Origin of the sequence: Reyranella soli, assembly GCF_007992495.1 — a bacterium.
GTDB classification, from domain to species: Bacteria; Pseudomonadota; Alphaproteobacteria; order Reyranellales; family Reyranellaceae; genus Reyranella; species Reyranella soli.
In genome coordinates, this window is the sequence record NZ_BKAJ01000016.1 from 1 (window position 1) to 56,218 (window position 56,218).

A 56,218-nucleotide genomic window follows, 5' to 3' on the forward strand; every position below is an offset into this window, starting at 1 on the left:
GCGCGCTTCCAGCGCGCTCAAGCTCATGAGCGCGCAAGATGCGCGCGGTCCGGAAGACATGACGCGCCACTGGAGTGGCGCGCCCCCAGCGCTCAGGCCGTCGGCAACCCCGACGTCGTCGAATACTCGAAGTGCAGCGGCGTCTCGGGATGGATCAGCGCATAGGCCGAGCGCGCGGCGATGGCCGCTTCGGCGAAGCCGGTCAGGATCAGCTTCAGCTTGCCAGGATACGTGACGACGTCGCCGATGGCGAAGATGCCGGGCTTGCTGGTCGCCGTCGTCGAGGCGTCGACGGCGATCTGGTTGTGCTGCAGCTCGAGCTGCCAGTCGGCGATCGGCCCCAGCGACATCGACAGGCCGAAGAACGGCAGCAGCGCGTCGGCCTCGATCCGCCTGGCGTCGCCGTCGAGCGTGGCGACGGTCACCGCCGTGAGCTGGCCCGCGGCGCCTTCCAGGCCATGAAGCTGATAGGGCACGACGAGATCGAGCTTGCCCGACTTGGCGAGCGCCTTGAGCTGGGCCTCGCTCTCGGGTGCGGCGCGGAACTTGTCGCGGCGATGGATCACCGAGACGCGACCCGCGATCTCGGCCAGCGACAGCGCCCAGTCGACGGCCGTGTCGCCGCCGCCCGCGATCACCACGCGCTTGCCGCGGAAGGCCTCGCGCTGCGTGACATAGTAGAAGACGCTCTTGCCCTCGTAAGCTTCGATCCCTGGCAAGGGCGGCCGGTTGGGCCCGAAGGCGCCGACGCCGGCCGCGATGATCACGGCGCGCGCCTGCACCACGGTGCCCTTGGAGGTCGTGACCTTCCAGAACCCGCCGCTCAGCTTCTCCAGGCCCTGGACCTGCTCGCCGAGGTGATAGACCGGCCGGAACGCCGCCGCTTGGGCCTTCAGGCGCACCACCAGCTCCGCCGCCTCGATGCGCGGGAAGCCCGGGATGTCGTAGATCGGCTTCTCGGGATAGAGCGCCGTGCACTGGCCGCCAGCGTCGTCGAGCACGTCAATGACGTGGCAACGCAGCCGCACCATGCCGCATTCGAACACGGCGAACAGGCCGACCGGCCCGGCTCCTACGATGACGACGTCAGTCTGATGCGTATGTCCGCTGGCCATGGACCTAACGTGGCGAAGGAAGACCACAAAATAAAGAGCTATCCTCAGGGGATGGTCGCCAGCGACAGCTTCGCCGAATTCCTGCGCGAGCAGCTCGAGCCGCTCGGTCGCGTCACCCTGCGCCGCATGTTCGGCAAGACCGGCGTGTTCTGCGACGGCGTGATGTTCGGGATGGTGACCGACAACATGCTCTATCTCAGGGTCGACGACGACAACCGCGAGGCCTTCGAGGAGGCAGCGTCCTCGCCGCCCCTCAACTATGCCAAGGGCGGCAACACCATCGACCTCTCCTTCTGGCGCGCGCCGGAGCGGTTGTTCGACGAACCCGATGAGCTTGTCGCCTGGGCGCGGCTCGCGCTGGCGGCGGCGCGCCGGGTCGCGTCCAAGCGAGGGCGAGCAGCGAAGAAGCGATCCCGGCATGCCGGATGATCCCTTCACGGGATCATGAGTCAGAGGTCGCGAGCGTTGGTCTAGGTCAGCCGTCCCGGGAAGTGGCAGGCGACGCGCTGGCCTGGGGCGGCCTCCAACAGGGGCGGCTCCTCGCGGGTACAACGCTCTTCGGCGATCGGGCAGCGCGTGCGGAAGCGGCAGCCGCTCGGCGGGTTCAGCGCGCTCGGCGGTTCGCCCTTCATCGGCACGTGCCGGCGCGTGCGCTCGACGCGTGGATCGGGCACCGGCGCGGCGGAGATCAGGGTGCGTGTGTAGGGATGCAGCGGACGCGCGAACAATGACGCGGCCGGACCCACCTCCATGATCTTGCCGAGATAGAGCACCGCGATGCGGTCGCAGACATGGCGGACCACGGCGAGATCGTGCGCGATGAACAGGTAGGTCAGCCCCAGCCGTTCCTGCAGGTCGACCATCAGGTTGATGATCTGTGCCTGGATGTTGACGTCGAGCGCCGAGATCGGTTCGTCGGCAACCACGAAATCCGGGCCTACCGCCAAGGCGCGGGCGATGGAGATGCGCTGCCGCTGGCCACCGGAGAACTCATACGGATAACGTGTCACCGACTGGCCCGGCAGGCCGACGAGGTCGAGCAGTTCGGCCACCCGCGTTCGGGCCGCTGCCGCATCCCCGGCGATGCCGTGCAGGATCAGCGGACCGGCGAGGATCTCGCCGATCGTCATGCGCGGATTGAGTGACGCGTACGGGTCCTGGAAGATCATCTGCATGCGTCGCCGCAGCGGGCGGATCGCCGACAGGCTGGCATGGGTAATGTCGGTGCCGGCAAAGACGATCTTGCCGTCCGTCGGTTCGTGCAGCCGCGTGACCAGCCGCGCCAACGTCGACTTGCCGCAACCCGATTCGCCCACCAATCCGACGGTTTCGCCGGCAAAGACCTGCAGGTCGACGCCATCGACGGCGCGCAGCACCCGCTGGCGCTCGAAGAAGGCCTCCTTCGGAAGCGGAAAATGCTTCTGCAGGCCCGAGACCTCGAGAATCGGCGCCGCCGGTGTCGCGTCGACAGGCGCGGCAACTACCGGGCGGGCGCGTTCGGGGGTGTGCAACGAGCCGCCCTCCTGCGTCACCCAGCACCGCGCAGCACGGCCCGCTGCCACCGGCAACAGCTCGGGATGTTCCGCGCATTTCTCGACGGCAAAGGGACAGCGCGCACGAAAGCGGCAACCGGATGGCCAGGCGCGCGGGTCCGGCGGCTGGCCTTCTATGGTGATAAGCCGGCGATCCTCGGCCTGCGCATCGATCCGCGGCGCGGCATGCAGCAGCGCCCAGGTATAAGGATGGCGCGGATCGGTCAGCAGTTCCTCAGGCGCACCTTCCTCGACCACCTCCCCCGCGTACATCACCAGCACGCGCGAGCAGATGTTGGCGATCACGCCGAGGTCGTGGCTGATCAGGATGACGGCGGTGCCGAGGTCGCGGTTCAGCCCGCGCAGCAGATCCAGGATCTGCGCCTGGATCGTCACGTCGAGCGCCGTGGTCGGCTCGTCTGCAATGAGCAGGGAAGGCTCGTTGGAGAAGCCCATGGCCAGCATCACGCGCTGGCGCATGCCACCGGAGAATTGATGGGGGAACGAATTCACCGTGCGGTCGGCCGAGGCCACGCCCATGCGCCGCAGCAGGTCGATGGCGCGGCTGCGCGCCGCCGCCGCGGTGAAGCGGCCGTGCGCCGTCATCGCCTCGATGAGCTGTCGCGCTATGCGCAGGACCGGGTTCAGCGACGTCATGGGATCCTGGAACACCATGGCGATCTCGCGGCCGCGCACTTCGCGAATTCCCTCGTCGTCGAGATGCGCGAGGTCGCGCCCCTTGAACAGGATCGAGCCGCCGACGATCCGCGCCGGCTCGTCGAGCAGGCGCATGATCGACTTGGCGCAGACGCTCTTGCCGGAGCCGGACTCCCCCACCACGCCCAGCGTCTCGCCGGCATGCACGTCGAAGCTGACGCCGTCGACCGCGCGGACGGGGCCGGAATCCGTCAGGAACCAGGTGCGCAGATCGCGAACCTGCAGGAGAGGTTCAGCGGCGGTTGGCATGCGGATCGAGCCAATCGCGGAAGCCGTCGCCCATGAAATTGAAGGCCATCACCACCGTCAGGATGGCCAGACCCGGAAAGGTGGCCACCCACCATTGCTGCACCAGCTCACGCCCCTCGCCGACCATCGAACCCCATTCCGGTGTCGGCGGCACCGTACCCAAGCCGAGAAAGGACAGCCCGGCGAACACCAGGATGGCGTTGCCGAGGTCTAAGGTGACCAGCACGACGAGCGGCCCGATGGCGTTGGGGATGATCTGGCGTAGCAGGATGTGGGCCGGGCCAAAGCCGATGGACTGCGCCGCTTCCACATACTCCATGGAGCGCTGCGAGATCACCAGGCTGCGGGAAAGCCGGGCGAATTTCGGCCACCACACCACCAGCATCGCGATGACGGTGTTCACCGTGCCGATTCCGAGCGCGGCAGCGATTGCCATCGCCAGGATGATCGGCGGGAAGCAGAAGACCAGGTCGGTCAGCCGCATCAGGCCTTCTTCCGCCCAGCCCCGCGCATAGGCCGCGGAGGCGCCGAGCAGCGTGCCGAACAGCGCGCCCACCAGCACCACGACCATGCCGACGGTGAGCGACACGCGGGCGCCATAGATGACACGCGTCGCCACGTCGCGCCCCAGCGCGTCCGTGCCAAGCCAGTGGCTGGCCGACGGCGGCTGCAGACGCGCCGCCACGTCGACGAAGTTCGGATCATATCGGGTGAGCCATGGCGCGAAGATAGCCGCGAAGATCCAGGCCAGGATGATCACCGCGCCGAACGACGCGAGGCCGTAGCGGCGCAGCCACCGGGTGCGTGGAGAGGCGATCGCAGGGAGAGCGATGTCGCTCATTTCTTCACCACGCGCGGATCGAGCAGGGCGTAGGACATGTCGACCAGGAAGTTCACCAGAACGAAGATCGCCGCGACGATGGCGGTGACGGCCATGATGGCCGGGAAGTCGACCGTCACCGCGCTGCGGAAGGTGTAGCGGCCGAGACCGGGCCAGGAGAACACGGTCTCCGTCATCACCGCGCCGGCCAGCAGGTTGGCGTAGGCGAGACCGCCGAGCGTCACCACCGGCAGCATGGCGTTGGGCAAGGCATGGCCGACGACGATCAGCCGACCCCGCAGACCCTTGGCCTTCGCCACCCGCACATAGTCTTGGCTCAGCGCCTCGAGCATGGCGGCGCGCGTGGTGCGGGTGATCAGGCCCAGCGTGGCAGCGGCGAGCACGATGGACGGCAGCACCAGATGCGCCGCGGCGTCATGGAACGTCTCCCAGTCGCCCTGCAGCGCGGTGTCGATCAGCAGCAATCCGGTGATGCGGTCGGGCGGAAACGAGACCGCATCGAGGCGCCCCGGACCCGGCGCCCAGTTCAGCTGGCCGTAGAACACCGCGAGCGCAATGAAGGCCAGCCAGAAGGTCGGTGCCGAGACGCCAATCAGCGAGACCGCACGGGCGACATGATCGATGACAGTGTCTCGCCGCACCGCCGCCAGCACGCCGAGCGGCAGGCCCACCAGGACGGAAAGAATGAAGGCGACCGTCGCGAGCTCGAGGGTCGCGGGGGCGTAGTCGATGATGTCCTGCAGCACCGGCCGACGCGAGGAGATCGACACACCGAGATCACCATGCGCCAGCCGTTCGAGGAACAGCCAGTATTGATGCCACAGCGGCAGGTCGAGACCCCACCGGGCGCGGAACTCCGCCACCTGCGCCGGATCGGAGGCCGCCATGTCGCCGAGTGCCGTCAGCACCGGATCGCCGGGCACGGTATTGGCGATCAGGAAGATGACGAGGGTTGCAAGCAGCACCATGGCCACCGAGACCACCAGGCGCGAGACGACATAACGGATCATGCGGCATCATCCCCGCTACCAAATTCCGTCATCCCGACCGGAGCCGAGCGAAGCGAGGCGTAGTGGAGGGACCTTTTTTTGACGCCCCGCCGACAAGAAGAGGTCCCTCGACTACGCTTCGCTCCGCTCGGGATGACGGGAAGCATCAAGCGGGCTTGGCTCCGCCCAGCTCGGCCATCCAGCCTGCCGCCGTCAGTTTCAGGCCGGACACGTTCTTGCGCACCGCCACCTGATAGATCGGCTGGATCAGCACGAAGTGGTGGGCCGCATCGACCATCGCCTGCTGGTATTGCTTGTAGAGCGCGGCGCCCTTCGCCAAATCGCGTTCCGCACCGGCGTCGGCCACCAGCTTGCGGACATCGTCGGGCACCTTCCAGTGCACGCGGCCCGCCACGCGGTTGATCGTGGCGCTGCTCCACAGCCAGTTCTCCGGCGCGGGCGGATTCCAGAACGTCAGGGCGGCCTCGAGCTTGCCGCCCAGATACATGGTCCGCATGTTGACCTGGTCCATCGGCGTCAGCTCGGCCTTGATACCAACGCGCGCCAGGTCGGACTGCAGCTTCTGCGCCAGGTTCTGGTAGCCGACGCCGGCGATCGCGGCATTGCCGTAGGACAGCGCGAACTTGAATCCGTCCGGCATGCCGGCCTGCGCCAGCAACTGCCTCGACTTTGCGAGATCTTCGCGGAAGCCGATCTCCTTGGTCAGCTCCTCGGTCGAGCCGTTGACACCGACGGGCAGGAAGCTCACGGGTCGGACGGCGTTGCCGCCGATGAGATTCTTGATGATGCCGTCGTAGTCGATGGCGTAGCCGATGGCCTGCCGCGCCAGCTTGTTCTGCAGCGCCGGGTTCGTCGGCGCCTCGACCACGGCCATATAGATGAAGTCGAGGCTGGTCATGCCCGCGATGGAAATGTTGGGATCGCCCTTCAGCGTGGCGATCTGCTCCGGAATGAGGTTGAACGCCACGTCGACGTCGCCGCGCTGGATGGCAAGGAGCTGCGCCGCACTCTCGCTCATGTGGCGGATCAGGACGCGCTCGTAACCAGGAGTCCCCTTCCAGTAATTCGGGTTCTTCACCATCTGGATCTGCTGGTTGCGCTGCCAGCCGGTCAGGCGGTACGGACCCGTGCCGGCGGAATTCTCATTGAGCCACTCGGTGGCCTTGTCCTTCTCCTTGGCATCGGGCGCGTCGGTGCCACCATGGGCGATCACCGCCTCCTTCTCCAGCACGCCGAAGGCCGGGGTGGCGATGATGGTCATCAGCGGCAGCTTCGGGTCCTTCAGCACGATGTCCACCGTGTGGGGGTCGACGACCTTCACCTCCTCGATGTGCGAGATGTACTGCCAGGGCTGGTCCTTGATGTTGAGCTGCCGGGTGAAGGAGAAGCGGACATCCTCGGCGGTCATCGGCTTGCCGGACGCGAACTTCACGTCGGTACGCAGCTTCAGCCGCACCGTCTTCCCGTCAGGCTGGTAGGCCCACTCGGTGGCCAGCGCCGGCTTCAGGTTGACCGAATCACCCGGATCGAAGGTGACCATCCCGTCATAGGCGGCATGGGTCGGCAGCGGGTTGGAGTACTGGTAGACGCGCACCGGGTCGAGGCCGGTGGCATCGCTGATATCCAGTGCGATGACCAGGGTCCCGCGCCGCTGGGCACTTTGCGCTGCGGCCGGGCGGGCGCTCTGCAGCACGGCCGCCAGCAGGCCGCCTGCGCCCAGGACCATGAACCCACGGCGGTCAAAAGTAGGTTCTGCCGTCGGGGCTTCGTCGGAACCGGTACTGGTGGCGTCTGCGTCTTTGACGGTCATCGAATTTCCTCTTCGGTGGAGCCTGTCGGCCTAATTGCCCAGTCTCCGATTGTTGTTTTGAAACCTCTAATGGCGCCATGTAATCTGCACGAAGATAGCGCGCATTGAAACTGCCTGCGGGTCCGGATCAACCGCTTGTCGGTTGGGCGCCTCTCCTATGCGGAGTGATAGATGAACCCGACGATCAACGCCGCCACGACCAGCGCGAGATAGAAGACCGGCCGCGCGTAGGCCGGCCTGTTGGCCGGCAGCGACAGGAGCCAGAGCGCGAGCACCAGCAGCAGGAAGACAACCAAGCCGGCGACGAGGATCATCGGGCTCGATATAAGTCCGAGACGCGTCGCTCTACAACACCGCCCGTCCCCTACCCGCCCAACACGATATCGCTGGCTCGCTCCGCCACGGCCGTAACGGCAGCGTTGATCATGGCTGCGGGAAGTCCAGGTAGCACCGACGCGTCGATCACACGCAGGCCGGTCACACCCTGGACGCGCAACGCGGCGTCAACGACGGCGCCGATGCGGCACGTGCCGACGGGATGGTGGAACGACCGCGCTGCGCGACGCACAAAGTCATGCCGCGCGGCAGTGTCCTGCCAGTTACGACCCGGATAGACCTCTTCGGCCCGCCAGTCGGCAAAGGCCGAGGCTGCGCCGATCTCGCGCGCCAACGTCACCGCCGCGACCAGGCTCTCAAGGTCACTGGGGTCCGACAGGTAGTTCGGATCAATGAGCGCCGGCGCCATCGGATCCGCAGAGGCAAGGCGCACGCTGCCGCGGCTCAATGGCCGCATCAGGCACGGTACCAAGGTATATGCAGGTGGCGGCAACGCACCGACGGCCGGCTGCACGAAGGGCAGCGAAAGGCACATGATGAGATGATCGGGACTTTCGCCCGCTTTCGCATGCGGCACGTAGAGCAGCGCGTCGGCATGGTTGTAGTGCGAGCGCTGCACCTCGCGGCGCGCCCGGAACGCTACGCCGGCAAGCAGGAGGTGATCCTCGAGGTTGGCACCGACATCGGGCATGTCGACGGCGACGGCTATGCCGAGAGAGCGCAGGGCATCGGCGGGCCCCACACCCGAAATCATCAGCAGACGCGGCGAATCGATCGCCCCGGCACAAAGCAGGACTTCGCCTTCGGGCTGCACGATCTGCCCCGCAAGGCGCACGCCGAGGCAACGACCGCGCTCGATCACCAGCCCGAGCACCTGAGCATCGACGAGGAGGTCGACGTTGGCATCGCCAAGGCTGTCGAGGAAGGCGGTCGCCGCATCGTCGCGCGCGTGCCTCCTGACGCTGAGCTGGTTCCAGGCGACGCCTGTGGTGACCGCGCCACCGAGGTCCGGCGTCATCGCAAAGCCGCGCTCCTCAGCCGCGGCGATGAAGGCCGACGCCACCGGCGTCCGATCACGAACATCCGCCAGGGAAAGGACATGCAGCGGACCATCGCCGCCACGCCACGCATTGCCGCCGCCGGAGAAGGTCTCGGCACGCTTGAAGTACGGCAAGAGATCGGCGTGCCGCCATCCCGGAGGCCAACGATCGTAGGCTGCCGGATGACCCGCTTGATAGGCGAGCGCATTGATGACGCTCGAGCCGCCGACAGCCTTGCCCCGCGGATAGGGGACAATGCGGCCATCCAAACCCGGCTGCGGGACCGTCGCATAGCGCCAATCGAGGGCGCTGCCGGACAGCGTCGGCCATTGCGGCGGGTCGGCGACCGCGGGCAGGTTCGCCCGACCGCCAGCCTCGATCACCAGGACGCGCCGCCCTGCCCTGCCCAGGCGATGAGCCAGCACGCAGCCCGCTGAACCCGCACCGACGACAACGGTGTCGTAGGACGGTCGAAGTTGCTCGGACGAGGCGAGGATGCGAACGCCCGACGCCGCCCCGGCCGAAGCCGCTACGCCGGACATAGCCAGGCCAAGCGCGAGTGCCTGGCGGCGCTTAAGGCCCTCGCCATGGCCACTGCTGCACTCGAATCGAGCCATTAGCCTGAGAAAGACCCCATGGTAGCTGGGGGCGGACTTGAACCGCCGACCCCGGCATTATGAGTGCCGTGCTCTAACCAGCTGAGCTACCCAGCCATGGGGTGCGCGCTTTTATGCGGAGGGGTGGCGGAGTGTCAAGAAAGGCTCATTCCGGCTGGATGCCGGCCTGCGACACAATGCGGTCACTCTTGGCGACCTCATCGTGCACGAACTGGCGGAACTGCTCGGCGGTCGTGCCGGCCGGGACGGCTCCCTGGTCGCGCAACGTGGCCTGCACCTCAGCGGCGGCGAGGGCGGCGACCATGCCGTCGCGCAGCCGATCGACGACCTCCTTCGGGGTGCCCTTGGGCACGGCGACACCGACCCAGGTGTTGAACTCGTAGCCGGCGAAGCCCAGTTCCGCCATCGTCGGCACATCGGGCAATGCCTCCGACCTTGCCGAAGACGTCACCGCGAGCGCGCGGAGCTTGCCCGACCTGACCAGCGGCACCGCCGGCGGCACGCTGCTCACGGCCATATCGACATGCCCACCGACCGCATCCTGAACCAGCGGCCCCGAGCCCTTGTACGGAATGTGCAGGAACCTGGCCTTGGCCATGCTCGACAGCAGCTCGGCGGCGAGATGCTGCGGGCTGCCGCTGCCGATCGAGCCGTAGCTCACGGAATCCGGCTTGGCGCGCGCGGCCTCGATCAATTCCTTAAGCGATTGGGTCGTAGTCGCGGGCGCAATGAACACCAGCGGAAAGGTCGCGACCAGGGTCACCGGCTCGAAGTCGCTACGCGGATCGTAGGTCATGTTCTTGAACAGGCTGGCGTTGATCGCCATCTCGCTCGCCGCGCCGAAGAGCACCGTGTAGCCGTCCGGCGCACTTTTGGCGACGCTCGCCGCGCCGATCATGCCGGTGGCTCCCGGCTTGTTCTCGATGACGACGGACTGGCCCAGGAACTCCGACAGCTTCTGCGCCATGGCGCGTCCTGTGATGTCGGTTCCTCCGCCCGGCGGGTAGGGAATGACCAGCTTGACCGGCTTTGCAGGATACGCGCCCGGCTGCGCCGATGCCGTGGCGGGTGCGGCCGCGAAGGCCAGGAGGAATGCTGCGCGAACAAGCGACTCGCGTCGCGACAATGAACTACTGCTTACCATCGCGCCGTTATGCGGACGGCGAGTGACGCTTCAGTTACAGCGTCCTACTTCTCCTTCATCGTGCGCTCGTCCCACAGGCGGACGATGTAGCCGTCGGGGTCGGTCAGTTCCGGCCCGTATCCCCAGAAATTCTTCTGCGGACCATGGGCGAAGGCGACGCCGCGCGCCGTCCATTCGGTGAAGGTCCTGTCGACATCGTCGACCTGGAACCAGAGTGCGATGCCGTTCGGCACAACCGGCCTCTCCTCCAGGAAGATCGCAAAGCCCTCGCCGTCCTGCAGCGCCACCGCGTGGCGGGCGGGGATCTCGAACTCGACCTTCAGACCGAGCGTCGCGATGTACCACTCGCGCGACCGGTCGAGATTGCTGACCGGCAGCGCGAGATGGTCGAACTTCATCATTAAGCGAAGCGCCGGATGAAGCCGCCGCCCAGGACGCGGCTGCCGCTGTCGGCGTCGTAGACAACGCAGGCCTGGCCCGGCGAGACGCCGACTTCGGGCTCCGTGAAGCGCACCGTCGCGCCGTCAGTTGCGAGGCAAATCTCCGCTGGCCGCAGCGCCTGCGAGGAGCGCACGCGGACCTTCACCGGCAGCGCGCCGTCGAATTTCGGGCCAAGCCAGTTCACGTCGTAGAGCGCGATTTCGCTGCGGCCGAGCGCCGAGCGCGGGCCGACGACGACGCGGCGCGTCTCGGGCTCCAGGCGCACGACATAGAGCGGCTCATTGTCGGTGCCCGCCCGCTCGCCCAGCGCCAGACCGCGGCGCTGGCCGACCGTGAAGCGCACGATGCCGTCGTGCCGGCCGACGACGCGGCCCTGCAGGTCGACGATGTCGCCAGGTTCGGCGGCCTCGGGCCGCAGCTTCTGCACCACCGAGGCGTAGTCGCCGTTGGGCACGAAGCAGATGTCCTGGCTGTCGGGCTTGTCGGCGACGGCAAGCTCGTAGCGCTCGGCCAAGGCACGCGTCTCGCTCTTGGGCATGTGGCCGAGCGGAAAGCGCAGGAAGTCGAGCTGCTCAGTCGTCGTGCCGAACAGGAAGTAGCTCTGGTCGCGCGCCGGATCGGCGCCACGATGCAGTTCGGGTCCCGCCTTGCCCATCACGCGCCGCACGTAGTGGCCGGTCGCCAGCGCCTCGGCGCCCAGCTCGCGCGCCGTCTTCAACAGGTCGCGGAACTTCACTGTCCGATTGCAGGCAATACAGGGCACCGGCGTCTCGCCGCGGACGTAGGAGTCGGCGAACGAATCCATGACCTCGGCGCGGAAGCGGCTTTCGTAGTCGAGCACGTAGTGCGGGATGGCCAGGCGCTCGGCGACCAGGCGGGCGTCCTGGATGTCCTGGCCGGCGCAGCAGGCGCCGGTCCTGCCGACGGCGACGCCATGGTCGTAGAGCTGAAGGGTGATGCCGACGACGTCGTAGCCCTGCTCCTTCAGGAGTCCTGCCGTGACCGACGAATCGACGCCGCCCGACATCGCGACCACCACGCGGGTGTCGCCGGGCGCCTTGTCGATACCGAGGGAATTGCGGGCCATGGCGGGGCCTATATAGGCCCCGATGGCGAAGCTGTCATGGGAGCGCGGGCCTCTGGCCCGCATTCATGAGCGGGCCAGAGGCCCGCGCTCCCATCCCGAAACTAATCCTGCCGGTAGCCCGTGTCGCGGACGGCCTTGGCCACGCCGTTGCGGTTGTAGACGATCGCCACCCGGTCGCCCATCTGGACGTCGCCGTCGTCGCGCTGGGCGATGGTGACGCGCTGGCCGTTGTCCTTCTGAACCGTCACCTCGATGCCGCGGCGCGGCGAGTTCTGGTCGATCGCCGTACCGGCGATGCCGCCCGCCACGGCGCCCAACAGGCCGCCGACCACCGCGCCGCCCACCGAGTTGGTGGTGGCGCCGCCGATCGCGGCACCGCCGATGGCGCCGAGACCGCCGCCGACCAAGGTGCCGTCGCTCACGCCGGTGTTGCCGCTCTTGACCGGCACTTCACGGATGGCGATCACGCGGCCGGTCTCGCCGCGATAGCCGCCGGCCGCCTGGGTATTGACGACACCGGGCTGCACGGCGCCGCTGTTTTCGCAAGCGCTGAGAGCACCGGCGAGTGCCAGCGGCACCACAAGGCTGAGCAACCACTTACCGAACATTCGTCGTCCTTCTCTCACTGCGTCGGTTGGTACGTGCCCGACGGATCGGCGCTGCGGGCAGACTGGCGCACGACCTGCGCCACGCCCTGGCGATTCTGCACGATCTGTACGCGATCGCCCAACTGGATATCCCCATCGTCGGGCTGCGCGACCGTCACCTGCTGGCCGTCGTCCTTCTGCACCGTGACCTCGATGCCGCGACCGGCACCGCGCTGGCCGTCGGCAATGGAGCCGATGATGGCGCCGCCCACCATGCCCAGAACGGCGCCGACAATGCCGCCGCCCAAGGTCTGGCTGGTGACGGCACCGATTGTGGCGCCGGCGCCGGCGCCCAGGAGACCGCCGACCAGCGGCCCGTTGCCGCCACCGCCGCTGCCGCCGGGACCGGAAAGCGCCACTTCACGGACCGAGACGACGCGGCCGCTGTCGCCATAGTTGCTGCCCTGCGCGGGATAGGCCTGGTTCGGGTACGCCGCCTGGTTGGGATACGCGCCTTGGTTAGGGTAGGCACCCTGGTCGGGATAGGCCCCCTGGTTCGGATAACCGCCCTGGGTCGGATAGCTGGAGCTGACCCGTTGGGCGCCCCCATAGGGTCCGCCGCTATTGTAGGTGCCAGGTCCATAGGGCCCAGACCCGTACGGGCCGCCGCCGTAGGCGCCCTGCTGGGGAGCGCCCGACGAATAGACGATCCCAGGTTGAACAGCGTTCGACGCGCAGGCGCCGAGTCCTGCTGCCAGCATCAGCGGCAGCAGCAATGAACGGATCGTGTTGCCCCTCATGAACACCCTCCCGGCCGTATGCTGTATACGCATCGATTTTCGACCGAATTGGGGCGTTCGTCTAATCACGTTCCTCGATCCAGGCGGCCTGAATGGCCTCCAGGATCTTCTCGTTGGAGCGGTTGGGGTCGTCCTGGAAATCGGGCAGTTCCATCACCCAGCGGTGAAGGTCCGTGAACCGCAAGTTGACGTTGTCCACATCGGGATGGTGCTCCTCGAGCTCGATCGCGATGTCCTGGACGTCGGTCCAGCGCAGCTTCTTCGCCATCGGCCCGCCTCCCTACTTGTCGACCATCATGTTGCGGGTCGCCGCCGGCAGCTTGACGACCAGCCCGTCGAGCGCCTCGGTCATGCGGATCTGGCAGCCCAGGCGCGAGGTGTGGGTAAGGCCGAAGGCGAGGTCGAGCATGTCCTCCTCGTCCTCGCTGGCCGGGGCGAGCTTCTCGAACCACACGCTCTCGACCACGACATGGCAGGTCGAGCAGGCGAGCGAGCCCTCGCAGGCGCCTTCTATGTCGACATGGTTGCGATGGGCGATTTCGAGCACGCTGAGACCGAGCGGCGCCTCCACCTCCTTGCGCGAGCCATCCTTCAGAATGAATGTCATCTTCGGCATCGTCACTCGCCTACCCGGCTCTCCAATTCGTTCACAGACTTGCCCGCCAGCGCCTCGCGGATGCCGCGGTCCATGCGCCGTTCGGCGAACGGCTTGCTGAGCGTCTCGAGCGCATCGGCCGCGGCATTGATCTCGTCGCGATCCTCGCCGGCCATCGCCGCTTCCAGACGCGCCCTGCCCTGGTCGAGTTCGGCTCGTTCGGCGGCGTCGAGCAGCGCGCCGTCCTTGGCGAGTGCGGCGTCGAGCGCCAGCAGGTTGCGGCGACCCTCGACCTTGGCCTCGGTCAGAAGGCGCGCCGTCATGTCGGCCTCGGCGTTCTCGAGGCTGTCGTAGAGCATGTCGGCCATGTCGTCGTGGCTGAGCCCGTAGGACGGCTTGACCTCGATGCGCTGCTGCACACCGGTGGTGCGCTCCTCGGCCGACACGGTGAGCAGGCCATCGGCATCGACAGCGAAGCTGACACGGATGCGCGCCGCGCCGGCCGTCATTGGCGGGATGCCCAATAGCTCGAATCGGGCCAGGCTACGGCAGTCGGCGACCATCTCGCGCTCGCCCTGCACGACGTGGATCGCCATTGCCGTCTGGCCGTCCTGGTAGGTGGTGAAATCCTGTGCGAGCTGCACTGGGATCGGCGTGTTGCGCGGCACGACCTTCTCGACGATGCCGCCCATGGTCTCGAGCCCCAGCGACAGCGGCGTGACGTCGAGCAGCAGCGTGTCGCCACCCCCGGTCAGCGCCTCGGCCTGCAGGGCGGCGCCCAGCGCCACGACCTCGTCGGGATCGATGTCGGTGAGCGGCGCCTTGCCTATCATCTTGGCCACTTCAGCGCGCACCAGCGGCACGCGCGTCGAGCCGCCGACCAGCACCACGCCCTGGATTTCCGAAGGCGCCATGTCGGCATCGCCCAGCACATGGCGCGCAATGTCGAGCGTGCGCTTCACATAGTCCGCGATCATCGCGTCGAACTCCGCGCGCGTCAGTGCGTGGAACGACGGCACGCCGACAAGCTCCAGGCGGCCCGACGTCTGGTCGCGATCGGAGAGCTGCTCCTTCATGTGGCGGGCAAGCGCCAGCGCGCTCTTCACCGCAGCTTCGTCGATCTGGTCGCCGAGCCCGTCCTTGTTGCGCTCGGCCAGCATGCGCTCGGCGATGGCGCGGTCGAAGTCGTCGCCGCCCAGGGCGGTGTCGCCGCCGGTCGCCAGCACCTGGAACACGCCCTTCTCCAGCCGCAGCAGGGAGAAGTCGAAGGTGCCGCCGCCCAAGTCGTAGACCGCGTAGAGCCCCTCCGAGCCCTTGTCCAAGCCATAGGCCAGCGCGGCCGCCGTCGGCTCGTTGACCAGGCGCAGCACTTCGAGGCCGGCGACACGAGCGGCATCGCGGGTCGCCGTGCGCGCGGCATCGTCGAAGTAGGCCGGGACGGTGATCACGGCACGCTCGACAGGCTTGTCCAGCGCCGCCTCGGCACGCTTGCGCAAGGCCTTCAGGATCTCGGCCGAAATCTCGACCGGCGAGCGCGCCTTGCCGGCGATGCGCAGCTTCACCATGTCGGTCTCGCCGCTGCCCGGCTCGATCTCGTAGGGCAGCACACCGGCCACGGTGTGGAGATCGGCAGCGCCACGGCCCATCAACCGTTTGATCGACGCCACGACGTTGCGCGGCTCCTGCGGCATCAGAAGACGGGCTTCGTCGCCAACCAGCACGCCGCCGGACGACGGATAGCCCACGACCGACGGCACCATGGCCTTGCCGGTCTCGTCATGCAGTGCGGCGGGCTTGCCCTCGCGCGCGATCGCCACCACCGAGTTGGTCGTGCCTAGATCGATGCCGACCGCCGGCGAGCCCTCGCCGGCATGCGGCAGGGGCGTTTCGCCAGGCTCGTGAATCTCCAGCAGAGTCATACACTTGACCGTTCAAGATTCATGCGTCGCGCACGCGCCTCCTCGGCGAACTTGTCGAGATAGCGCAGGCGAAGAAGCGCCTTTCTGATGGCGGGCTTGTCGCCTGCCAAGAACAAACTGCCGAGGCCATTGAGCGATGCCTTCATGTCCTCGCGCACCTTGGCCGCCAGCGCATCGACCGCCTCGGCCGATCCGGCATCGTGCAGCTCCTCACGCGCTTCCATCGCTTCCATCAACAGCTCCGGATCGTCGATCGTCTTGCCGTCGCCCGGCATCTCCACGCCCGAAAGCTCGGCGAGATAGACGGCGCGGCTCAGCGGATCCTTCAGCGTGCGGTAGGCGTCGTTCAGTGCTGCCGCCTCTACCGAGGCCCTGGCGCGCTCCGCTGCCGGCTTAGCGACGAACCGGTCGGGATGCCATTGGCGCTGGAGCGCGAAATAAGCCCGGTCGAGCGACGCGAGCTCCAGGTCGAGCGCCGCCGGCAGTCCCAGCCGCGCGAAGTGATCCATGACCCGATCAGACGTGGAAGGATTCGCCGCAGCCGCAGCGGCCCTTCTCGTTGGGGTTCTTGAACACGAAACCGGACTTCAGCTTGTCCTCCTCAAAGTCCATCACCGTGCCGATCAGGAACAGCGACGCCTTGGGATCGATCAAGAGCTTCACGCCTTCGGTGTCGACCACCTCGTCCATCGGCTCCTGCTTTTCGGCATATTCCAGCGTGTAGGACATGCCCGAGCAGCCCTTGCTGCGCACACCGATGCGGATGCCGACGGTCGGCTTGTCGCGCTTGTCGATCAGCGCCTTCACACGCTCGGCGGCGGCCGGCGTCACAGTCATGACCTGCGGGCGCGGCCGACGGGGCCGCGCGGGAGCCGCTGGCTTGGCGGCCTCGGTCGTCGTGGTGGGCGTGCTCATGACACTCTCTCTAAAGCTACTCGGCCTGAAGCTATTCGGCCTTCTTGGCCGTCTTGGCGCGATAGTCGGCGATCGCCGCCTTGATCGCATCCTCGGCCAGGACCGAGCAGTGGATCTTCACCGGCGGCAGCGCCAGGTGCTTGGCGATGTCGGTGTTCTTGATGGTCTCGGCCTCGTCGATCGTCTTGCCCTTGACCCATTCGGTGACGAGCGAGCTCGAGGCGATCGCCGAGCCGCAGCCGAAGGTCTTGAACTTGGCGTCCTCGATCAACCCGTCGGCGCCGACCTTGATCTGCAGCTTCATGACGTCGCCGCAGGCCGGTGCACCGACCAGGCCGGTGCCGACGTCTTCCGAACTCTTGTCGAGTGACCCGATGTTGCGCGGGTTCTCGTAGTGGTCGATCAGCTTTTCGCTGTAAGCCATGACTCTCTCCTCAATGCCGACGGGCGCCCAATTCCCTAGACTAGTGAGCGGCCCATTCGATGGACTTAATGTCGATGCCTTCCTGGGCCATCTCCCAGAGCGGGCTCATTTCGCGCAGCTTCTTGACGTGGCGCACCAGCTCCTCGACGGCGGTATCGACCTCGTGCTCGGTCGTGAAGCGGCCAAGGCCGATGCGCAGCGAGGTGTGCGCCATCTCCTCCTCGACGCCCAGCGCCCGCAGCACATAGCTGGGCTCCAGCGACGCCGAGGTGCAGGCCGAGCCGGACGACACCGCCAGGTTCTTGATGCCCATCATCAGCGACTCGCCCTCGACATAAGCGAAGCTGATGTTGAGGTTGCCCGGGATGCGGTGCTCGAGGTCGCCGTTGACGAAGATCTCCGGCAGATGGTCCTGCAGGCCCTTCAGCATGCGCGCCTGCAGCTTGGCGAGCCGCTTGGCTTCGCCTTCCATCTCGTTCATGGCGATCTCGGCCGCCTCGCCCAGGCCGACGCAGAGCGGCGTCGGCAGGGTGCCCGAGCGGAAACCGCGCTCCTGCCCGCCACCTACGATCAGCGGCACAAGGCGCACGCGCGGCTTGCGGCGGACGTAGAGCGCACCGATGCCCTTGGGCCCGTAGATCTTGTGGCCCGAGATGCTCATGAGGTCGATGTTCATCGCCTCGACATCGAGCGCGATCTTGCCGGCGGCCTGCGCCGCATCGGTGTGGAAGAAGGTCTTCTTCTCGCGGCAGATCTTGCCGATCTCGGCCAGTGGCTGGATGACGCCGATCTCGTTGTTCACTGCCATGACCGACACGACCACCGTCTTGTCGGTGATCGCCGCGCGCAAGGCGTCGAGGTCGATCAGGCCGTTCTTCTGCACCGGCAGGTACGTCACCTCGAAGCCCTGCTGCTCGAGATGGCGGCAGGTGTCGAGCACGCACTTGTGCTCGGTCACGGTGGTGACGATGTGGTTCTTGCGGTCCTTGTAGAACTCGGCGACGCCGCGGATGGCGAGGTTGTTCGACTCGGTGGCGCCCGACGTGAAGATCACTTCCTTCTCGTCGGCGCCGATCAGCTTGGCGACCTGGCCGCGCGCCTTCTCGACACCTTCCTCGGCCTCCCAGCCGTAGGAATGGCTGCGCGAATGCGGATTGCCGAACTGGTGGGTGAAGTACGGCATCATCGCTTCCAGCACCCGCGGATCCATCGGCGTGGTGGCTTGGTAGTCGAGATAGATCGGCTGGTCGTTGCGCCGGATCTGGGTATGGACGTTCATGCTAACCCCTTGGAATGACTAGGCCGCGCGGGCACTGGCAATATCCGACTTCCCTACTCGGATATATAGGTCCCGCCAGGCCGCAATCAAGCGATCGATATCGTCGGATTGCGAGTTCCAGCCGAAGCTTATTCTGATGGCCGAGCCCGCCTCGGTATCTTCTATTCCCATGGCCGCCAGGACCGCCGACCGGTGCACCTTGCCCGACGAGCAGGCGGAACCGGCGCTGACACAGACACCGGCAAGATCGAGCGCCATGACCTGGATCTCGGCCGGAACCCCCGGCATGGAGATGTAGGTCGTGTTGGGCAACCTCTTGGCACCTGAGGCAAACACCCGCGCCTTGGGGGCGACGGCAAGCAGCGCAGCCTCGCCTCGATCGCGCAGCGCGGAGTCGAGACTGCTCGCCGCCTCGGCGGCTGCGCCGAAGCCCACGATGCCGGACAGGTTCTCGGTGCCGGCGCGGCGATTGGTTTCCTGGCCGCCGCCGAAGCGGTTCGACGCGAACGGCGCATCGGCCCGCACGATCAGCGCGCCGACGCCGGTCGGCCCGCCGAGCTTGTGGGCGGCGAGGCTGAGATAATCGATGCCGATGCCATGCAGATCGACCGGCACCTTGCCGGCGGCCTGGACCGCGTCGCAGTGCACCAACGCACCGGCCTTGCGGGCGATGCGCACGATGTCAGCCATGGGCTGCAGCACGCCGGTCTCGTTGTTGGCGAACATCACCGACACCAGCGCGGGCTCGCTCTTAGCGGCGAGCTTGCGCTCCAAGGCGGCAAGATCGAGCACGCCCTCGCCGTCGACCGGCACGACCTCGGCATCAGGCACAGCGCGCTGCACGCTCTCGTGCTCGATCGACGAAATCAGCACGCGCTTACGGCCGCTGCCGGCCAGCGCCATGTTGTTGGCCTCGGTGCCGCCTGACGTAAAGATCACTTCCGCCGGCAGGGCGCCGACCCGCGCCGCCACCTGACGGCGCGCTCTGTCGACCAGGCCGCGGGCCTTGCGGCCAACGGCATGCACCGCCGACGGATTGCCGCCCGTCTGCAGCGCCTCGACCATGGCGTCGAACGCCTCTGGCCGGAGGGGACTGGTAGCGTTGTGGTCGAGGTACACGGACGCGGCGGGCATTCGGGCTAGCCTTTTGTCAGCTCGCGGCGGCCATCGAGGAGTCGTTGTTGGCCGCGGCCTGGGCGGCGGGCGCCTCGGCGATGCGCGGCGCCAGACGGCGTTCGAGCACGTCGAGCAAGGTCACCGAGCTCAGGAAGGCGTGGATCTGGTTGCCCAGCTCCTCCCACAGGTCGTGCGTCAGGCACTTGCTGCGGTCGGCGCGGCAGCCGGTCGCGCCCATCTCGGTGCAGCGCGTCGCCTTGATCGGCTCGTCGACCGCCAGGATGATTTCCGAAACTCGCGTCTCGGCCGAGCCGCGCGCCAGGCGATAACCGCCGCCCGGACCGCGCACGCTCTTCACCAAGCCGGCGCGACGCAGGCGGGCAAAAAGCTGCTCCAGATATGACAAAGAGATTTCCTGCCGGGTTGCGATATCGGACAACGACACCGGCTTTGCCTGCGCGTGACGCGCCAGATCGACCATCGCCATAACGGCGTAACGACCCTTGGTGCTGAGCTTCACAGCATCCTCCTCGCGCCGGCTCCTGGGCCGGCCGTCTGACCGAACGCCTAAAGGTCTTGAAAACCAAGGCGTTACTACGATATTGCGGTCCTCCAGACAGGGATCTGGGGAAAAACCGACTGAATAGCTCGGGTTTAATAAACCCGACTGAGTTGGTCAAGTATCAAGAATCCCCCAAAAATGCTGCTCCGGCCCGCGTCCGGCTGCCAATAATGAGGGAAAGACCGGAGTCTAGATGCCTGATGTGATGTTCACCGGCCCGGAGGGTCGGCTCGAGGGGCGCTATCACCAGAGCAAGGAAGAGCACGCGCCGATTGCGCTGATCCTTCATCCGCACCCGCAGTATGGCGGGACGATGAACCACAAGGTCGTGTTCTCCCTGTTCCATGTGTTCGTCAATCGCGGCTTCTCGGTGCTGCGCTTCAACACCCGCGGCGTGGGCAGGAGCCAAGGCCGCTTCGACAACGGCATGGGCGAGTTGTCGGACGCCGCCGCCGCGCTCGACTGGCTGCAGAGCATGAACGCCGATGCCAAGTCGTGCTGGATTGCGGGCTACTCGTTCGGCGCCTGGATCGGCATGCAGCTGTTGATGCGCCGGCCGGAGATCGACTGCTTCGTCTCGGTGTCGCCGCCGGCCAACTCGTACGACTTCGCCTTCCTCGCCCCCTGCCCCTCGTCGGGCCTGATCGTGGGTGCGGAGAAGGACGAGGTCGTGCCGCTCGCCGATATCCAGAAGCTGGTGGCGCGGCTGTCGCTGCAGAAGGGCATCACGGTGGAATCGCGCACCATCAAGGGCGCCAACCATTTCTATCACGACTCGCTCGACAAGCTTGCGATCGACGTCGACAGATACGTCGCCAAGTGCCTGGTCAATCCGCCGGGCCGCGCGACCTCCAACAAGGAGCCCTAAGGCTCGTCCAGCCGGCCGCCCGTCAGCGGACGCGGCGCGCCGGTAGTTCCAGGGAATGTTATCGGCAAGCCGCGCAACGAGCGCACGGCTAGGAACGCGAAGGCCTGCGCCTCGAGCGCATCGCCGTTCCAGCCGAGGCTGTCGGCCGTGACGACCTTGCCACGCGTCTCCTCGGCGATGGCTTTCAGCAAGGTCGGATTGCGCGCGCCGCCGCCCGAGATCACCCACTGCGCGACGGGCATCGGGAAGTGACGCGCCGCCAGCGCGATGGCGCGCGCCGTGCCGCGTGTCAGCGTCGCCGCACCGTCGGTGACGCTCAATCCCTCGGCCCATCCATCGTTGAAGTCGCCGCGATCGAGCGACTTCGGCGGCTTCACCGCGAAGTATCGATGCTCGCTGAAGCGCTCGACGCGGGCGCGATCGACCTTGCCCGACGCGGCGAGCGCGCCGTCGCGGTCGAAGCGCAGCCCGGCGCGCCGCGCGCACCAGTCGTCGATCGGCGCGTTGCCCGGACCGGTGTCGAAGGCGAGCAGCGCGCCGTCGGCGCCGATCCAGGTCACGTTGCCGACGCCGCCGATATTCACCACGGCGAGCGGCTTGGGCAGCTCATGCGCCAACGCGGCGTGATAGACCGGCACCAGCGGCGCGCCCTGCCCACCCGCCTTCACGTCGGCGATGCGCAGGCCGCTCACCACCTTCACGCCGATGGCCCGTGCGAGCGCAGCGCCGTCGCCGATCTGCCAGGTGAAGCGCCGCTCCGGCCGATGGGTGATGGTCTGGCCGTGGAAGCCCACGACGTCGAGCGTCGACAGCGGCGTGCCGCTCTCCTGCGACCAACGCTTCACGGCCTCGACATGGGCCTCGGTCACCGCCTGCTCGGCGGCCGTCGTCGCATCGCCGGGCTGCTCCGCGCCGAAGGCCAACCGGATCTGCCGGCGCACGTCGTCGGCATAGGGTACCGTCAGGAAACCGCCAAAAGACCTCACCTGCTCGCCGTCGGTTTCGATCACCGCCACGTCGACGCCATCGACGGAAGTGCCGCTCATCAGGCCTAGGGCGCGCAGGGAGGGTGAAGACATACGCGGATGCTGGTCCGTTGAGAGGCGGTCGGCCCCGTGTTAAACCCGCGGCCCTTTAGGGACAACAGGCGAAGAGATGACGGCCTTCAAGTCGGACTTCATGCGGATCGTGCACGAGCGCGGCATGGTCCATCAGTGCAGCGATGCGACGCGGCTCGACGAGCAGCTCGCGAGCGGCGTCCGCACGGCCTATATCGGCTTCGACTGCACCGCCGATTCGCTGCATGTCGGCTCGCTGCTGCAGATCATGATGCTGCGCTGGTGGCAGAAGACCGGCCATCGGCCGATCACCCTGATGGGCGGCGGCACCACCAAGGTCGGCGATCCCTCGTTCCGCGACGAGGCGCGCCCGCTGCTCTCCGACGAGCAGATCAACACCAACATGGCGGGCATCAAGCAGGTCTTCGCGAAGTACCTGAAGTTCGGCAACGGGCCGACCGATGCGGTGATGGTCAACAATGCCGACTGGCTCGACAGCCTGCTCTACATCCCCATGCTGCGCGAGGTCGGCCGGCATTTCTCGGTCAACCGCATGCTCAGCATGGATTCGGTGAAGCTGAGGCTCGAGCGCGACCAGCCGTTCAGCTTCCTCGAATTCAACTACATGATCCTGCAGTCCTACGACTTCGCCGAGCTGCACAAGCGGCAGAACTGCATCCTGCAGATGGGCGGCTCGGACCAGTGGGGCAACATCGTCATGGGCGTCGATCTCGGCCGCCGCCTGCAAAGCGCTGACCTGTTCGCGCTGACGACGCCGCTGATCGCCACCTCGTCCGGCGCCAAGATGGGCAAGACCATGGCCGGCGCCGTGTGGCTGAATGCCGAGCGCGTCTCGGCCTACGACTTCTGGCAGTACTGGCGCAACACCGAGGACGAGGATGTCGGCCGCTTCCTGAAACTCTTCACCGAGATGCCGCTCGACGAGGTCGCGCGGCTCGAGGCGCTGAAGGGCCAGGAGATCAACGAGGCCAAGAAGGTCCTCGCCACCGAGATCACGGCGCTGGCGCACGGCCGCAAGGCGGCCGAGGAAGCCGCCGAAACCGCACGCCGCACCTTCGAGGAGGGCGCCCGCGCCGATACGCTGCCGACCGTCAGCGTGCCGCGCGCGCGGCTCGCCGCTGGGGTCGCGGCGTTCGAGCTGCTGCACGAGGCCGGCCTGGCGGAAAGCCGCAACGAGGCGCGCAAGCTAATCAAGGGTGGCGGCGGGCGGCTGAACGACAAGCCGATCGCCGGCGACACGGTGATGGTGGGCGAAGGCGACCTCGATTCGTCGGGCACGCTGAAGCTCTCGGCTGGCCGCAAGCGCCACGTGCTGGTGCGCGCGGTCTGATTTCTTCCGGACCGCCGGCGTCTCGCCGGCTCATGAACCTACGGACCGCGGACCTCCAGGTCCGCATCTCATGAGCGGACCTGGAGGTCCGCGCTCCGCATGAGCCGGCCAGAGGCCGGCGGTCCGGAAGACTAAGGCGCGCGCTGCATTTCCGGCGACGGCGGCGGCTGGGCGACGTCCGGCTGTGAGATGAAGAGCTCGCGCAAGGCGCCGGGCGTCATCGCCGACATGTAGTTGACGTCGGTCTTGAGGTCGTCGAGCGGACCCGACAGCTGATAGGCCACGGCGAACAGGCCGCCATCCTTGCCGCCGGTCAGCAATGGGCCGAGCAGCGGCACGTTCGACAGCAGGTTGTTCAGCGCGAAGGCCGGCACGACGATGCCCGCAAGCTTGGCGGTGTCGTTGCCGAGGTCGACAAAACCCTGGGTGGTCAGCCCGATCGACTGGCCGCTGGTGCGGCCGTTCTTGATATGGATGCGATCGCCCGTCTTGTGGATCTTGGCTTCGAGGTTGTCGAACTGCTGCAGTGCATTGCCGGCGCGGTTCAAGCCGTCGATGGCTGTGTTCAGCGTGCCGATATTGGCGCGCGGCCCCGTCACCCTCTGCAGGCGATAGGGTCCAAGCTTGAGGAAGCCGTCGAGCGGCGAGCCGGCGACAGCGTCGTTGTACAGGCCCTCGATGTGGAGATAGCCGTCGACCAGCCCATCGAGCCAGCCGGCATCCGACAGCAGCTGGCCGAAATTGGCGACATAGAAGAAGAGCTTGCGGCCCTGCCCCTGCGGCGTGACGCGGAAGGTCGAGCCCTTGCCGGCGCCGATCGACAGGTCGGCGGCGGCGATGCGATCGCCGGCCAGCGCCAGGGTGCCGTTGACGTAGCCCAGCGTGCCGCGCTTGGTCAGGAGCTGCTGGATCTGCAGGGTGAACTTGGTGCTGGAGCGGCCCTGCGCGGCGGTGCCTGCCGGATCCTTGGCCGCGAGGTCGTCGCGTGCCTTGATCATGGTGTGGACCCGCGGCAGCTCGAGGATGGGCCCGCGCAAGGAGACCTCGACGCCGCCCGGCGCGCGCTTCCAGTCGCCCGCGACATCGGTCTGGCCGATCTTGATGTGGTTCACGGTGATCTGCTGCAGGGCGTTGTCGCCGGTGAAGCGCACCTGGCCCTTGCCGCTCAACCCGTTGGCGCGCGCGTCGAAGTCGAGAGTCGTAAGCTTGCCACCGGCGGCGAGCTTCATGGTCATCTGCACCTGGCCTTCGGTGCCCGGCTGCTTGGTCCAGTCGAGCGGCACGATCTCGGCCTTGGCCGCCTTGATGTCGAAGCGCCCGACCACCTCGCCCGTGCCGTTGGTCGCCACCTGGTAGGAGAGCGTCGTGCCAACCGGTCCGCTGAGATAGGGTTCAGGCGACGGGAAGCCCGCCTTGGCGACCGCTGCCGTCGACAGCGTGCCCTTGAGATCGTAGCGCCGGCGAAAGGCCGCCTTGGGGCCGAACAGCTCGCGCCAGCCGATCTCCACGACATTGCCTTCGAGCTTGCCGGTGCCGCTGACGCTGAGCTCGGAGCTGCCATACTTGATCCGCGCCGTGGCGTCGCTGAGATCGGCATCGCCGATCGCATCCTGCAGCGAGAAGTGCGTCAGCGACGCCTCGGCCTTTAGGTCGAGGTCGGCGACGGCGAGCGCGTTCAGCAAGGGGAAGCCGATCGACACGTCGACCGCCACCTCGCCCCCCAGCCGGCGATAGTCGTAGAGCATCTCCTTGGGCAGGCCGAGCTTGGGCCGGGCCAGGAAGCGGATGACGTCCTGCGCCGAGCCGGTGATCGGCATGCGGATCGCGGCGTGCTGCGGCGACGGCCCATCGAGCCCGGTGAGATCGATGGTGGCGCCGGCCGTCTTGAGGCCGACAGCGGTCCCGCTGGCCACGTCGAAATGCAACGTGCCGCCTTCATAGCGCGCGTTGCCGGACACGCCCTCCAGCTCGGGCATGTGCGGCATGTAGCGCACCTTCATGCCGCGATAGTCGATCACGCCGACCAGGCGATCGATCTTCAGCGCGGCCATGTCGTTGCCCGGCGCGCTCAGCGCGAACTCGGCGGCGACGTCGATTTCACCCTTGCTGAGATTGGCGACCGCCCACTCCCGGCCGCCGGGGGCGAACTCCAGCGGCCAGTAGTCACCCAGCCGATCGACCGGGATCTGCCGCACCTCGGCGCGGCCGGAGAATGACTGGCCTTCGGCCTTGCGCTCGCCGGCGCCGGTGATTGATACCTTGGTCGCGCCGAAGTCGATGTCGACGCGGTCGATCTTGGCCGTGTGCGTCGTCGCGTCGACAGTGGCGCTCGCGTTCACCGACTTGACCATATGCGAGGCCGGCAGGACGCCGGGCAGCGTCACCCGCCCGTTGCCGCCGGTAATATCGACGCCGACGCTGCGCACGTCGCCATGACCGTCGGCCTCGATGTGCAGGCGGCCCGACAAGGCAATGTCGACACCGCGCAGCAAGGCGACATCGGGCGACAGCTCAGCCAGCAGCGACGGCCTGAAGCCATCGACGGCGGCGTCGAGCGAAATGCGGCTGCGGTCGCGGGTGTAGACGCCGGACAGCGAGACATCGACCCAGTGGCCGGCGTTGCCGGTGAGCCGCGCCGATGCCGCCATGCTGACGCCGGCCGCATCGCGCTTCAGGCGGCCACGCGCCGACGGCGCGGTCCAGGTGAGTCCGGTCTTGACGTCGCGGATCGTGACCTTGGCCCGCTCGATCAGGATCATGTCGAGCTGGCCGATCAGCGAATTGTAATTCGGCTCGGCCATGAGCTGCTCGATCAGCAGGACCAGCGCCTCGCCCTGCGATTCGGCGTCGGTGGACGTGAAGACCCGTCGCAGCATGCCGCCGTCACGCGTGATGTCGGCTTCGATCGTCGGGGCCTCGATCGTTACCGTGGTCGGCAGGAACATGCCCTGCAGGACATCGCGGGCATCGAAGGTCACCGAGGCGGTCGGGATCGTGGCGATCACCTGGTGCTCGCCCTTGACGAAGCGGATGCCGCTGAACACCAGCCGCATGGGCTGGCTGATGCCACCCCATTCCAAGGCGATGCGCTGGATCTCGGGCTTGATGTCGTTGCCTGGCACGTCGGCGGCCTGGGCAAGGCGGTGCTTGAGGAAGTCGAGGTCGACGGGACCTTCCATCAGGCGAATCGCGGCCACCAGGACGAGCGCGGAGACGGCAAACACGATGCCTGCAACGACCTTGATGCACACCCGGTACGTTCGTCTGACCAAAGGCTGATACTTCCCGCTTCTTGACGATGACGACACGCCTGGGCGAGCGTGCTGTCGGACACCGAGAACAACTTAACCGACCCGTGCACCGCATGTCTTGGCTTTCGACCGACCGCCTGCCGCGACCGCACGACACGGAGCGTCGCGATGTGGCTTGGACGCGATGGAATGAGACGGCGTCACGGCCCGATGATCCCGCTCAGGTGGCGCTGCTCGATGCCCTGTTCGGCAACAGCCCGTATCTGACCGAAACAGCCATACAAAACCCTACTTTTATGACCGATCTGTGGCGTCGCGGTCCCGACGCCGTGCGCGCCGATCTCGCGGCCGAGCTCGCCGCCGTGCAATCCGGCGCACGCGACGGCAACCTGCCTGCCGCCGTCGCGACGGCGCTGCGCCGGCTCAAACGCCAGGTGGCGCTCGCGGTTGCCGTCGCCGACATCGCCGAAGCCTGGTCGCTCGAGCAGGTGACCGGCGCGCTCACCGCCTTCGCCTCGGGCTGTCTCGATGCGCTGACCGATTCGATCCTTCTGCAGCTCGCGCGCGACGGCCAACTCGGCATCGGCAAAGATCCCGCGGCCGCCGCCCTCACCGTGCTCGGCATGGGCAAGCTCGGCGCCGGCGAGCTCAACTACTCGAGCGACATCGACCTGATCCTGCTCTACGACCGCGACGCCGCGGCGCTCGCCGGCAACGACCAGCTGTCGCGCCACTTCGTGCGCGCCGCGCGCATGCTGGTGCAGCTGATGTCGGAGACCTCGGCCGACGGCTACATCTTCCGCACCGACCTCCGGCTGCGCCCCGACCCGGGCTCGACCCCGCTCGCCATGTCGGTGCAGGCGGCCGAGCTCTACTACGAGAGCGTCGGCCAGAACTGGGAACGCGCCGCGATGATCAAGGCCCACCCGGTGGCCGGCAACCGCGCCGTCGGTGCCGCTTTCCTGAGCGATCTCACGCCTTATATCTGGCGCAAGCATCTCGACTTCGCGGCGATCCACGACATCCATTCGATCAAGCGCCAGATCAACGCACATCGCGGCGACAGCGCCGTCAAGGTGCTGGGCCACAACGTCAAGCTCGGCCGCGGCGGCATCCGCGAGATCGAATTCTTCGCCCAGACCCAGCAGCTGATCTTCGGCGGCCGCAATCCGGCGCTGCGCCATCGTGCGACCTGCGAGACGCTGCGCGCGCTTGCCACCGCGGGCCATGTCGCTCCCTCCGCTGCCGACGAGTTGATCGAGGCCTACGGCTTCCTGCGCAAGGTCGAGCATCGCCTGCAGATGGTCGACGACCGGCAGACCCACAGCCTGCCCAGCGACGAGGCCGGCGTGGCGGCGATCGCCACGTTCCTAGGCTATCCCGATTCGCAGTCCTTCCAAAAGGATCTGCTCGACCGCCTACATTGCGTGGAAGGCCACTACGCCCGCCTGTTCGAGGAGGCGCCGAGCCTTGCCGGCCCCGGCGGCAACCTGGTGTTCACCGGCACCGACGACGATCCGGGCACCTTGGCCACGCTGCAGACGCTGGGCTTCCGCGATCCGTCGGCAGCGGCCGGCATCGTGCGGCGCTGGCACCACGGCCGCTACCGCTCGACCGCCACGGCCCGCGCCCGCGAGCTGCTGACCGAACTGATGCCGGGCCTCCTCAAGGCTCTGGGCTCGACGGCCGCGCCCGACCAGGCGCTGCTGAACTTCGATCTCTTCCTCGGCAACCTGCCGGCGGGCATCCAGCTCTTCTCGCTGTTCAAGGCCAATCCCGCCCTGCTCGAGCTGGTGGCCGCGATCATGGGCAGCGCACCCGGCCTCGCCGCGCATCTTGCACGCCGCACCATCCTGCTCGATTCGGTGCTGTCGCCTGCCTTCTATCTGCCGCTGCCGCCGGCCGAGGAGATGCAGGCCGACCTCACGAGGCAACTTGCCGCCGTCGAGCATGAGCAGGACATCCTCGACCTGGCGCGGCGCTGGGCCAACGACCGGCGCTTCCAGGTGGGCGTGCAGCAACTCGAGGCGATCGTGCGTCCGGCGCAGGCAGGCCTCGCCTACTCCGACATCGCCGCCGCCACGATCTCCGCCGTGTGCGACCGCGTCGAGTGGTTGTTCGCCGAGGCGCATGGCGGCTTTCGCGGCCAGCGGTTGGCCGTGCTGGGGATGGGCAAGCTCGGCAGCCGCGAGATGTCGGCCACCTCCGACCTCGACCTGATCTTCGTCTACGACATCCCGCCTGACATGGAAGCGTCGGACGGTCGCCAGTCCCTGGCGCCGATCCAGTACTACACCCGGCTCAGCGCCAAGATCGTGACGGCGCTCACCGCCCATACCAACGAAGGCGCGCTGTACGAGGTCGACATGCGGCTGCGGCCGTCCGGTCGCGCCGGGCCGCTCGCCAACTCGCTGGAGGGCTTCGAGAGCTACCATGCGCAGTCGGCCTGGACGTGGGAGCACATGGCCCTGACGCGCGCCCGCGTGATCCACGGGCCGGCCGGCCTGGTCGAGCGGCTGGCCGACATCGTCAAGAGCACGCTCTGCCGGCCACGCGATGCGCTCGCCTTGGTGCGCGACGTCGCCGACATGCGCGACCGCATCGTCCGCCATGCGCCGCCGAAAAGCCCGTGGGACTTCAAGCACCTGCCCGGCGGCCTGTTCGACATCGACTTCGTGGCCCAGTACCTGGCGCTGCGCCACGCCGCCGAGCGGCCCGACCTGCTCGCCCCGCATCCCGCCGAGATGCTGCGCCGTGCCGCCGATGCGGGCTTCATCGACCGAGCCGACGCCGAGCGCCTGCGGGCAGCACGCACGCTGCTGTCCGACGTCCAGAGCCTGCTGCGGCTCACCTTGAACGGCGACGAAGCGGCGTTCGACGAGGCGAGCGCGCCCGAGGGGCAACGCCGCCTGATCGCGTTCACCGAGGGCGCCGACGATCTCGCCGAGTTGCGGGCCCGCATCTCGGCTGAAACCGCCGCGGCGCGTGCTATATACCGACGCATCGTCGAGCAGCCGGCGCGCGATGCCGGCTGGCAGGCCCGCACGGACGACAGAAGGAGCGACGGATGAGTGTCGAAGAAGGCAAGAAGGCGCCTGATTTCACCGCGGCGACCGATGGCGGCAAGAAGCTGAAGCTGTCGGAGCTGCGCGGCAAGCCGGTGGTGCTCTACTTCTACCCCAAGGACGACACGCCCGGCTGCACCGCCGAGGCCTGCGGCTTCCGCGATTCCCTGCCCGACTTCGGCAAGCTCAAGGCGCAGGTGATCGGCATCAGCAAGGACAGCGTCGACCGGCACGACAAGTTCAAGAAGAAGTACGAGCTCAACTTCCCGCTGGTATCCGACGAGGACGGCAAGATCTGCGAGAAGTACGGCACCTGGGTCGAGAAGAGCCTCTATGGCCGCAAGTACATGGGCATCGAGCGCGCTACCTTCCTGATCGACAAGACCGGCACGGTGGCCAAGGTCTGGCACAAGGTGAAGGTGCCGGGCCACGCCGACGAGGTGCTGAAGGCGTTGAAGGCGCTGTAAACCTAGGGAGCGGGGCAAATGGCAAGCGTACTGATTTCGGGCGCGGGCCCGATCGGCCTGACCATGGCCAATGAGCTGACGCGCTATGGCATCCCCGTGCGCATCGTCGACAAGGAGCCGCAGCGGACCGACAAGTCGAAGGCCCTGGTGCTGTGGAGTCGCACGCTCGAGCTGCTCGAACATGGCGGCTACGTGGAACCCTTCCTCAAGGCCGGCATGCAGGGCCACGGCGTCCAGATCTCGGACGGCACGAACATCGTGGCGAGCGCCCGCCTCGACATCATGGACACGCCCTATCCCTACGCCCTGCTGATCGCCCAGAGCGAGACCGAGCGCGTGCTGGAGGAATGCCTTGCCAAGCGCGGCGTCAAGGTCGAGCGTCGCGTGACCATGGAAAGCTTCGCCGAGAAAGGCGCGGGCATCGAGGCCCTGCTGCGCAAGGCCGACGGGTCGAGCGAGACCGTGCAGGCCGACTGGCTGCTGGGCTGCGACGGCGCCCATTCGACGACGCGCCACGGGCTCGGCTTCGCCTTCGAAGGCTCGACCATGGACAGCGACTGGGTTCTGGCCGACATCCACGTCACCGGACTCGATCCGCAGGATCACCTGCACATCTTCTGGCATCGCGACGGCATCCTGGCCTTCTTCCCCATCACGCCCGGCCGCTGGCGCGTCATCGGCGATCTCGGGCCGGCAACCGGCAACGGCCACCGCGCCGATCCGACCCTGGAGGAGATCCAGGCCCTGATCGCGCATCGCGGCAACGCTGGCATCAAGGCCTCGGACCCGATCTGGCTGTCGGCCTTCCGCATCAACGAACGCAAGGTCAAGGAATACAGCCGCGGCCGCATCTTCCTGTCGGGCGACGCCGCGCACATCCACAGTCCGGCCGGCGGCCAGGGCATGAACACCGGCATGCAGGACGCGTTCAATCTCTCGTGGAAGCTGAACCTGGTCATCAACGGCATCGCCAAGCCGTCGCTGCTCGACAGCTACTCGGTCGAGCGCAGCGCCGTCGGCGACATGGTCCTGCGCAACGCCGGCGCGATGACCGAGGCCGCGATCACACGCAATCCGCTTGTCCAGAAGCTGCGCAACACGATCGTCAAGTTCGCGCTCGGCTTCCCGCAGATCGGTCATATCGTCGCTGACACGATGTCGGAGCTCAATATCGGCTATCCGGTAAGCCCGCTCACCGTCGCCGGCTCGCCGCACGCGCACGGCGTCAAGCCCGGTACGCGCTGGCCGGAGAGTCTGCCCACCGACACGAACAAGTCGCTCTTCGCCGCCATCGGTCCTGCCGATGCCGTTGCCGACCTGGCGAAGAAGTTCCCCAAGCTCGTCGAAGCAGCGGCGGCGTCGAAGCACGCCGACCCGCGCGATCTCGTCCTGGTCCGTCCCGATGGCTATGTCGGCTTTGCCGGAGCGGCATCCGATCGCGCCGGGGCGGAGGCGTACCTGCGGGGAATCGCGGCCTAGGCGAGACTGCGTCTGGACGCGACTTTTCCGAGTTCCGGACCGCCGCAGTCTCGCCGCCTCATGCGGAGCGCGGACCTTCCGGTCCGCTCATGATCTTCGTCTTCCGGACCGCGAGCCTCCGGCTCGCTCAAGCTCATGAGCGAGCTGGAAGCTCGCGGTCCAAAAGAGCAAGAGCGGACCTGGAGGTCCGCGCTCCGAAGAACCTAGCGGGACTTGCCGATCCAGGCGCGGAAGATGCGGATCTTGGGGATGGCCGCCAGCTCGGTCGGGTAGAGCAGGCAGTATTGGCGGCCGCTCTTCACGAAGCCGAACGGCGCGACCAGGCGGCCGAGCTTCAGGTCTTCCATGACCAGCGGTTTGGGCGCCACGGCGACGCCGAGACCAGCGACTGCAGCCTCGAGCAGGAAATAAAAATGCTCGAAGCGCTGGCCCTTCGGGGCATCGATGTTCGCCGTCTTGACTCTCGCCAGCCAGTCCGCCCAGGCATCGGCCCGCGTCTCGGTGTGCAGCAGCGCGTGTCGACCGAGATCAGCTGACCGACGCAGCTTGCCGCGCTCAGCCAGCGCCGGACTGCACACCGGGCCGATCTCCTCGTTCATGAAGGCATGGGCCTCGACGCCGTCGGGCCACGGCCCGGCGCCGATGCGGATCGCGACATCGACGCCCTCGCGTGCGAAGTCGACCGGCGCCGACGATGCCGAGAGCCGCACGTCGATCGCGGGATGGCGGGCATTGAAGTCGTACAGCCGGGGAATCAGCCAGCGCATCATGAAGGTCGGCAGGCAGGACACGACCAGCGGCCCCTGTCGCGTCGCCGTTGACAAGCGCGCCGCACTCGCCTCGACGACGTCGAGCGCAGTGCGCGTCGCCGGCAGGAACGCCGCGCCTGCGTCGGTCAGCTCGACACGCCGGTTGAGGCGACGGAACAAGCGCACGCCGAGATGCGTCTCGAGTGACTTCATCTGCCGGCTGATGGCGCCGTGCGTGAGATTGAGCTCGCGCGCGGCGGCGCTGAAGCTCAGGTGCCGCGCGGCCTCCTCGAAGGCCGGCAGCGCCTTCAGGGGCGGCAATCGGCGTCTGGCCATGACTTGTGATTTTTCCTCACAGAGGCGGTGACATTAGATCGTTTGTCACGGACCTCCAAGCTCCGCCATCTGTGCGGAGATGAACATCGAAAAACCGAAAGCCCGCCCGGCCAACGGCTGCTTCTCGTCCGGTCCCTGCGCCAAGCGGCCGGGCTGGTCGCTGCACGGGCTCGCCGATGCCCTGCTCGGCCGCTCGCACCGCTCGCCCGCCGGCAAGGCCAAGCTCGCGAAGGTGATCGAGCGCTCGCGCGCCCTGCTCGGCATCCCCGCCGACTACCGCATCGGCATCGTGCCCGCCTCCGACACCGGCGCGGTCGAGCTGGCGCTGTGGTCCCTGCTCGGTCCGCTGGGCGTCGACGTCCTGGCCTGGGAGAGTTTCGGCGAGACCTGGGCCAACGACATCTCCGCAGAGCTGAGGCTTGGCGACGTGCGCGTATTCGAGGCGCCGTACGGCCGCCTGCCCGACCTGACGCAGGCCTCGCCCGAGCGCGACATTGTGTTCGCCTGGAACGGCACGACCTCGGGCGTACGCATCGCCGATGCGCGCTGGATCGCCGACGACCGCAAAGGGCTCACCATCTGCGACGCCACGTCGGCGGCCTTCGCCATGGCGCTCCCGTGGCACAAGCTCGATGTCACAACCTGGTCGTGGCAGAAGGCGCTGGGCGGCGAGGCCCAGCACGGCATGATCGCCCTCAGCCCGCGCGCCGTGCAGCGCCTGGAAAGCCACAAACCGTCGTGGCCGCTGCCGAAGATCTTCCGCCTGACGCAGAACGGCCGGCTCAGCGAAGGCATCTTCAAGGGCGAGACCATCAACACGCCGTCGCTGCTGGCGGTCGAGGATCATCTCGACGCGCTGAAATGGGCCGAGGCCATCGGCGGCCTGCCGGCACTGATCGGCCGCGCCGAAGCCAACCTCGCCGCCATCGAGGACTGGGTGGCGCGCTCGCCCTGGGTCGCCTTCCTGGCCGAGAACAAGGCCGAACGCTCCTGCACCTCGGTCTGCATGAAAGTCGTTGATGCAGCCGTGGCGCCGAAGAAGCTCGCTGCCTTGCTCGAAGCCGAGCGGGTCGCCTTCGACATCGGCGCCTATCGCCATGCGCCATCCGGACTGCGCCTGTGGGCAGGCGCTACGGTCGAGACGAGCGATCTTCTGGCGCTCTTCCCCTGGCTCGACTGGGCGCGGGCAAAAGTCACCGCGTGACCCGCATCGCCGCCACCATCGATCTCGACGGGCCGGGCGTGCAGCACGGCTTCCTGAAGGTGCCACACTCCACCCACGACTCGGCCTATGGCTGGATCCCGGTGCCGATCACGGTCGCCGCCAACGGCGACGGTCCCGCCGTCCTGCTGATCGCGGGCAACCATGGCGACGAATACGAGGGCCAGATCGCGCTGATGAAGCTGGTGCGCTCGCTCGACCCGTCGCGACTGCGCGGCCGGCTGATCGTGCTCTCGGCCGCGAACTATCCCGCCGTGATGGCCGGCCGCCGCGTCTCGCCGATCGACGACGGCAATCTCAACCGCTGCTTCCCCGGCAACGCCAACGGCACGCCGACGGAGATGATCGCCCACTACATCGAAAGCGTGCTTCTGGCGCGCTGCCAGTACTGCCTCGACCTGCATTCCGGCGGCAGCTCGCTGGAATATGTCGCCCACGCCCATGCGCGGCGGCCGGAAGACGCAAAACGCCGGGCAGCGACCGAGGCGCTGATCACCGCCTTCGGCGCGCCCTATGGCGGCCTGGTCAGGCCGCTGCAGGGCGAGCCGCGCACCCTGTCGGCGGCGGCGGAGCGCCAGAACGTCGTCTACCTCAATGCCGAGCTGGGCGGCGGCGGCACGGTCTCGCATGAGCTGGTGGCGATGGCCGAACGCGGCGTGCGCCGCGCACTGGCATCGATCGGCCTGCTGCCGAGCGACCCGGCAACACCGCCGGCGTGCGGCATGCGCGCCTTCTCCGTCGAAGGCGCCGCGAACTATGTCTACTGCCTCGAGGACGGCCTGTTCGAGCCCTATGCCCGGCTCGAAGAGGACGTCGCCGCCGGTCAGCCGGCGGGCGCCCTGCACTTTCCCGGCACGCCGTGGCGGCCGCAGCAGGTCGTGACCTTCGGGGCCACCGGCATGGTGCTGTGCCGCCGCTTTCCCGGCTGGGCGCGACGCGGCGATTGCCTGTTCCAGCTGGCGAGTCCCGTGCGATGAAGAAGGAGCTTTGGCTGGCGATTGCACTCGCGGCCTATGCCGCGGCGCGCGTGGCTCCGCCGGTGGCCGACCTCACCGAGGCAAGCCAGGCCGCGCTGGCCGTCACCATCGCCGGCACGATCCTGTGGATCAGCGAAGCCGTGCCACTCGGTGTCACGGCGCTGCTGGTGGTCGTGCTGCTGGCGATCAATCCCGGCATGCGTCTGCCCGACGCCCTGCACGGCTTCACCTCGGAGGTGACCTTCTTCCTGGTCGGCGTGGCCGCGATCGGCATCGCTGTCGAGGCGAGCGGCCTGGCGCAGCGCGCCGCGCGCTTCCTGGCGCGAAGCGCCAAAGGCAATCCGACGCGGCTCTATGTGCAGATGATCGTGTCGCTGCCGGCGCTTGCCTTCCTCGTGCCCTCGGCGATCACGCGCAACGCCATCCTCATTCCGGCATATCGCGAGGCGCTCGACAGCATGGGCGTCGGCAAGTCGGGCCGCGTCGGCCGGGCGCTGATGCTGGCGCTCGGCATGCTGAACCCGCTCGCCTCGTCGGCGCTGCTGACCGGCGGCATCGCCTCGATCGCCGCGGCGACTCTTTTGGGCGGCTTCTCCTGGCTGGGCTGGTTCGCCCTGATGGCCGTGCCCTACTACGCGCTGATCTTTCTGGGTGGCATCTGGCTGCGCATGATGGTTGGGCCGTTCGAGAGCGGCGGTCCGTGCAGCGTCAAGGCCATCGCTGAGCCCCTGTCGACCGGCGAGATCAAGACGCTGGTCATCCTCGCCGCCACGGCGCTGCTCTGGCTTACCGACGCCTGGCATCACCTGTCGCCGGCGATCCCGGCCCTGATGGCGGCCATCGTGCTGCTGATACCGCGCATCGGCTCCCTCACCTGGAAGCAGTTCGAGAGCAAACTGTCGTGGGGCCTGATCCTGACCGTCGGCGCCTCGATGTCGCTGGCGCACAGCATGATCGACACCGGCGCGGCCGCGTGGCTGGGCGCGGTGTTCGTCGACCACGTCACCGCGGTCTCCGTCGCCCCCATGGCGATCGTCGTGCTGCTGGTGATCACGGTCGCGCTGGTGCATCTCGCCATCACCAACCTCGCCGCCTGCATGGCGCTCCTGATCCCGATCGCCGTCACCATCGCCCAGGCGGCGCATCTCAACCCGCTGGTCTGCGGCCTGATCGTCACCATCGCCGTCGATGCGGTCATCCTCTATCCGGTGCAGACCGCGGCCAACCTGCTGGCCTACGAGGCCGGCTACTTCCCGAGCGCCGACGTGCGGCGACTGGGGCTCGGCATGCTGGTGCTGACCATCGCCGTCGCCCTGCTGGTGCTACCCTACTGGTCGCTGCTCGGCCTGCCGTTGGTGCCGACATGATGCGGGAGCGCGGGCCTCTGGCCCGCTCATGGTCTTCATCTTCAGGACCGCGCGCGTCTCGCGCGCTCATGTTCATGAGGCGCGCGAGACGCGCGCGGTCCGCAAGAACATGAGCGGGCCGGAGGCCCGCGCTCCCGCAGTTTCAGACCTTGATGTCAGCCTTCTTGATGATCTCGCCGAACGAGGCGCGCTCGCGCTCGACGGTGGCGCCAAACGCCGCCTGGTCCTGGTAGCTCGCGTAGTTGCCGCTGGTCACCAGCTTCTCGCCGATCGCGGGATCCTGCGATGCCTCGCCGATCGCCTTGGCGAGCTTGTCGATCGCGACCTGGGGCGTGCCCTTGGCGGCGAGGATGCCGTACCAGGCGTCGCCGCCGATCTTGCCCAGCCCCTGCTCCTTCAAGGTCGGGATGTCGGGCTTTCCGGGCCAGCGCTTCTCGCCCAGGATCGCAAAGCACTTCAGTCGACCGGCGGCGATGTGCGGCAGCGTCGTCGGATCGAACTGGACCTGGATCTGGCCCGACAGCAGGTCCTGCGTCGCGGGTGCGCTGCCCTTGTAGGGCACGTGCACCATCTTCACGCCGGCTTCGATGTTGAACATCTCGCCGTAGAGCTGGGTGATGGTGGCGAGCCCGGCCGAGCCGAAGTTGATCTTGCCGGGGTTGGCCTTGGCGTAGGCGATGAACTCCTGGAGGTTGTTGGCCGGTACCTCCGGGTTGATGCCCATGCCGATCCACGACGTCGCCACGCGCGCCACCGGAACGAAGTCCTTGCCCGGATCGTAGGGCAACGGCTGCAGATGCTGCGTGATGCAGACCATGGCCGTGGTCGTGGTCAGGAACGTGTAACCGTCGGTCGGCGAATTCTTGACGTGCTCGGCGCCGATCGCGCCGCTGGCGCCGGCCCGGTTGTCGAACAGCACGCTCTGTCCCAGCAACGCGCCGGCGCGCTCCAGCACCAGGCGCGTCGTGATGTCAGACGGACCGCCCGGCGGATAGGGAATGACGATACGGATCTGCTTGTTCGGCCAGTCGGCCCCTGACGTACTTTGTGCAGACGCGACGGCCGGGGCCGCTACAAGGCCTCCGATGAAACTCCTTCTGAGCATCCTGGTTTCCTCCCGATTTTTTGCCGTTTTGGCATTTCTTGTTCAGCGCTTCTTCGGCGCCCAGCCATAGATCTTGCTCAAGCTTCCGCCCATCAGCGTGGCGCGGTCGCTGTCGGACAGCCAGTCCTCGGCGCGGAAGGAATCCACGCCCTGCTTGTAGGTCAGCAGGTTCACCGCGCGCGTCCAGTCGGTGCCCCACATGCAGCGATCAAGGCCGAAGGTGTTCAGGATCTGGTCGACCGGCTTGCGGATGTCCTTGTAGGGGAACGGCTCGTGGCTGAGCGTGCAGGCGCCGCTGATCTTGACCACGATGTTCTTGTGCGGCGCCAGGGCCAACAGCAACGGCAGCTCCGCCCACGGCTCCTTCGGCGCCGGCGGATGGAAAGGCTGCTCGAGGCCGAGATGGTCGACGACCAGCGTCGTGTTGGGATTGCGCTTGGCGAGCTCGGCCACCTGCGGAAGGCGGCCACGGCACATCAGGTTGACCGCCAGGTCGTTCTTGCCCGCGGTCGACAGCACCTTGTTGATGCCAGGATCGGCCGGGTCGCTCGAGACGTCGGGGTTCATCATGATTCGCACGGCGACCGTGCCGTCCATCTTCGCCCATTCCTCGATCGTCTCGCCGACCTTGGGATCGTTGGGATTGACCGGCTTGATGAGCGCGAACCGGTTGGGGAACTGCTTGTGCACGCCGACCGCATAGCTCGCGTCCCAGCGATACATGGCGAACACCGAGATCAGCAGCGCGCCGTCGACACCGACCTCGTCCATCGCCTTGATCATGTCGGCGCCGGTGACCTCGGGCGGCCCGGCCAGCACCGAGACCCACGGCCGGCCCGGATGGTTGCGCTCGTAGCAATGAACCTGCACATCGATCGTCGCCATCGGTCGGGCCTCCCGGAACGCGTCACTCAACGATCGGCGAGGCTAGCCCGCCGCGACGCTTGCCGCCAGCAGGCGCGCGGCTCTACGTTTCGCAGATGAACGACAAGGTCGACGTCCTGATCATCGGCTCCGGCGCGTCGGGTGCCGCCGTCGCCTGGAGCCTCACCGACACCCGCATGCGCATCCTCTGCCTCGAGCAGGGCGACTGGATCAAGCCAACCGATTATCCCAGCAATGGCCGCGACTGGGAGGCACGCCTGTTCAGCGACTTCGCCATCAATCCCAATCGCCGCGCGCGCGAGACCGACTATCCGATCAACGATGCCAACTCGCCGATCAAGGTGGTGAATTTCAACGGCGTCGGCGGCAGTACGATCATGTACACCGCGCACTATCCGCGCCTGCATCCGTCCGACTTCAAGGTGAAAACCCTGGACGGCGTGGCCGACGACTGGCCGGTCGACTACGAAACGCTCGATCCCTTCTTCGCCGAGAACGACCGCATGACGGGCGTGTCGGGTCTCGCCGGCGATCCCGCCTACCCGCCACACCAGCCGCCCATGCCGCCTCTTCCGCTCGGCAAGTCGGGACAGCGCTTCGGCAAGGCCATGAACCGGCTCGGTTGGCACTGGTGGCCGTCCGACGCCAGCATCGCCACCACCGACTACGAGGGCCGCGCGCGCTGCATCAACCTCGGGCATTGCACGCCGGGTTGTGCCCAGGGCGCCAAGGCCAGCACCGACATCACCTACTGGCCGCTCGCCATCCGCGCCGGCGTGGAGCTGCGCACGCGTTGCCGCGTACGCGAAATCACGCTCGACGAAAATGGCATGGCCGCGGGCGTGGTCTATTACGACGCCAAGGGCGAGGAACATTGCCAGCCGGCCGAGATGGTGATCGTCGCCTGCAACGGCGTCGGCACGCCGCGCCTGCTGCTGAACTCGGTGTCGGGCAAGTTCCCCAACGGGCTCGCCAACTCGAGCGGGCTGGTGGGCAGGAACCTGATGTTCCACCCCTATGCGTACTCCTACGGCTACGTCGACGAACCGCTCGACGGCAACCATGGCCCGCCGCTCTGCCTGTGGAGCCAGGAATTCTACGAGACCGATGCCAGCCGCGACTTCGTGCGCGGCTACACCTTCCAGTTCAGCCGCGGCTACGGCGCCATCCTCGAGGCCATCACCAGCACGGCGGCCGGCCGCCTGCCGTGGGGCGAGGACCACCATCGCGTCTATCGCCAGCTCCTCAACCACCGTATCGGTCTCTCGGCGATCATCGAGGACCTGCCGGAGGAGCATAACCGCGTCACGCTCGACCCGGTGCAGAAGGATTCCCACGGCATCCCCGGGCCACGCATCGACTACACGATCGGCGAGAACAGCCGGAAGATGATCGAGCATGCGCTGGCGAATGCCCGCACGATCCTCGAAGCTGCGGGCGCGAAGAACATCGGCACGGAAGTACCGATCCTGAACGGCGGCTGGCATCTGCTGGGTACCGCCCGCATGGGCGACAATCCCGAGCGCTCGGTGGTGAACGGCTGGGGCCGCTGCCACGATGTGAAAAACCTGTTCATCGTCGACGGCAGCATCTGGGTGACGGCCGGCGCGGTGAACCCGACCTCGACCATCCAGGCGCTGGCGCTCTATATCGCCGACCAGATCAAGCAGCGCCTGGCCAACCTGTTCGACTGAGCCCGATGACCCAGCCCCTCTCTGCCGTCGAGATCGACGACCTTCGCGCCTTCGCCGGCATGATGATCCCGGCCAGTCCCGCGTACGGCGTGCCCGGCGCTGACGACCCGACGATCTTCACCGACATCCTGGCCAACCTCGGTCGCGACCGCGACGACGTCGCCGCAGCCCTGCGACGGCTGAAGGAGTTGGCCGGCGGCATGACGTTCGCTGGCCTGCCGGCCGAACGCCGCCAAGCCGTCGGCGAAACCTTGCGTGCCGAAGGCGGATTGCCGCTGGCGGCGCTCACGCGCGTGATCCTGCTCTGCTACTACCGCGACGATCGCGTGATGGGCTCGCTCGGCCAGGAGCCGCGTCCGCCCTTCCCCAAGGGCCATACGGTCGAACAGGGCGACTGGTCGCTGCTCGATCCGGTGAAGAAGCGGCCGCCCCTGTGGCGCCGCGTGCCGTGAGCTTTCAGACACCGAGCCTGATCTTGCGCCACAAGCCGATCAGGCCGACCGCGAGCGACAGCGCGCCGCCGATCAGGAAGCCCGTGGCATAGCCGCCGGTCAGCGTCAGCGCCGCGCTGAACAGCAGTGGCAGGATCAGCGCGCCGGCGTCGCCGAAGGCCAGCACCGCGCCGGTGGTCGAGCCGATGCGACCGGGCGGCGACAGGCGCGCCACCTCGGCCAGCAGCACGCCATGCCAGCTCACGGCCGTGGCGCTGAGCGCGATGGCGACGGTGGTGGCGAGCCAGTCCGGCCAGTGCGGCTCGATGAGGGCGGTCAGGACCGCCGACGCCGCCATGCCGATGCCGAGCAGCGCCAGGAGCGTGGCCGGCCGCACCAGGCGCGAGGCGAGCCAGCCCCAGCCGACGCGCGCCGGCACCGCGACGGCGACGGCGATCGCGAACACCAAGCCTGCGCGTTCGAGGCTGTAGCCCAGGCCACGGACCAGATAGAGCACGAAGAAGCCGGTGAAGAGCGACTGCAAACCGACAAAGCTGAACATGGCGAGGCACATCGCGCGCAAGGCCGGCTCGCGCAGCACCATGGCGACGTTGGCGCGGATGTCGGCCGGTGACAGCGGCGCGCCGGGCACGCGATCGACGTCGAAACGCGCCCTGAGCGGCTGCAGCGCCATGGCGGTCAGCGCGGCGAGGCTGCCGATCACCAGCAGGGCCGTGCGCCAGCCCGCCTCGGTGGCGAGCCACGGCGCCACGACGCCGGCCACCATGAGCCCGGCCGGCACGCCGGTCTGCTTGATCGAGAAGACCAACGGCGCGAGCCGGGGCGGCGACAGGCGACCGAGCAGGTGCGAGCTCGACGGCGTGGAGATCGCCTGGCCCAACCCGCCCACGAAAGCCCCCAGTGCGAAGCCCGGCAGCCAGGCCGTCGCGGGCAATGTCAGCCCGATCGCCAGCGCCACCATGCCGACCTGCGTCATGCGCATGGCGCCGTAGCGCACGATCAGGCCGCCGCAGGTCATGGTCGTCAGGAACCCCGCGACGGCGCCGATGGCGACATAGACGCCGACCAGCGCCGGATCGACGCCGAGATCAGCGATGATGGCGGCGGCGATCAACGGCACCGTCGAGCGGCCCAGGGTCGCAAAGCTCTGCTGCACCGTCATCGCGCCGAGCGCGAGGTAGAGATTGAAGATGTGACGGCTCCGGTCTCTGCGGCGGGACCTTCCGTTCTTGCCCCGCACTCCGGCGCATCGCAAGGGACGTGCCATGCATATGAGGAGTCGGGGTGAATAAGCCGAGCCGCAGCGCGGATTCTGCTCTCCAATGATTGTGCTACGCTCCTCCCCAAGAACGCGGGAGGAGCGTGGTGCAAGGCGAAGCGTACGATTTCATCGTGACCGGAGCCGGCTCGGCCGGCTGCGCCGTGGCCGGCCGTCTTAGCGAGGACGGCCGTTTTCGCGTGTTGCTGCTCGAGGCGGGCCCCAAGGACACATATCCCTGGATCCACATCCCGCTCGGCTACCACAAGACGTTCAACAATCCGCGCGTCAACTGGATGTTCGACAGCGAGCCTGAGCCCGAGCTCAACAACCGCATCATGTACCAGCCGCGCGGCAAGGTCCTGGGCGGCACCAGCTCGATCAACGGCATGGTCTACATGCGCGGCAATGCCGCCGACTACGACGAATGGCGCCAGCGCGGCTGCGAAGGCTGGGACTACGATTCGGTCCTGCCCTACTTCAAGCGCGCCGAGGACCAGGAGCGCGGCGCCGACGAGTTCCATGGCGTCGGCGGGCCGCTGAAGGTTTCCGACCATCGCTGGCAGCCGACGCTCGCCAAGGCCATGCACGAGGCCGCCCAGCAGGCCGGCATTCCGGCCAATCCAGACTTCAACGGCCGCACCCAGGAAGGCGTCGGCTACTACCAGACCACAATCAACCGGGCGCGGCGCTGGTCGAGCGCACGGGCCTACCTGCGCGAGGCCAAGACGCGCAAGAACCTCACCATCGCCACCTCGGCGCATGCCACGCGCGTGCTGATCGAGAACGGCCGCGCCATCGGCATCGAATACCGCACGCCCGACGGGCTGAAGACGGCGCGCGCCAACCGCGAAGTCATCGTCTCGGGCGGCGTCTACGGCTCACCGCAGTTGCTGATGCTGTCGGGCCTGGGACCGGCGGAGCACCTGCAGAAGCATGGTATCGCGGTGATCAAGGACATGGCGGGCGTCGGCAGCAACCTGCACGACCACTTCAACACCTACGTCGCCTACAAGTGCGCCCAGCCCGTCACCATGAACGATCTGATCAACAGCCTGCCGCGGCGCATCATGGCGGGCATGCAGTACGCCCTTGGCCGCACCGGGCCGCTCGCCAGCATGGGGCTCTATGTCGGCGCGCTGGTGCGCAGCGACAAGCGGCTGGAGCGGCCGGATCTGCAGATCAACATGTTCGCCTGGGCGATCAAGGAACGGAACCGGCATGGCGTGGTGCCGCAGCCCTTCTCCGCCTTCGGCCTGTCGCCGGTGCATCTCAGGCCCGACGGCCGTGGCACCGTGCGATTGAAATCGGCCGATCCCCTGGCGGCGCCGGAGATCCGCTTCAACTTCCTGAAGAGCGCCAACGACTGGAACGCCATGATCCAGGGCCTGCGCATCTGCCGCGACATCGGCAAGCAGGCGGCACTGAAACCGTTCGTGGTCGAGGAGATCCTGCCGGGCGCCGGCGTCGAGGATGACGCCGGCCTACGCGCCCACATCCGCGCCAACGGCGTCTCCAACCTGCACCCCGTCGGCACCTGCCGCATGGGCCGCAACGTCGACGACGTGGTCGATCCGCAGCTTCGTGTGCACGGCATCGAGCGGCTGCGCGTGGCCGACGCCTCGATCATGCCCAGCATCGTCGCCGGCAACACCAATGCGCCCTCGATCATGATCGGCGAGAAGTGCGCCGACATGGTGCGCCAGGCGGCGCACTGATCGCTGGGGGCGCGCCACTCCAGTGGCGCGTCATGGCCTTCCGGACCGCCGGACTCCGGCCGGCTTATGATCATGATGCCGGCCGGGGCCGGCGGTCAAAAGCATGAGAAGACGCGCCACTGGAGTGGCGCGCCCCCAGCGAAGATGCTTCCGCTGGTGTACGATGCGCGGCAAGCACCGACGGGGAGACACGGATGATATTGAAGCGGTTCGCCTGCAGCCTGTCGCTGCTCGCCCTGCCATTCGGGGCCGGGGCGCAATCGCTGGCTCCGCAGACGACTTGGGTCAACGATCACGCGAAGCTCGTCATCCAGTCGGTCGATGGCGGAGGCCAGCTTGCCGGCACCTACACCAACTACGACGCCGGTTTCGGCTGTGCCGGCCGGCCGTTCCCGGTCACCGGCTGGATCGACGGCGACCTGATCTCCTTCACCGTTCATCGCACGGACCCGGCCAACTGCACGATCATCCAGGCCTGGACCGGCTTCGTGCGCGACGGTCAGCTGCTGGTCGAATATCTCGCGGCGGCGACCGAAGGCGGCCGCAGCGGCCCGATCAAGGGAACCGATCGCTACCGGCAGCAGTGAGACAGCGGAAGCCACGACATGATGCCCAAGAGATGGGAGTCCCTCCTCGATCGCCTCCACGACAAGTGGCGCGATCCGATCCTGACCTGCCTCACCATCCTGATGGTGCTGCATCTGTTCGTCGTGGCGCCGCTCGAAACCGAAGCGCTGCATATCCAGCCGGTCGGCGCCGTCTTCGTCGTGCTGCTGTCGGTCGCCTTGCTGATCCTGTCGCGCAGCCTGGTGCCGGTGATCGTCATCGTCGTTGTCGTCGGCCTGCTTGCCACGGCCGTGGTCGTGCGCCTGCGCGGTCGGGACGCCCTCGATATCACGCTTCAGGCGTCGGCGTGGCTGTTGATCGCGCTGGTCATCATCTGGATAGTCGGGCGCGCCGTGTTCGGGCCGGGACGCATCACCTACCACCGCATCGTCGGCGCCATCCTGCTCTATCTCACCATCGGCCTGGTGTTCGTGGCGCTCTACACGATGGTCGGCGCCCATTCACCCGGCGCCTTCAGCGGCCTCAACATCGCCGCACGCGTCTCGCTGCCGAGCGATCTCGTCTATTTCAGCTTCACCACGCTCACCACGCTGGGCTACGGCGACATCATGCCGGTCCATCCCATGGCCCGCAGCCTCACCAACATCGAAGCCATCATCGGCCAGGTCTATCCGGCCACCCTGCTGGCGCGCCTGGTCTCGCTCGGCGAGGGGCAGGCACGCGGATGATCGGAAGCACGAAGGAAACACCATGAAGTTCGGAGTCACTGTCGTTCCACGCATTACCGACTGGAAGCTGTTCGTCGACCTCGAGGCGATGGGCTACGACGCGGTCTGGGCGGCCGATTCGCAGATGCTCTATTCCGACGCCTACGCCACGCTGGCGCTGGCGGCCGAGCACACGTCGCGCATCCAGCTCGGGACCGGCGTCTCGGTCGCGGGCGTGCGGCTCGCGCCAGTGACTGCCCATTCCATCGCCACCATCAACAAGCTGGCGCCCGGCCGCACCTTCCTAGGCATTGGCACCGGCCATACCGCCATGCGCGTCATGGGCAAGGATCCGGTGAAGGCGCGCGAGTTCCGCGAATACCTGCGCGTGCTGCGCGCCCTGCTGCACGGCCAGGAGGTCGACTACGCGCTGGGCGCCGACGGGCAGAAGACCGACATCCGCTTTCTGCATCCCGACGAGGGCTTCATCGACGTCGAGCATCCGGTGCCGATCTATGTCGCGGCCGACGGCCCGCTGGCGCTGAAGACCGCCGGCGCCTACGGCGACGGGCGCGTCTGCTCGCACAACCAGACCAAGGCGCGCCTGCAGAAGAGCCTCGACACGATGCGCGAGGGCGCGAGCGCGGTCGGCCGCACTCTGCCGGACACGTTCCACACCACCGCCCTCTCCTACGCCTGCGTGCTGCGGCCCGGCGAGAGCATGACCTCGGACCGCGTGATCGACGAGATCGGGCCGATGGCGGCGGCCACCCTGCATTACTGGTGGGAGCTCTACCAGATAGACGGCGACACCAGCACGGTGGCCGGCCGCTGCCGCGACCTGTGGGAGCAATACCTCGCGTTCACGGAGAAGATGGAGATCCCGGCGGCCAAGCGTTACCAGCAGATCCATCTCGGCCATTGCGCCTTCCTGCCGCCGGAGGAGCGCCGCTTCATCACCGAGGACCTGATCCGCTCGACCGGCGGGCTGGTCGGCACACCCGACGGGATCATCGCCATGCTGCGCGAACGCGAGGCGATGGGCCTCAACGAGATCTCCCTGCTGCCGGCCATGAAGACGGCGCGGCAGAACCTCAAGGACTTCGCCGACCAGGTGATCGCGCGCTACTGATCGATATGTCCCGCTAGGCCGGCACACACCCCTTTATGGCGTTGGCCCGCGACGTGTATGTGATACGTCCCTCAGCGTCCGCCGGAAGTCGCGCCCGCACCCGGGCTTTCAGCCGCTCGGCGTCGGCCGGCGGCAGGGCCGCGATCACCTGTCCGATGAGCGCAAGCATGTTCGTCGTCCAGAAATCTTCGAAGTCGGCGAAGGTGCGGCTGACGACGATTTCGCGCGTCTCGATCTCAGCCAAGCCTGCGCCCTGCCACAGAGCGCGCAGGGCCTCCATCCGCGAGGCCTCGGACTGCGGCGGACGCGGCGGCGACATCCCCATGGCGCTCATCTCGCCGATGATCGGCTGAAAGGGAAGTCCGCCGCCCATGACATCCCAGGCATAGGCCGTGACGAAGCCGCCCGGCCGGACCACGCGAGCCATCTCGGCGACGCCGCGCGCGGGCTCGGGCACGAAGAAGATCACCAACGCCATGACGGCAACATCGAAGCTCGCGTCGCCGAACGGGAGCGCCATGGCGTCGCCCTGGCGGAACCGGGCGACTTGCGCGGCGGGTCTGGTGCGGGCGAAGGCGAGCTGCGCCCCGGAGGGATCGATGCCCTCGATCGCGGCGGGGGCATGACGCTGGACGATCAACTCGGTGAAGGCGCCGTTGCCGCAGCCGACGTCGACCCATCGCAAGCCTGGCGGGGGCGCCAGCCAATCCAGGAAGATGTCACCGGCCGCCCTGCTCCAGACGCCCATCATGCGCTCATAGCCAGCGCCGTCGTTGAAGCGGACGTCCGGTCCATAAGCGGTCTCTGCCATTGCGGCCCTCCGGCGTCTGACGGGGCAACTAGCGGGCATTCTAGCACGTCGCCGACGAGGTGATCGTGCGCTGCGGACGTGGTATTCATCGAGCAGGTGTCGCCTCTACGAGCTCGATGACTTCCTTCCGTTTCACCCGACGTGGCCTTGCCGTGTCGGCTCTCGCCCTCGGGGCAATCGGCCTGACCGGCTCCAAGCTCCTGAAGGAGCCGGACGATTCCTTGCCGAAGACCCGCTTTCCAGAGGGCTTCCGCTGGGGAACGGCGACCTCGGCCTACCAGATCGAGGGCGCCACCGCGGTCGACGGCCGCGGCCCATCGATCTGGGACACTTTCGCCAGGCTGCCCGGCAAGATCCGCGACGGCACCAACGCCGACATCGCCGACGACCACTTTCACCTCTACAAGGAGGACGTGGCGCTGATGAAGGCGCTGGGCGTGAAGACCTACCGCTTCTCGATCGCCTGGCCACGGATCTTTCCGGAGGGACGCGGCACGCCCAACCCGAAGGGCCTCGCCTTCTACCAGCGGCTGATCGACGAGCTTCTGGCCAACGACATAGAACCTTATGCCACGCTCTATCACTGGGACCTGCCACAGGCGCTGCAGGATCGCGGCGGCTGGCAATCGCGCGACACGGCGCAGGCCTTCGCCGACTACACCGCGCACATCGTGCGTGGACTCGGCGACAAGATCGGACGCTTCTTCACGCTGAATGAGATCCACGCCTTCGTCGACCTCGGCTACGGCAAGGGCATCCATGCACCCGGGCTCACTCTCGCCGCGGCGCAGCTCAACCAGGCGCGTCATCATGCCGTGCTCGCCCACGGTCTCGGCGTGCAGGCGGCACGGGCCAACGGCCGCTCCGGCCTCAAGATCGGCCCGGCCGAGAACATCACGATCGCCCTGCCCGACGTCGAGACGCCGCAGAACATCCGCGCCGCAGAGCATGCGACGCGCGAGCTGAATGCGGCCTATCTCACCGTCATGCTGGAAGGCCGATATACCGACGCCTACCTCAAGGAGGCCGGCGCTGATGCGCCGCGCTTCACCGATGCCGACCTGAAGACGATCTCTACGCGAGTCGACTTCGTCGGCATCAACGTCTACGGGCCGGGGGCCTTCGTGCGGGAGCGCAGCGACGGGTCGGGTTACGCCCAGATGAAGCTGCCCGCCTCCTACCCGCATATGAAATCACCCTGGCTGGGCTTCGCGCCCCAGGCGCTGTACTGGGCGCCGCGCATGCTCCAGAAACTGTGGGCCGTGAAGGAGATCTACATCACCGAGAACGGCACCTCGGCCGCCGACGAGCCCGACGAGGACGGCCGGATCGATGACCTGGACCGCGTCATGTTCCTGCGCCAGTACCTCGACCAGTTGCAGCGCGCCATCAACGAGGGGGTGCCGGTACGCGGCTATTTCCTGTGGAGCCTCTTGGACAATTTCGAATGGGCCGACGGCTATGAGACGCGCTTCGGGCTGCACTATGTCGATTACAAGACGCAGAAGCGCACGCCCAAGCTCAGCGCCTCGTTCTACAAAAAGCTCATCGAGCGCAACGCGCTGGTGTAGGCGGCAACCCAGGCGCCGGTCGGGTCGTTGGACTTCTCGCACAGCCGTCGCGAGGAGAAAGATGTATCGACTGAAGGCCTTGGCGGGCGCGGCCGCGTTGGCCAGCCTCATGCTGCTGCCAGACCAGGCACTCGCGGACAACTGCCTCGACCGCGTCGAGCAGATGGCGGCTGCCTACGGCACCTCGACCGATCCGCCTACCATCCCGCCGGGCGAGATGAAGAAGCCCGTGACCCCGGACGACCTGGCGCGGTCGGGCGGCGTCGTCGAGCCGCCCACGACCACGGACCGTTCGGTGATCACCCCGCCACCCGATCACTCCGGCATGCCGACCATGCCCAACGTCGTTCGGCCCGATGCGAAAGACAGTCGTGTGCAAGCCCAGCGGCTCGGCGCGGCCGACATGTCCACTCTGCAGGCCGTGCTGGTCGCGGCGCGCGCCCAGGCCGAGCGCGGCATGGAGGCAGAGTGCCTGAACGGACTGCGCAAGGCCGAGCAGCTGATCGCGCACGCGCGCTGATAGTTCTACACAGCGGTTTTGACGGGCTCAAGCGCGCAGGATCGCGTTCGCGCGACTCCGCAGCCAATGTCCGCGAGCCGTTGATGCACTGCGTTTTTGCGACCTGCCGTCCTCCGCACGCTGTCCCCTAAAAGGGGACAGAAACGACATGTCGCGTGCCCAGACGACGCAAAATTGACCCGGCAGGGCTGCCGCCGGGCACGATGGTATCGGATGAACGATGCATAGAGCAGAGCCGCCGAGAGGCGAGCGCACGGTGAATATAACTTAAGTGCTTTTTGGAGTCAACTGCGGTGCTATTTTTGCGCTCCATAGGCCCTGTAGCGACGCAATTTCTCCGAGGTCGGGGACCGGTGCCAGCAGTGCTGGCAATCTCACCGGCCCCACGCCGGCTGCCTCCTCGCTAGGCTTTCTTCTTGATCAATGCGGGATACATCACGGCGTCGCCGTGGGTCGCCATGTAGGCCAGCTCCTCGTCGGAGATGTATTCCGGCGTCTTGCCGTTCTGCGCACACAGCATCTCGACGATGATGTTGCGCTTGATCTCGCTCACCAGCACGCAGGTGCGGTGATAGGCCTCCGACACGCTGCGGCCCAGCACGGTGAAGCCGTGGCGCTTCATGATGATGCAGTTGGTGTCCTGGATGAACGTCTTGATCGGCGCCACGTCCTCCTCGACGTTGACGCTGGCCGGCAGGTAGTGCGCCGGCTTCTGCATCAGGTAGCCGTAGGTCAGGCTGTAGGAGCGGATGGTGTCGTAGCCCGCCGCCATGAAGGCGATCATCTCGTCGTGATGCAGGTGGATCACGCAGTTGACGTCGGGCCGCAGGCGCAGGATCTCGCGGTTCATCTGATGGCCGACCGTGGTCGCCCGCTCGCCGCGCAGGATGCGGCCGAACGGAATGTCGGTGATCACCAGATCCTCCGCCTCGACCTCCTCGAGGCTGATGCCCTGCGGCTTGGCATAGCACACGCCATGCTCGTGCCCGGGATGGGCGACGCGGATCACCATGCCGCCGACGCTCGAATTGACCAGCCCGCGCGCCGCCAGGCGATGGGCGTAGGTGACGTAGCTTTTGGTCACCTTGGGGTCGAACTGGACGTCGGGGTCGGGCGTCAGCTCGTTGACCTTGAACGCGACAGGCGTTGTTCCATCCATGGTGTTCTCCTCTATTCCGTCGGCTTGATGCCGAGACGACCGGCCAGCGCGCGCAGCTCCTCGGTCTGCTTTGCCATGGCGGCTGCGAACGCCGCCGGCGTCGACATGACGGGCTCGACGTCCATGGCGCGCAAGGACGCCAGCCCATCGTCGGTCGAGAAGGCGGGCGCCAGCGCCTTGTGGATGCGCGCGGCAATCTCGCCCGGCAGGCCGGCCGGCCCTACGACGCCGTACCAGAAGACGGCGTCGAAGCCCTTCACGCCGAGACTGTCGAACGTCGGCACTTTGGGCAGCACCGGCGACGGCCGGGTGACGGCAAAGCCCGTCAGCCGCCCCTCGCGCACCAAGCCGGCCGAGCCCGACGGATTGTCGAGCATCACCGCGACGGTGCCGTTCATCAGCTCGGGGTAGGCCAGCGCCGATCCCTTGTAGGGGACGTCGACCATCTCGATGCCGGCCAGAAGCTCGAACTGCTTGGTGAGCAGGTAGCCCAGCGTCGAGACGCCGACCGAGGCGCAGTTCATCTTCCCCGCCTTGGCTTTGGCGGCGGCGATGAAGCTCGCGAGGTCGGTCGCACCCGCGGCCGGCCCGCCAATCAGGATGTAGGGCGTGGTGCCCAGCATGGTGATGGCGGTGAAGGATCTTATCGGATCGTAGGGCAGGTCCTTGCGGAACACCGGAGCGGCGGAGTGGCTCGACGCCGTGGCGATGCCGATCGTGTAGCCGTCGGGCTCGGCCTTGGCGACGACATCGCTGCCGATGGTGCCGCCCGCGCCGGGGCGGATCTCGACGATGACGGGAACGCCCAGCGCCTCCGACAGGCGCTGCATGGCGCGCCGCCCGATCGTGTCGGTGCCGCCGCCGGGCGGCAGCGGCACGATGCAGCGGATGGGCTTGGCTGGCCAAGCCGCCTGGGCGCGGCCGACGGCAGGAAGGGCCAGGGGCGCAACAACTGTCGCCGCGGCTGTCTTGAGGATGGTGCGACGCGTTCTACCGATCATGCAGTCATTGTCGCGCCGAATTGACGCCCACGCTACTTCGGCTTCGCTCCTGCTTCGCCGGGCGAGATCAGCTTGATGCCGCCGACCGTCAGCGTGATCGATGACGGCGGATCGCCATCGGCGCGCAGCCACCCCTTGGCGACCGCGACGCGGATTGCGGCGTCGATGGCGTCCCTGTTCGCAGTGCCGAGCCTGGTTTGAACTTTGTCGACATGAGTCCAGGTAGGAGGCGGTCGGCGTCCGGTCAGCTCGTGCACTGCGGACAGCAGGGAAGAAAGAAACTGTGCGGGATTTGGGGACGGCATGGCCATCGCCCGACTATAGGTTGCCCCGCTCGATCGGCCTAGGACTACAACATCTTGACCACCCGCATCGTACCTGCGGGCCACGCCGTCTTTGCCCCGATTTTTGCTTGAACATCTTTGATGAATTTTGGCTCGAAGTCGTTGAGCTTCTTCAACGCTGCCGCTTTTGCCGGCGCAGGGTCATCGTCGTCCGGCAGGGGTGGCGTGCTATCGTCAACGATGAAGATGCAACCGTTCGTATCTTCCTCTTTGTGGATATCGACCATGATCGAGCGGCCTTTGTAGTAGTTCTTGCTGTCGTCGACCTGCAGGCCGTAATACTTCACTTCGAAGTTGGCGTTGTGATACAGGTTCACCTTGCAGTTGTCCCAGGCTGCGAGAACCTTGGTAGCTGCGTCTTCGCTCCATCCATGAAAACCGGGCGGTGGCGGCGGCGGAATGGTGATCGACAGCGGTCTGATGAGCAGAGCCGAGCTCACGAAGTTGCCGTGCCCATCGAATGCCGCGAGCAGATTCGTCATATCAAAAACCATCTTGGTCCCGTCCCCACCCGAGGTGGTCGAACCTCCGGACTCTACGCGGCTGGCGTCGACGCCCGAGAAAATGGCGCTATCGAGAAAGCCTTCAGCACCACCCGTAAGGAAGAAGAATTGCAGTCCACGGGTCAGGGCTTTCACTTCCACCGTGTCGCGCGACATCAACTTGATGAGCTGCTTGATGTAGTCGCCTTTGCGAAAATCTACTCGATCGCTGTTCCTTACGTCGGAATCCATGATCTTCAAGTCGTAGGTTCGCTTTACCGATGCGGCCGGGGATTTCGAATAATCCATACCCATACCAGGGCGCTCCTCTGATCACGGGTCGCGGGAGAGGCAACAGGCGCCGTGGAGGCCCTGCCCCTTTGGGGAAGCGAGCAGAGCGACTACGGCATCGCTCTCGCGCAGGTTGCAACAGTGTCAGAAAACCGTGGCGCAAAAATGACCGGCTGCGTTCCAGCTCTAGGCCGCTTCCTTGTCGTTGCCCTCGCCGACGCGCGCGGCGAGCGAGGCCGCCATGAATTCGTCGAGGTCGCCGTCGAGCACCTTCTGCGGGTCGGAGCGTTCGACGTTGGTGCGCAGGTCCTTCACCATCTGATAGGGCTGCAGCACGTAGGAGCGGATCTGGTGGCCCCAGCCGATGTCGGTTTTGCTGGCCTCGGCCTCCAGACGCTCGGCCTCGCGCTTCTGCAACTCGACCTCGTAGAGGCGCGCCTTCAGCATCTGCATGGCCTTGGCGCGGTTCTGGTGCTGTGAGCGCTCCTGCTGGACGGCGACGGCGATGCCGGTCGGGATGTGCGTGATGCGCACCGCCGAGTCCGTCTTGTTGACATGCTGGCCGCCCGCGCCCGAGGCACGATAGGTGTCGACGCGCAGGTCCTTGTCGAGAATCTCGATCTCGATGTTGTCGTCGACCTCGGGATAGACCCAGACCGAGGCGAACGAGGTCTGGCGCCGCGCATTGCCGTCGAACGGCGAGATGCGCACCAGCCGGTGCACGCCCGATTCGGTCTTGAGCCAGCCGTAGGCGTTGGGGCCCTCGACCTTGAAGGCGCACGACTTGATGCCGGCCTCTTCGCCGGCGCTCTCCTCCAGCCAGCTCACCTTGAAGCCGCGGCGCTCGGCCCAGCGCGTGTACATGCGGCCCAGCATCTCGGCCCAGTCCTGCGCCTCGGTACCGCCGGCGCCGGCATTGAGCTCGACATAGGCGTTGTTGCCGTCGGCCTCGCCCGACAGCAGCGTCTCGAGACGCGCCTTCGCCGCTTCGGCGCGGGCCTCGGCCAGCGCCTTCTCGGCGTCGGCGATCATGGCCTCGTCCTTCTCGGCCTCGGCCATCTCGATCAGGCCGACATTGTCGTCGACGGCGGCGCGCAGGCGCTTGATGGTGGCGATGGCGGATTCGAGCTTGGTGCGCTCCTTCATCACCGCCTGGGCCTGCTTCTGGTCGTTCCACAGCGCCGGATCCTCGGCGCGTGCGTTCAGCTCATCCAGACGTACGACAGCCCTGTCGTAGTCAAAGACGCCTCCTCAGGAGCGCCAGCGACTCCTCGATCTCGTTGACCATGGCTTGGGCTTCGGCACGCATTCTTCAGCTCGCTGACTAGTAAGTCTCACCCGTGCCCGAGAGACCCGGGCGTCGGCCGCCGCCCGCCTGCTGCGGGCCGCCGGGGTCTATACCGGACCAGGGCCCCGATCCGTCAAGCAGCGTCTGGTTGAAGCCCTCGCTGCCGGGCTCGGTGCCGGGCTTGAAGACCTCGTCGATCGTGCCGCCCTCGTAGGTGAACTTCACCATGCGCAGGCCGGGCGGGATGCGGAACGGCGTCGGCGCCTTGCCCTTGAAGATCTCCTTGGCCATCGCCTCGTAGATCGGCGCGGCGTTGCCGCCGCCGGTCTCGAGATTGCCGTGGCCGAGCGTCTTGGGCTCGTCGAAGCCGATATAGATGCCGATGGTGATGTCGGGCGTCGAGCCCAGGAACCAGTTGTCGCGCGCGTCGTTGGTCGTGCCGGTCTTGCCGGCGATCGGCCGGCCGAGCGCCGCCAGGCGGCCGGCGGTGCCGCGCGTGGTCACGCCCAGCATCATGTGCACGACCTGATAGACCGATGCGGGATCGTGGAACGGCTTGCGCGAATCGACGATCTCGGGCGCGGCCGGCTTGTTGCCGCCCGCCTGCTCGCCGCAGCCGCGGCAGGCGCGCGGCTCGTGGCGATAGACGGTCTTGCCGTTGCGGTCCTGGACGCGGTCGACCAGCGAGGGCGTGATCTCGAGCGCGCCGTTGGCCAGCATGGCGTAGGCCATGGTCATGCGCAGCAACGTCGTCTCGCCGGCGCCCAGCGCCATCGGCAGGTAGGCGCCCATCTGGTCGACGACGCCAAATTCCTTGGCGACCTCGACCACCTTCTTCATGCCGATCTGCTGGGCCATGCGCACGGTCATGAGGTTGCGCGACAGCTCCAGGCCTCGGCGTACCGTCGTCGGCCCGAGATAGTCGCCGCCGTAATTCTTGGGCGTCCACACCGGCTGGCCGTAGCCGGGATCGTAGGAGAACGGCGCGTCGAGCACGATCGAGGCCGGCGTAAAGCCGTTGTCCATGGCCGCGAGATAGACGAACGGCTTGAACGACGAGCCAGGCTGGCGCGCCGCCTGGACGGCGCGGTTGAACTGGCTGCGGGCGTAGGACCAGCCGCCCGACATGGCGAGCACGCGACCGGTCTGCGTATCCATCACCACCACGCCGCCTTCGACGTTGGGCACCTGGCGCAGCCCATAGGTCCTGGGCGCATAGGGCTTGGCGTTCTGGCCGGAGGGCTTCTCGACCTTCTCGACCACGATCACGTCGCCGACATTGACGACATCCTTCGGGCTGCGCGGCGGCGCGCCGGTGCGCTGCTCGGCCAGGGTCGGTGCGGCCCAGGTCATCTCGGCGAAGGGCACGGTGCCCTCGCCGCCCCCTCCATCGCTTGAGGGCAGGCCGACGATCTGCACGGCCTGCGGCTCGACCTTGCTGACAACGGCCAGCTGCCAGGTCGATGGACCGCCGAGCGGCCGGCGCTGGGCGATGCGGGCGAACTCCTCCTCCCACACGCTCATGTCGGGGATCTTGGCGTACGGCCCGCGCCAGCCATGGCGGCGGTCGTAGGTGATGAGGCCCTCGCGCAGCGCGTTGTCGGCGACCGCCTGGATGGCGGGATCGAGGGTCGTCGAGACGGTGAGCCCGCCTTCGTAGAGGCCCTTCTCGCCGTAGGCGGCCATCAGGTTGCGGCGCACTTCCTCGGCGAAGAAGTCGGCCTGCACGACCTCGGTGTTGCCGCGGCGGCGGTACTGCAGCTTCTCGGCCTTGGCCTGCTGCATCTCGGCCTGGGTGATGTAGCCGTCGTCGAGCATACGGCCCAGCACGTAGTCGCGCCGGGCGTAGGCTTCCTTCTCATTGCGCGCGATGTTGTAGCGGTTCGGCGCCTTGGGCAGCGCGGCGAGATAGGCGATCTCCGACAGCGTCAGCTCGTCGAGCGAGCGGTCGAAGTAGTTGATCGCCGCCTGGGCCACGCCGTAGTTGCCCGAACCGAGATAGATCTCATTGAGATAGAGCTCGAGGATGCGCTCCTTCGAGTAGGTCTCCTCGATGCGGAAGGCGAGGATGGCTTCGCGGATCTTGCGCGCCAGGGTCGCCTGGTTGGAGAGCAGGAAGTTCTTGGCGACCTGCTGCGTCAGCCCGGACGCCCCCTCCGGCCGCTTGCCGGGATTGGCGACGTTTGCCACCACGGCGCGCAACACGCCGATGAAGTCGACACCGGGATGGGAGAAGAAGCGCTGGTCCTCGGCCGCGACGAAGGCCTCCAGCACGCGCTTGGGCATGGCGGCCACCGGCACGAACACGCGCTTCTCGCGCGCATACTCGGCCAACAGACGGCCGTCGGACGCATAGAGGCGTGACGAGATCGCCGGCTGGTAGTCGGCGAGTTGCTTGTGGTCGGGCAAACCGTGGCTGAAGTGCCAGAAGAGGCCTGCCACGGTGCCGGTGCCAACGATCAGAGCGGCCGTCGCAAAGGCCAGCAGGATTTTGAAAAGGTTCAGCACTTTCATTTCTTGTACGCGGCCAACCCTAGGGGCAGCAACGGCGAGCGTGAAAGAAAGTTACGCCTTTCTTGTGGCAATTCCGGCACCGAAGTGCGCATCGACCGATGCCCGCAGTGCCCGTGCCAGGGCAGTCTGGTGCTGGCGCACCGTCAAAAGCTTCTCGTCCTGTGGATTGGACAGGTAGCCGAGCTCGACCAGGGCGGCTGGGATATCGGGCGAGGTCAGGACGGCAAAGCCCGCCTGGCGATGGGTGCGCGGCAGCAGGCGCACGCCACTGCCGGCGAAGGTTCGCACGATGGTGTCGGCGAGACGCCGCGAATCATTGACCGTGCCGCGCTGGCTCATGGCCACCAGGGCACGCGCGACATCGTCCGGCTGGTCGGACAGGCGCACGCCGGA

At 67.2% G+C, this 56,218-nt stretch carries 52 protein-coding genes and 1 tRNA gene (1 of these 53 cut by a window edge); 17 read left to right on the plus strand and 36 right to left on the minus strand.

Annotated features, from left to right (window positions below):
* Nucleotides 1-92: 92 nt before the first annotated feature.
* Nucleotides 93-1,115 (minus strand): NAD(P)/FAD-dependent oxidoreductase, encoded by a 1,023-nt coding sequence (locus RSO01_RS04215; RefSeq protein ID WP_147146533.1) that lies wholly within the window; start codon nucleotides 1,113-1,115, stop codon nucleotides 93-95.
* A gap of 51 nt (nucleotides 1,116-1,166) precedes the next feature.
* Here RSO01_RS04215 and RSO01_RS04220 point away from each other — a divergent pair, with 51 nt between their 5' ends.
* Complete coding sequence (locus RSO01_RS04220; protein WP_147146535.1) at nucleotides 1,167-1,544, plus strand: TfoX/Sxy family protein; 378 nt, start codon at nucleotides 1,167-1,169, stop codon at nucleotides 1,542-1,544.
* A gap of 41 nt (nucleotides 1,545-1,585) precedes the next feature.
* On the opposite strand, the gene RSO01_RS04225 is transcribed toward RSO01_RS04220, so the two are convergent.
* From RSO01_RS04225 to RSO01_RS04320, 21 genes are all read right to left on the minus strand, one after another.
* Nucleotides 1,586-3,613 (minus strand): ABC transporter ATP-binding protein, encoded by a 2,028-nt coding sequence (locus RSO01_RS04225; RefSeq protein WP_147146537.1) that lies wholly within the window; start codon nucleotides 3,611-3,613, stop codon nucleotides 1,586-1,588.
* The gene (locus RSO01_RS04230; RefSeq protein ID WP_147146539.1) at nucleotides 3,597-4,454 is read right to left on the minus strand and encodes an ABC transporter permease; all 858 of its coding nucleotides are present in this window, start codon (nucleotides 4,452-4,454) and stop codon (nucleotides 3,597-3,599) included. Before RSO01_RS04230 ends, RSO01_RS04225 begins: the two co-directional genes overlap by 17 nt.
* On the minus strand, nucleotides 4,451-5,464 hold the full coding sequence (locus RSO01_RS04235) for an ABC transporter permease (RefSeq protein WP_147146541.1): 1,014 nt from the start codon (nucleotides 5,462-5,464) through the stop codon (nucleotides 4,451-4,453). Before RSO01_RS04235 ends, RSO01_RS04230 begins: the two co-directional genes overlap by 4 nt.
* A gap of 145 nt (nucleotides 5,465-5,609) precedes the next feature.
* Nucleotides 5,610-7,274: an ABC transporter substrate-binding protein gene (locus RSO01_RS04240; protein ID WP_147146543.1), complete on the minus strand. Its 1,665-nt coding sequence runs from the start codon at nucleotides 7,272-7,274 to the stop codon at nucleotides 5,610-5,612.
* 155 nt (nucleotides 7,275-7,429) lie between these two features.
* Nucleotides 7,430-7,588, minus strand: a complete 159-nt coding sequence (locus RSO01_RS47100; protein WP_170302836.1) for a hypothetical protein — start codon at nucleotides 7,586-7,588, stop codon at nucleotides 7,430-7,432.
* A 50-nt stretch (nucleotides 7,589-7,638) separates the two neighbouring features.
* Nucleotides 7,639-9,267, minus strand: coding sequence for a GMC family oxidoreductase (locus RSO01_RS04245; protein ID WP_147146545.1), 1,629 nt, complete (start codon nucleotides 9,265-9,267; stop codon nucleotides 7,639-7,641).
* A 19-nt stretch (nucleotides 9,268-9,286) separates the two neighbouring features.
* Nucleotides 9,287-9,363 (minus strand) — tRNA-Met (locus RSO01_RS04250).
* A 49-nt stretch (nucleotides 9,364-9,412) separates the two neighbouring features.
* Nucleotides 9,413-10,393 (minus strand): Bug family tripartite tricarboxylate transporter substrate binding protein, encoded by a 981-nt coding sequence (locus tag RSO01_RS04255; protein ID WP_170302837.1) that lies wholly within the window; start codon nucleotides 10,391-10,393, stop codon nucleotides 9,413-9,415.
* A 62-nt stretch (nucleotides 10,394-10,455) separates the two neighbouring features.
* Entirely contained in the window at nucleotides 10,456-10,812 is a 357-nt protein-coding gene (locus tag RSO01_RS04260; protein WP_147146549.1) for a VOC family protein, read from the minus strand.
* Complete coding sequence (gene mnmA / locus RSO01_RS04265; protein WP_218037235.1) at nucleotides 10,812-11,939, minus strand: tRNA 2-thiouridine(34) synthase MnmA; 1,128 nt, start codon at nucleotides 11,937-11,939, stop codon at nucleotides 10,812-10,814. Before mnmA ends, RSO01_RS04260 begins: the two co-directional genes overlap by 1 nt.
* 101 nt (nucleotides 11,940-12,040) lie before the next feature.
* Nucleotides 12,041-12,547, minus strand: a complete 507-nt coding sequence (locus tag RSO01_RS49740; RefSeq protein ID WP_170302838.1) for a glycine zipper domain-containing protein — start codon at nucleotides 12,545-12,547, stop codon at nucleotides 12,041-12,043.
* A 14-nt stretch (nucleotides 12,548-12,561) separates the two neighbouring features.
* On the minus strand, nucleotides 12,562-13,326 hold the full coding sequence (locus tag RSO01_RS04275) for a hypothetical protein (protein WP_147146555.1): 765 nt from the start codon (nucleotides 13,324-13,326) through the stop codon (nucleotides 12,562-12,564).
* Between the two features lie 61 nt (nucleotides 13,327-13,387).
* Nucleotides 13,388-13,594 (minus strand): Fe-S cluster assembly protein IscX, encoded by a 207-nt coding sequence (gene iscX / locus RSO01_RS04280; RefSeq protein ID WP_218037236.1) that lies wholly within the window; start codon nucleotides 13,592-13,594, stop codon nucleotides 13,388-13,390.
* A 12-nt stretch (nucleotides 13,595-13,606) separates the two neighbouring features.
* Nucleotides 13,607-13,933, minus strand: coding sequence for a ferredoxin family 2Fe-2S iron-sulfur cluster binding protein (locus RSO01_RS04285; RefSeq protein ID WP_308933083.1), 327 nt, complete (start codon nucleotides 13,931-13,933; stop codon nucleotides 13,607-13,609).
* 11 nt (nucleotides 13,934-13,944) lie between these two features.
* A complete protein-coding gene (gene hscA, locus RSO01_RS04290; RefSeq protein ID WP_147146559.1) occupies nucleotides 13,945-15,840 on the minus strand; it encodes a Fe-S protein assembly chaperone HscA in 1,896 nt (631 codons plus the stop codon).
* A complete protein-coding gene (gene hscB / locus RSO01_RS04295; protein WP_147146561.1) occupies nucleotides 15,837-16,349 on the minus strand; it encodes a Fe-S protein assembly co-chaperone HscB in 513 nt (170 codons plus the stop codon). The genes hscA and hscB overlap by 4 nt, the downstream gene beginning before the upstream one ends.
* A 7-nt stretch (nucleotides 16,350-16,356) precedes the next feature.
* Nucleotides 16,357-16,755: a HesB/IscA family protein gene (locus RSO01_RS04300; RefSeq protein WP_218037237.1), complete on the minus strand. Its 399-nt coding sequence runs from the start codon at nucleotides 16,753-16,755 to the stop codon at nucleotides 16,357-16,359.
* Between the two features lie 31 nt (nucleotides 16,756-16,786).
* Nucleotides 16,787-17,179, minus strand: coding sequence for a Fe-S cluster assembly scaffold IscU (iscU, locus tag RSO01_RS04305; RefSeq protein ID WP_147146563.1), 393 nt, complete (start codon nucleotides 17,177-17,179; stop codon nucleotides 16,787-16,789).
* 40 nt (nucleotides 17,180-17,219) lie between these two features.
* Nucleotides 17,220-18,458, minus strand: coding sequence for an IscS subfamily cysteine desulfurase (locus RSO01_RS04310; RefSeq protein ID WP_147146565.1), 1,239 nt, complete (start codon nucleotides 18,456-18,458; stop codon nucleotides 17,220-17,222).
* 18 nt (nucleotides 18,459-18,476) lie between these two features.
* Nucleotides 18,477-19,592, minus strand: a complete 1,116-nt coding sequence (locus tag RSO01_RS04315; protein ID WP_147146567.1) for a cysteine desulfurase family protein — start codon at nucleotides 19,590-19,592, stop codon at nucleotides 18,477-18,479.
* 16 nt (nucleotides 19,593-19,608) lie between these two features.
* Nucleotides 19,609-20,094, minus strand: coding sequence for an Rrf2 family transcriptional regulator (locus RSO01_RS04320; RefSeq protein WP_147146569.1), 486 nt, complete (start codon nucleotides 20,092-20,094; stop codon nucleotides 19,609-19,611).
* A gap of 235 nt (nucleotides 20,095-20,329) precedes the next feature.
* Here RSO01_RS04320 and RSO01_RS04325 point away from each other — a divergent pair, with 235 nt between their 5' ends.
* Complete coding sequence (locus tag RSO01_RS04325) at nucleotides 20,330-21,004, plus strand: alpha/beta hydrolase (RefSeq protein WP_147146571.1); 675 nt, start codon at nucleotides 20,330-20,332, stop codon at nucleotides 21,002-21,004.
* Here RSO01_RS04325 and RSO01_RS04330 read toward each other — a convergent pair.
* Nucleotides 21,001-22,083 (minus strand): anhydro-N-acetylmuramic acid kinase, encoded by a 1,083-nt coding sequence (locus RSO01_RS04330; RefSeq protein WP_147146573.1) that lies wholly within the window; start codon nucleotides 22,081-22,083, stop codon nucleotides 21,001-21,003. The two genes, RSO01_RS04325 and RSO01_RS04330, sit on opposite strands and share 4 nt — an antisense overlap.
* Before the next feature lie 76 nt (nucleotides 22,084-22,159).
* On the opposite strand from RSO01_RS04330, the gene tyrS reads away from it, so the two are divergent.
* A complete protein-coding gene (gene tyrS, locus RSO01_RS04335) occupies nucleotides 22,160-23,413 on the plus strand; it encodes a tyrosine--tRNA ligase (protein WP_147146575.1) in 1,254 nt (417 codons plus the stop codon).
* 131 nt (nucleotides 23,414-23,544) lie between these two features.
* On the opposite strand, the gene RSO01_RS04340 is transcribed toward tyrS, so the two are convergent.
* Complete coding sequence (locus RSO01_RS04340; RefSeq protein ID WP_147146577.1) at nucleotides 23,545-26,685, minus strand: YhdP family protein; 3,141 nt, start codon at nucleotides 26,683-26,685, stop codon at nucleotides 23,545-23,547.
* Nucleotides 26,686-26,777: 92 nt separating this feature from the next.
* On the opposite strand from RSO01_RS04340, the gene RSO01_RS04345 reads away from it, so the two are divergent.
* From RSO01_RS04345 to RSO01_RS04355, 3 genes are read left to right on the plus strand one after another with little or no spacing between them, the layout of a single operon-like run.
* Nucleotides 26,778-29,735: a bifunctional [glutamine synthetase] adenylyltransferase/[glutamine synthetase]-adenylyl-L-tyrosine phosphorylase gene (locus tag RSO01_RS04345; protein ID WP_246158054.1), complete on the plus strand. Its 2,958-nt coding sequence runs from the start codon at nucleotides 26,778-26,780 to the stop codon at nucleotides 29,733-29,735.
* The gene (gene bcp / locus RSO01_RS04350; RefSeq protein WP_147146581.1) at nucleotides 29,732-30,196 is read left to right on the plus strand and encodes a thioredoxin-dependent thiol peroxidase; all 465 of its coding nucleotides are present in this window, start codon (nucleotides 29,732-29,734) and stop codon (nucleotides 30,194-30,196) included. Before RSO01_RS04345 ends, bcp begins: the two co-directional genes overlap by 4 nt.
* Before the next feature lie 18 nt (nucleotides 30,197-30,214).
* Nucleotides 30,215-31,675, plus strand: coding sequence for an FAD-dependent monooxygenase (locus RSO01_RS04355; RefSeq protein ID WP_147146583.1), 1,461 nt, complete (start codon nucleotides 30,215-30,217; stop codon nucleotides 31,673-31,675).
* Between the two features lie 203 nt (nucleotides 31,676-31,878).
* Here the strand turns inward: RSO01_RS04355 and gcvA are convergent, their stop codons facing one another.
* Nucleotides 31,879-32,760: a transcriptional regulator GcvA gene (gcvA, locus tag RSO01_RS04360; protein WP_147146585.1), complete on the minus strand. Its 882-nt coding sequence runs from the start codon at nucleotides 32,758-32,760 to the stop codon at nucleotides 31,879-31,881.
* 79 nt (nucleotides 32,761-32,839) lie between these two features.
* Between gcvA and RSO01_RS04365 the strand changes: the two genes are divergently transcribed.
* The 3 genes from RSO01_RS04365 to RSO01_RS04375 are packed head-to-tail and all read left to right on the plus strand — an operon-like array spanning nucleotide 32,840 to nucleotide 36,326.
* A complete protein-coding gene (locus tag RSO01_RS04365) occupies nucleotides 32,840-33,964 on the plus strand; it encodes a phosphoserine transaminase (RefSeq protein ID WP_147146587.1) in 1,125 nt (374 codons plus the stop codon).
* A complete protein-coding gene (locus RSO01_RS04370) occupies nucleotides 33,961-34,959 on the plus strand; it encodes a succinylglutamate desuccinylase/aspartoacylase family protein (protein WP_218037238.1) in 999 nt (332 codons plus the stop codon). The genes RSO01_RS04365 and RSO01_RS04370 overlap by 4 nt, the downstream gene beginning before the upstream one ends.
* Nucleotides 34,956-36,326: an SLC13 family permease gene (locus tag RSO01_RS04375; RefSeq protein ID WP_147146589.1), complete on the plus strand. Its 1,371-nt coding sequence runs from the start codon at nucleotides 34,956-34,958 to the stop codon at nucleotides 36,324-36,326. Before RSO01_RS04370 ends, RSO01_RS04375 begins: the two co-directional genes overlap by 4 nt.
* 142 nt (nucleotides 36,327-36,468) lie before the next feature.
* Here the strand turns inward: RSO01_RS04375 and RSO01_RS04380 are convergent, their stop codons facing one another.
* Together RSO01_RS04380 and RSO01_RS04385 are read right to left on the minus strand one after the other, a co-directional pair.
* On the minus strand, nucleotides 36,469-37,431 hold the full coding sequence (locus tag RSO01_RS04380; RefSeq protein WP_147146591.1) for a Bug family tripartite tricarboxylate transporter substrate binding protein: 963 nt from the start codon (nucleotides 37,429-37,431) through the stop codon (nucleotides 36,469-36,471).
* 42 nt (nucleotides 37,432-37,473) lie between these two features.
* Nucleotides 37,474-38,316, minus strand: a complete 843-nt coding sequence (locus RSO01_RS04385) for an amidohydrolase family protein (protein WP_147146593.1) — start codon at nucleotides 38,314-38,316, stop codon at nucleotides 37,474-37,476.
* Nucleotides 38,317-38,411: 95 nt separating this feature from the next.
* Here RSO01_RS04385 and RSO01_RS04390 point away from each other — a divergent pair, with 95 nt between their 5' ends.
* Complete coding sequence (locus RSO01_RS04390) at nucleotides 38,412-40,010, plus strand: GMC family oxidoreductase (protein ID WP_147146595.1); 1,599 nt, start codon at nucleotides 38,412-38,414, stop codon at nucleotides 40,008-40,010.
* Between the two features lie 5 nt (nucleotides 40,011-40,015).
* A complete protein-coding gene (locus RSO01_RS04395) occupies nucleotides 40,016-40,462 on the plus strand; it encodes a hypothetical protein (protein WP_147146597.1) in 447 nt (148 codons plus the stop codon).
* Between the two features lie 4 nt (nucleotides 40,463-40,466).
* Here the strand turns inward: RSO01_RS04395 and RSO01_RS04400 are convergent, their stop codons facing one another.
* Entirely contained in the window at nucleotides 40,467-41,624 is a 1,158-nt protein-coding gene (locus tag RSO01_RS04400; protein ID WP_170302840.1) for an MFS transporter, read from the minus strand.
* Between the two features lie 203 nt (nucleotides 41,625-41,827).
* On the opposite strand from RSO01_RS04400, the gene RSO01_RS04405 reads away from it, so the two are divergent.
* The 4 genes from RSO01_RS04405 (at nucleotide 41,828) to RSO01_RS04420 (ending at nucleotide 45,844) form a co-directional block, all read left to right on the plus strand.
* Nucleotides 41,828-43,438 carry a GMC family oxidoreductase gene (locus RSO01_RS04405; RefSeq protein ID WP_246158058.1) on the plus strand — a complete coding sequence of 537 codons (1,611 nt, stop codon included), beginning with the start codon at nucleotides 41,828-41,830 and terminating at the stop codon, nucleotides 43,436-43,438.
* Nucleotides 43,439-43,632: 194 nt separating this feature from the next.
* Nucleotides 43,633-44,025, plus strand: a complete 393-nt coding sequence (locus RSO01_RS04410) for an avidin/streptavidin family protein (RefSeq protein ID WP_147146602.1) — start codon at nucleotides 43,633-43,635, stop codon at nucleotides 44,023-44,025.
* 18 nt (nucleotides 44,026-44,043) lie between these two features.
* On the plus strand, nucleotides 44,044-44,733 hold the full coding sequence (locus RSO01_RS04415) for a potassium channel family protein (protein ID WP_246158062.1): 690 nt from the start codon (nucleotides 44,044-44,046) through the stop codon (nucleotides 44,731-44,733).
* Between the two features lie 22 nt (nucleotides 44,734-44,755).
* Nucleotides 44,756-45,844: an LLM class flavin-dependent oxidoreductase gene (locus RSO01_RS04420; protein WP_147146604.1), complete on the plus strand. Its 1,089-nt coding sequence runs from the start codon at nucleotides 44,756-44,758 to the stop codon at nucleotides 45,842-45,844.
* A 13-nt stretch (nucleotides 45,845-45,857) separates the two neighbouring features.
* Here the strand turns inward: RSO01_RS04420 and RSO01_RS04425 are convergent, their stop codons facing one another.
* Complete coding sequence (locus RSO01_RS04425) at nucleotides 45,858-46,655, minus strand: class I SAM-dependent methyltransferase (RefSeq protein WP_147146606.1); 798 nt, start codon at nucleotides 46,653-46,655, stop codon at nucleotides 45,858-45,860.
* A gap of 116 nt (nucleotides 46,656-46,771) precedes the next feature.
* Between RSO01_RS04425 and RSO01_RS04430 the strand changes: the two genes are divergently transcribed.
* Together RSO01_RS04430 and RSO01_RS04435 are read left to right on the plus strand one after the other, a co-directional pair.
* Complete coding sequence (locus tag RSO01_RS04430) at nucleotides 46,772-48,226, plus strand: GH1 family beta-glucosidase (RefSeq protein ID WP_147146608.1); 1,455 nt, start codon at nucleotides 46,772-46,774, stop codon at nucleotides 48,224-48,226.
* A 61-nt stretch (nucleotides 48,227-48,287) separates the two neighbouring features.
* Nucleotides 48,288-48,746, plus strand: coding sequence for a hypothetical protein (locus RSO01_RS04435; protein WP_147146610.1), 459 nt, complete (start codon nucleotides 48,288-48,290; stop codon nucleotides 48,744-48,746).
* A 403-nt stretch (nucleotides 48,747-49,149) separates the two neighbouring features.
* On the opposite strand, the gene RSO01_RS04440 is transcribed toward RSO01_RS04435, so the two are convergent.
* The 7 genes from RSO01_RS04440 to RSO01_RS04470 form a co-directional block, all read right to left on the minus strand.
* Nucleotides 49,150-49,905: a class II aldolase/adducin family protein gene (locus tag RSO01_RS04440; protein WP_147146612.1), complete on the minus strand. Its 756-nt coding sequence runs from the start codon at nucleotides 49,903-49,905 to the stop codon at nucleotides 49,150-49,152.
* Nucleotides 49,906-49,916: 11 nt separating this feature from the next.
* On the minus strand, nucleotides 49,917-50,906 hold the full coding sequence (locus RSO01_RS04445) for a Bug family tripartite tricarboxylate transporter substrate binding protein (RefSeq protein ID WP_147146614.1): 990 nt from the start codon (nucleotides 50,904-50,906) through the stop codon (nucleotides 49,917-49,919).
* 32 nt (nucleotides 50,907-50,938) lie between these two features.
* Complete coding sequence (locus RSO01_RS04450; protein WP_170302841.1) at nucleotides 50,939-51,217, minus strand: hypothetical protein; 279 nt, start codon at nucleotides 51,215-51,217, stop codon at nucleotides 50,939-50,941.
* 38 nt (nucleotides 51,218-51,255) lie between these two features.
* Nucleotides 51,256-52,047 (minus strand): hypothetical protein, encoded by a 792-nt coding sequence (locus RSO01_RS04455; protein WP_147146617.1) that lies wholly within the window; start codon nucleotides 52,045-52,047, stop codon nucleotides 51,256-51,258.
* 162 nt (nucleotides 52,048-52,209) lie between these two features.
* A protein-coding gene (gene prfB, locus RSO01_RS04460; RefSeq protein WP_147146619.1) for a peptide chain release factor 2 occupies nucleotides 52,210-53,332 on the minus strand; the annotation gives its coding sequence in 2 pieces (ribosomal slippage) (nucleotides 52,210-53,262 and nucleotides 53,264-53,332; 1,122 coding nt in all).
* Between the two features lie 15 nt (nucleotides 53,333-53,347).
* Nucleotides 53,348-55,819 carry a penicillin-binding protein 1A gene (locus RSO01_RS04465; RefSeq protein ID WP_170302842.1) on the minus strand — a complete coding sequence of 824 codons (2,472 nt, stop codon included), beginning with the start codon at nucleotides 55,817-55,819 and terminating at the stop codon, nucleotides 53,348-53,350.
* 57 nt (nucleotides 55,820-55,876) lie between these two features.
* Nucleotides 55,877-56,218, minus strand: partial view of an N-acetylmuramoyl-L-alanine amidase family protein gene (locus RSO01_RS04470; protein WP_170302843.1) — the final stretch only. 423 nt of this gene lie beyond the right edge of the window; the window shows 342 of its 765 coding nt (coding positions 424-765); the start codon falls outside the window, past its right edge — the gene reads right to left on this strand; its stop codon occupies nucleotides 55,877-55,879.

Bases quoted from the DNA above. Each gene is read 5' to 3' on its own strand.
- RSO01_RS04215 (WP_147146533.1), bottom strand. From the start codon at position 1,115: ATGGCCAGCGGACATACGCATCAGACTGACGTCGTCATCGTAGGAGCC.
- RSO01_RS04220 (WP_147146535.1), top strand. From the start codon at position 1,167: ATGGTCGCCAGCGACAGCTTCGCCGAATTCCTGCGCGAGCAGCTCGAG.
- RSO01_RS04225 (WP_147146537.1), bottom strand. From the start codon at position 3,613: ATGCCAACCGCCGCTGAACCTCTCCTGCAGGTTCGCGATCTGCGCACC.
- RSO01_RS04230 (WP_147146539.1), bottom strand. From the start codon at position 4,454: ATGAGCGACATCGCTCTCCCTGCGATCGCCTCTCCACGCACCCGGTGG.
- RSO01_RS04235 (WP_147146541.1), bottom strand. From the start codon at position 5,464: ATGATCCGTTATGTCGTCTCGCGCCTGGTGGTCTCGGTGGCCATGGTG.
- RSO01_RS04240 (WP_147146543.1), bottom strand. From the start codon at position 7,274: ATGACCGTCAAAGACGCAGACGCCACCAGTACCGGTTCCGACGAAGCC.
- RSO01_RS47100 (WP_170302836.1), bottom strand. From the start codon at position 7,588: ATGATCCTCGTCGCCGGCTTGGTTGTCTTCCTGCTGCTGGTGCTCGCG.
- RSO01_RS04245 (WP_147146545.1), bottom strand. From the start codon at position 9,267: ATGGCTCGATTCGAGTGCAGCAGTGGCCATGGCGAGGGCCTTAAGCGC.
- RSO01_RS04260 (WP_147146549.1), bottom strand. From the start codon at position 10,812: ATGATGAAGTTCGACCATCTCGCGCTGCCGGTCAGCAATCTCGACCGG.
- mnmA (WP_218037235.1), bottom strand. From the start codon at position 11,939: ATGGCCCGCAATTCCCTCGGTATCGACAAGGCGCCCGGCGACACCCGC.
- RSO01_RS49740 (WP_170302838.1), bottom strand. From the start codon at position 12,547: ATGTTCGGTAAGTGGTTGCTCAGCCTTGTGGTGCCGCTGGCACTCGCC.
- RSO01_RS04275 (WP_147146555.1), bottom strand. From the start codon at position 13,326: ATGAGGGGCAACACGATCCGTTCATTGCTGCTGCCGCTGATGCTGGCA.
- iscX (WP_218037236.1), bottom strand. From the start codon at position 13,594: ATGGCGAAGAAGCTGCGCTGGACCGACGTCCAGGACATCGCGATCGAG.
- RSO01_RS04285 (WP_308933083.1), bottom strand. From the start codon at position 13,933: ATGACATTCATTCTGAAGGATGGCTCGCGCAAGGAGGTGGAGGCGCCG.
- hscA (WP_147146559.1), bottom strand. From the start codon at position 15,840: ATGACTCTGCTGGAGATTCACGAGCCTGGCGAAACGCCCCTGCCGCAT.
- hscB (WP_147146561.1), bottom strand. From the start codon at position 16,349: ATGGATCACTTCGCGCGGCTGGGACTGCCGGCGGCGCTCGACCTGGAG.
- RSO01_RS04300 (WP_218037237.1), bottom strand. From the start codon at position 16,755: ATGAGCACGCCCACCACGACGACCGAGGCCGCCAAGCCAGCGGCTCCC.
- iscU (WP_147146563.1), bottom strand. From the start codon at position 17,179: ATGGCTTACAGCGAAAAGCTGATCGACCACTACGAGAACCCGCGCAAC.
- RSO01_RS04310 (WP_147146565.1), bottom strand. From the start codon at position 18,458: ATGAACGTCCATACCCAGATCCGGCGCAACGACCAGCCGATCTATCTC.
- RSO01_RS04315 (WP_147146567.1), bottom strand. From the start codon at position 19,592: ATGCCCGCCGCGTCCGTGTACCTCGACCACAACGCTACCAGTCCCCTC.
- RSO01_RS04325 (WP_147146571.1), top strand. From the start codon at position 20,330: ATGCCTGATGTGATGTTCACCGGCCCGGAGGGTCGGCTCGAGGGGCGC.
- RSO01_RS04330 (WP_147146573.1), bottom strand. From the start codon at position 22,083: ATGTCTTCACCCTCCCTGCGCGCCCTAGGCCTGATGAGCGGCACTTCC.
- tyrS (WP_147146575.1), top strand. From the start codon at position 22,160: ATGACGGCCTTCAAGTCGGACTTCATGCGGATCGTGCACGAGCGCGGC.
- RSO01_RS04345 (WP_246158054.1), top strand. From the start codon at position 26,778: ATGTCTTGGCTTTCGACCGACCGCCTGCCGCGACCGCACGACACGGAG.
- bcp (WP_147146581.1), top strand. From the start codon at position 29,732: ATGAGTGTCGAAGAAGGCAAGAAGGCGCCTGATTTCACCGCGGCGACC.
- RSO01_RS04355 (WP_147146583.1), top strand. From the start codon at position 30,215: ATGGCAAGCGTACTGATTTCGGGCGCGGGCCCGATCGGCCTGACCATG.
- gcvA (WP_147146585.1), bottom strand. From the start codon at position 32,760: ATGGCCAGACGCCGATTGCCGCCCCTGAAGGCGCTGCCGGCCTTCGAG.
- RSO01_RS04365 (WP_147146587.1), top strand. From the start codon at position 32,840: ATGAACATCGAAAAACCGAAAGCCCGCCCGGCCAACGGCTGCTTCTCG.
- RSO01_RS04375 (WP_147146589.1), top strand. From the start codon at position 34,956: ATGAAGAAGGAGCTTTGGCTGGCGATTGCACTCGCGGCCTATGCCGCG.
- RSO01_RS04380 (WP_147146591.1), bottom strand. From the start codon at position 37,431: ATGCTCAGAAGGAGTTTCATCGGAGGCCTTGTAGCGGCCCCGGCCGTC.
- RSO01_RS04385 (WP_147146593.1), bottom strand. From the start codon at position 38,316: ATGGCGACGATCGATGTGCAGGTTCATTGCTACGAGCGCAACCATCCG.
- RSO01_RS04390 (WP_147146595.1), top strand. From the start codon at position 38,412: ATGAACGACAAGGTCGACGTCCTGATCATCGGCTCCGGCGCGTCGGGT.
- RSO01_RS04395 (WP_147146597.1), top strand. From the start codon at position 40,016: ATGACCCAGCCCCTCTCTGCCGTCGAGATCGACGACCTTCGCGCCTTC.
- RSO01_RS04400 (WP_170302840.1), bottom strand. From the start codon at position 41,624: ATGACGGTGCAGCAGAGCTTTGCGACCCTGGGCCGCTCGACGGTGCCG.
- RSO01_RS04410 (WP_147146602.1), top strand. From the start codon at position 43,633: ATGATATTGAAGCGGTTCGCCTGCAGCCTGTCGCTGCTCGCCCTGCCA.
- RSO01_RS04415 (WP_246158062.1), top strand. From the start codon at position 44,044: ATGATGCCCAAGAGATGGGAGTCCCTCCTCGATCGCCTCCACGACAAG.
- RSO01_RS04420 (WP_147146604.1), top strand. From the start codon at position 44,756: ATGAAGTTCGGAGTCACTGTCGTTCCACGCATTACCGACTGGAAGCTG.
- RSO01_RS04425 (WP_147146606.1), bottom strand. From the start codon at position 46,655: ATGGCAGAGACCGCTTATGGACCGGACGTCCGCTTCAACGACGGCGCT.
- RSO01_RS04430 (WP_147146608.1), top strand. From the start codon at position 46,772: ATGACTTCCTTCCGTTTCACCCGACGTGGCCTTGCCGTGTCGGCTCTC.
- RSO01_RS04435 (WP_147146610.1), top strand. From the start codon at position 48,288: ATGTATCGACTGAAGGCCTTGGCGGGCGCGGCCGCGTTGGCCAGCCTC.
- RSO01_RS04440 (WP_147146612.1), bottom strand. From the start codon at position 49,905: ATGGATGGAACAACGCCTGTCGCGTTCAAGGTCAACGAGCTGACGCCC.
- RSO01_RS04445 (WP_147146614.1), bottom strand. From the start codon at position 50,906: ATGATCGGTAGAACGCGTCGCACCATCCTCAAGACAGCCGCGGCGACA.
- RSO01_RS04450 (WP_170302841.1), bottom strand. From the start codon at position 51,217: ATGGCCATGCCGTCCCCAAATCCCGCACAGTTTCTTTCTTCCCTGCTG.
- RSO01_RS04455 (WP_147146617.1), bottom strand. From the start codon at position 52,047: ATGGGTATGGATTATTCGAAATCCCCGGCCGCATCGGTAAAGCGAACC.